The organism is Streptococcus sp. DFI.7.26, from assembly GCF_022240605.1.
Taxonomy (GTDB): Bacteria; Bacillota; Bacilli; order Lactobacillales; family Streptococcaceae; genus Streptococcus; species Streptococcus xiaochunlingii.
Genome location: NZ_JAKOGN010000004.1, coordinates 1 through 57671, shown reverse-complemented (window position 1 = coordinate 57671; position 57671 = coordinate 1). Strand labels below are relative to the sequence as shown.

Here is a 57671-nt window from a genome sequence, read left to right as displayed (position 1 = left end):
GTGGCTTGGCTCCAATATTTGGAGTCTTGGCAGCTATCATGCGTTTTGGAACAGCTAGTCTGATGAAAATCTTGGCCCCAACCCTATACGATGAAGAGGCCAAACAAGAGAAAACTCCTACCGGGAAAGAAGCTGAATAAAAGAACTGTTTTTTCTGGAAAAATCTCTGGAAAAGCACTTATCTGACAGGCTTTATGGTAAAATAGAAGGAAGAATATTAGTTTGGAGAGTAAAAATACAATGAAACGTTCCATGTATGCTGGACGTGTTCGCGAGGAACACATTGGACAAGAACTAACCCTCAAAGGATGGGTGAGTCGACGCCGTGATTTGGGTGGCTTGATCTTTATTGATTTGCGAGATCGTGAAGGGATTATGCAATTGGTCATCAATCCAGAGACGGTCAATTCGGAAGTAATGGCAACGGCTGAGAGCCTTCGTAGCGAGTATGTAATCGAAGTGACAGGTCAAGTTGCTGCCAGACAGCAAGCTAATGATAAAATTGCAACAGGTCAGGTTGAAATGCATGTTTCTTCCTTAACTGTCCTCAATACGGCAAAAACCACACCATTTGAGATCAAGGATGGCATTGAAGCCAACGATGATACCCGTCTACGCTATCGATATTTGGACTTGCGTCGCCCAGAAATGTTGGAAAACTTGAAATTGCGTGCCAAGGTAACCCACTCTATTCGGAATTACTTGGATGAGTTGGAATTTATTGATGTGGAAACACCTTTCCTTTCTAAGTCAACTCCAGAAGGGGCGCGTGACTATCTCGTTCCATCTCGTGTTAACAAGGGTCACTTCTATGCCTTGCCTCAAAGCCCTCAAATCACGAAACAATTGTTGATGAATGCAGGCTTTGACCGCTATTATCAAATCGTCAAATGTTTCCGTGACGAAGATTTACGTGGAGACCGTCAACCTGAGTTTACACAGGTCGATTTAGAAACCTCCTTCTTGACAGAGCAAGAAATTCAAGACATTACCGAAGGTTTAATCGCGCGTGTCATGAAAGAAACCAAGGGAATTGAAGTCACCCTTCCTTTCCCGCGGATGAAGTACGATGATGCGATGGCTCTTTACGGTTCGGACAAACCAGATACTCGTTTTGAGATGCTCTTGACAGACTTGACAGAAGTTGTAAAGGGTGTAGACTTCAAGGTCTTCTCAGAAGCTCCAGCAGTGAAAGCCATTGTGGTCAAAGGAGCAGCAGACAACTACTCACGTAAAGATATCGATAAGATGACCGAAGTAGCCAAACAATATGGGGCCAAAGGTCTTGCATGGGTCAAGGTAGCTGATGGTGCTTTAAACGGCCCAGTTGCTAAGTTCTTGACAGACGTGACAACAGAGTTGACAAGTGCTTTACAGTTGGAAGAAAAAGATTTGGTCCTCTTTGTAGCGGATACACTAGAAGTAGCCAATGCAACCCTAGGTGCCCTTCGTTGCAGAATTGCCAAGGAATTAGACCTCATCGACAACAATCAATTCAACTTCCTTTGGGTGGTAGATTGGCCAATGTTTGAGTGGTCTGAAGAAGAAGGCCGTTACATGAGTGCCCACCATCCCTTTACACTTCCACAAGCAGATACAGCTCATGAATTAGAGGGCGATCTCGCTAAGGTACGTGCTATTGCCTATGACATTGTGCTCAATGGTTACGAACTTGGAGGAGGAAGTCTCCGGATCAACCAAAAAGAATTGCAAGAACGGATGTTTACGGCTCTCGGTTTCTCAAAAGAAGATGCGACAGAGCAATTTGGTTTCTTGCTAGAAGCTATGGATTATGGTTTCCCTCCACATGGTGGATTGGCTCTTGGTTTGGACCGTTTTGTCATGTTGTTAGCTGGTGAGGAGAATATCCGTGAAGTGATTGCCTTCCCTAAGAACAACAAGGCAACAGATCCAATGACCCAAGCCCCTTCTGCAGTATCTACCAAACAACTGGAAGAGTTGAGTCTACAAGTAGAAGTCAAAACTGAGGAGTAAGAATAAAAGCGGATAATCCGCAGAAGTAGCTTCTGAGATTTTCCCTTTATTTATAAATTGAGAGATAGTCATGAAAAAAACTCGCTTAGGTAAAATCTTACGTTATTATGTGAGAAGAATTGCTTATAATTTTAAATTATTACGGGTCTTGAAAAGCATTTCCCGCGAAAAATATGATGAAAAGATTTCAGCCTCATTGGTCTATGGATTTTTATCTGCGATTGCTGTGAACTTCTTTTTCCAGCCGGGACGTGTCTATTCGAGTGGAGCGACAGGGTTAGCACAGATTGTTTCAGCTCTTAGCGATCGATTTTTGGGATTTACCATTCCTGTTTCCTTGTCATTTTATGCCATCAATCTGCCCTTAATGATCATCGCCTGGTATCAAATTGGCCATAAGTTTACCATTTTCACCTTTATCACGGTGTCCATGAGTTCCTTCTTTATCCAATTTGTCCCAGTAGTTACGCTCACCAATGACCCTATCATGAACGCCTTGTTTGGGGGTGTGGTTATGGGGACAGGGATTGGTTTTGCCCTTCGGAATAATATCTCCAGTGGGGGAACCGATATTGTCAGTTTGACCATTCGAAAGCGAACGGGCAAGAACGTCGGCAAAATTTCTCTCATCGTCAATGGGACCATCATGTTGATAGCAGGGATGACCTTTGGTTGGAAGTATGCCCTCTATTCGATGATTACCATTTTTGTTTCCAGTCGAGTGACAGATGCTGTCTTTACCAAGCAGAAGCGGATGCAAGCCATGATTGTCACTAGCCAGCCGGATAAGATTATTGAGAAAATCCATAAGCGATTGCATCGCGGGGCAACTATTATCCACAATGCTGAAGGGACCTATAATCATCAGGAAAAAGCCGTCTTACTCACGGTTATTACCCGAGCAGAGTTTAATGAGTTTAAATTTTTAATGAAAAAAGCGGACCCTCAAGCTTTTATAACAATTTCAGACAATGTTCATATTATTGGACGCTTTGTCGAAGTAGAAGACTAAAAAATTCCTGCAAGAACTTCTTGCAGGAATTTTTTTATGCTTGTTCTACCAAGATCCAACCATGGGCCGGAACGGTAAATTCTTCTTGAGAAAGCTCTTGCTCTCTCCCAAACACATGAGGGTAGGCAATTACTAATCTTGCTGATTGTTTGAGTCGATAAGTCCATTCTTGATCCCCAAGGTTGACCAAGATAAGCAACTTACGACCGTCTTTCTCAATACTGTAAGAGAAGGTCTTCTCTGAGATCCAAGTGACTTGGCAGTAATCCCGTATATCTTGAGCCTTGTCAAAGCGAAGGAGCTCTTCCTTTTTACGATAGGCAATCAATTCACGCAGGAACTGAATATCTGTTTCATAAGCTGTAGAAGAAAGCCAGTCTAGTTGATTTAGAGCATCTGGAAGATTGTAAGTATTCTCTTCTAAGCCCTTGCTGCGATAGAACTCTTGACCAGCATGTAGGAAGGGAACTCCTTGAGCCAAGAGGACGAGATGCAAGCCAAGTCGAGCTTTAGCCTGACGCACCTCCTCTGAAACGTTTGGATTTTCAACCTTGAGGTAGTCAAAGAAGGTTGCGTTATCATGGCATTCCACATAGTTAATTGCCTGTTGAGGACGCACAAAGTGGGGGGCTCCTTTGAGTCCGACGTTACCAGTCAAAATATTAGCCAGGTCATTGGCCTGATAGTGACTGTCTATACGTCCTTCGTTCAGGATGCTTCGTTTAATGGTATCACGGAAGTTGTCACTAAAGAAGCCATACGGACGAAGTTGACTGGCATTGTATTGATGGGCCAGGAGTTCAGGATCCAGTCCGGTATCCATCTTCCACCCTTCCCCATAAAGGTAAATGTTGGGGTAAATGGCTCCTAATTCTTCTTGAATTTCCATCATGATTTGGCGGTCAAGAATGCCCATCAAGTCAAAGCGGAAACCATCAAAACCGTAAAGTTGAACCCATTGCTTGACTGACTGCTTGATGTAGTTGCGCACCATGGCTCTCTCGCTGGCTACATCGTTGCCACAGAAGGTTCCGTTGGTTCGTTGGCGATCCTGGTCATAGCGATAGAAATAGCCTGGGACAATCCGCTCAAAGGCAAACTCGTCAGAGAGGTAAACATGGTTATAGACCACGTCCATGATGAGGCTGAGATCTGCTTCGTGATAGGCATCAATCACTTGCTGCAACTCTAGGATCCGTTGGTAAGGATCATTTGGTTGGCTACTAAAACTTCCCTCAGGAACATTGTATTGCACAGGGTCATAGCCCCAATTGTAGGAAGCAGTAGGATTTGTTTCATCTACGCTTCCGAAATCATAGAGGGGCATGAGCTGAACATGAGTAATACCCAGGGATTTCAAATAGTTAAAGCCAAAGGTCTGGTCTCCATGCTTAGGAGATTCTAAGAGAGCTGGGAAGGTAGCAGGATGTTGGAAACCAGCTTCTTTTTGCATGGAGAAGTCCCGGACGCTCAATTCATAAATAATAGCCTGAGTCGGATCTAGTTGGGTTGCGGCTCTCTGGATAGGGCGCTCAATCTTGTGTCGGTCGATGACATAGCTAGCTCCTGAATTGGCTTCAGAAGAAAGAGCATAAGGATCATGGACGATATGGGTTACAGCGTTGACTTGGTGCTGGTAGTAATAAGAGGCTTTTTCCCAGTCTCCTTCGAGTTCTAAACGCCATACACCTTTTTCTGTCAGCTCCATCGGGTAGGCAGTTTGGTTGATCAAGAGCTGAACCTCTTGAGAAATGGGAGCCCAAAAGGCAAAGCAGGTTTTTTCTTTGGAGTAACGAGCTCCTAAATCCTCTCCATCATAAGCATATAGCTGATCAAAGATGGGTTGGCGGACGATGTCGCGGTAGTGTAGGAGGCAGGTTTCTCCCTTAGCGTTGGAGAGGGTATAGCTTTGACTCATGTCGATGGGAAGGGGGCTTCGAAGAGTTTTTTCTTCCTCTGTCGGCAGAAGTTCAATTGTTTTCGAACCAGACGTCAATGTAAAAGGAAGAGAGGCCATTACGCTCTCTCCTCCTTCCATGCGAATCAAGTCTTGGTCGTCTAAATAAGCTGCAAAGTTGGTGGTCATAGGTTCTCCTAAAGTTCAATAATCGAGTGTTCAATGAGCTGTCTGTAGCAAACAGTTTTGTTTTCCTTGTTGTCCTTAATAATTTGGAGCAAGGTTCTGACAGATTCGCGTCCCAATTCGACCGTATTGATATCAATATAGGCGTCAATTGGAATTCGTGGTTGAATAGAGTCGAAGGAAATAATTGGAAGATCGACTTGTTTGTCGCTCAGGTATCTCCGAACCCCTTCAGCAACTAGGATATCTGTTGTCATAAGTGCTTCCAGTTCTTCAAAAGGCAGGGTATCCATGATTTGGTAAGAATTTTCTTCTAGCATGAAACCAAAGGAGAACTTGACCAATTCCTCACGGAGAGGGATCTGGTGACTGGCAAGAGCTTCTTGGTAGCCCTTGTAGCGGTCTTGAGAAACGGCCAATTCCTTATTTCCTCCAACAAAGGCGATGTGTTGGTATCCTTTCTTGATGAAATATTCGGTCGCATCAAAGGCGGCCTTAACATTGTCGTTATCGACTAAGGATACAAAAGGAGAAGTTGCTTTTCCCAAAATCAAGAAAGGAAATTTATCTTGAATACAGAAGTCAACCAAAGGATCATTCAATTTGGAATAGAGGAAGATGAGTCCATCTACCCGCTTACCATAAATCATTTGTTTGAGTTGATCGAGGCGGTGGGTTTCATTAGCCCCTGTACAAATCTGAATGGCATAGCCATAATCAGAAGCAACCTGACTAATCCCACGGAGGACCGTAGGGAAGAAGGGGTTTTGGAAGAACACATCACTTTCATCAGGCAAGACAAGGGCAATGACCTGACTGGACTGGCTCACTAAGCTACGAGCATTGAGGTTTGGATGGTAATCTAGTTCTTTCATGGCAGAACGAACCCGTTCTTTAGTGGCTTCACTGATGGTAGATTTATTTTGAATCACTCGTGTAACGGTAGATGGTGCAACGCCGGCAAGTTTGGCTACATCTTTGATGGTGACACGCATAAAGGACCTCCCTAAGGTTTGTAATCTGGATCCCGGAAATGAGTCTTATAGAAGGCAAGCGCGAGGAACAAGACAAATAGGATATTTTGGATCAAGATGGTTGTAGTAAAGACTTGGTGGAACAATAAACTGATCAGGACGCTCGCAAGAATAGGCAATCCTAGACAGTTGAGTGTGAAATTGAAGCATTCTTTGAAGGTCTTGAGAGAGAAGAGACGTGACTTCCGTGTCAAGAAGAGGAAGAAGGAAGCTCCAAATACTAAAATAGCAAAATTCACAGCAGATAAGAAACCTGAGAAGAGGACGAGGAAGAGACTAACAGCCAATCGATTGGCCTGGAACCAATCTTTGGAAATGGCCTTAGTGAGTTCCTTTTTGTCCTGGATGCTCTCTTGATTGATGGCTTGGTAAGGAATCGTAGCCAGTTCTTTCTTTTCTTTACTTACAATCAATTGATTTTTATCGAAATAAAGAGTTAATTTTTCTCCTAATTGAGTTCCTTCGTGATGGCCTAAGATAACATGACCAGCCTCATTTTTATGAACTCCAAAATGACTGTTATAGACTAGTTCTTGCTGATTTATCTGTATGTTTTCTTTAAAATCCTTCATAACATCGTCTGTTAAGGGATCAAAGACATCACTAACGAAGGTGGTTAAGGGGTAGGTCTGTAGTTCCGCATTTTGAACGGCAACAGGAATGAGGGTCAAGGATAGAAGAAAGAGTGAGGTAAAGATCATTTGGAACCAATTAAGTTGTTTGCGGTTGGCAAATGCTTTTCTTACCTGAAAAAGGCTGGAAAAATAGTTAAATGGATAGGGCATGAAGAGACCTTTCTAATCTCCGGGATGGATTTCCCTTGTATGGAGAGCATAACAAGATTTTATCCTTAACCAAAGATGGGAGAGAAACTGGTAGCAAATCAATCAACTTGCTACCCTTGTCCCACTCCCATCCTTTCCTTAAAGATAAAATTAATGTGACTGGGAGAAAAGCACGAGAGGAGATCTTGTCCTTTTCATCATGGCTGGAAGGTTATAGAAAAGTTTATTTTATCCTTTATCCCCACCAGCTGTCAAGCCTGAAACAAAGTTCTTTTGAAGGAAGAAGAACAGAACACAGATTGGAACTGCAATCAGAATCGCACCTGCCGCAAAGAAGGCAATCTTTTGATTTTTTTGGTCGCTGATAAAGGTTTGAAGACCAACAGCTACCGTGTAATTGATTTCATCGCGAAGCAAGAATTTAGACAAGATGTAGTCTCCAAAAGGTCCCATGAAGGCCCAAAGAGCTTGTACCGCAATCATTGGGCGAACCAATGGAAGGACGATTTGCCAGAAGCGACGGAAGTGTCCAGCACCATCCAATTTTGCAGATTCATCAAGTGAAATTGGGACTGTATCGAAGTAACCCTTCATCAACCAAGCGTTCATTGGGATTCCTCCACCGACATAGAGGAAGATGAGGAACCAGCTGTGGTTCAAGGCATTCAACATCAAGGCCATAACGAAGAAGGCAGTCAAAGCAGCCATGGTAGGCACCATTTGGATAATCAAGAAGAAGACCAAACTTTGCTTACGAGCCAAGAAGTTGTAGCGGCTGTATGCATATCCTGCCAAGGTAATGATGGATGTTTGAGCGACCATGGTAATAATGGCGATGATCAAGGTGTTGAGATACCAGGTACCATATAAGGTGTCCGTAAAGAGTTTTTGGAAGTTATCAAAGCTGAGACTGCCACTGAAATCAAGCGTAAAGGCACTGACATTACCAGTTTTGAAGGCTGAAAGAACCGTGATCAACAATGGATAGATGATGATGATGGAAAGGACAACCAAGTAGAGGTAAGTCAAGAAATGATTAAGGCGGCGTTTAAATTGAACTGAATTTTTCATTTTACACATCCTCCATATCAAATGCGTGCAGTTTCTTGAAGGCAATCATCGAGATCGAGATGACAATCAAAGAGATGATCAACGTAACCGCAGCAGCTATTGAGTATTGAGGTGATGAGTTCGTTGTCAATTTATAGATCCAAGAAATCAAGATATCTGTCGAACCAGCATTACCACCAACAGATCCAGGTCCACCATCGTTAAAGAGGTAGATAATGGAGAAGTTGTTAAAGTTGAAGGTGTATTGGCTGATGAGAGTTGGTGCCGCAACCGCCAAAATCATTGGGAAGGTAATGTTGCGGAATTTTTGCCAAGCGTTGGCCCCATCAATATAGGCTGCTTCGTAAAGGTCGTTTGGAATAGATTGCAAGATTCCGAGTGTCAAGACGTAAATGTAAGGGAAGCCGAGCCAACCTTGCATCATAATCAAAGCAATCTTCGTCCAGGTAGGATCAGTTTTCCAAGGAATGAGAACCCCATCCAAGAATGGGAAAATCTTCGCAAAGAGCGGAAGGACTTGCGCATTGATGGCCCCGATACTATCGTTGAACATGTTTGAGAATGTCAAGATCGTAATGAAGGCAGGAACCGCCCAAGGAAGAAGGAAGATAACACCGAAGATGCGTTTTCCTTTAATGAATGGTTGGTTGGCAATAATAGCCGTTAGGATACCAAGAACGATTTGAAGAGTAGAAGCTGCCAAGGCCCAGATCAAGGTCCAGCCCAATACAGATGTAAAGGCAGAACGGAAGGTACTCAAAGTCCACATGTTGGTGAAGTTTTGAAGTCCGATCCAATCAAGGAGCGTAAAACGAGCTGTATGCTTAAAGTCGTAGTTGGTAAAGGCAATCATCAAGGTAACCAAAACAGGGAAGATGATTGCAAAGGTCATGGCAATATAAGAAGGGATGATCAAGAGATAGGGGAAGCCATTTTCATAGATAGCATTCACCATCTCTTTTAGGGTCTTCGGCACTCGAATACCGTTATTAATCCGCTTAGCTACAGTACCCGCATCTTTGATATTCAAGGCGTAGAACATCAAATAAACGACGGTGATAATTAAGTGGAAGGCACCACGAATTAAGATAAAAAGAGAATTATCTTTTCCACGGACAGTACCGAGGGTAATTAGTTTAGACAATTCCTCCAAACCAATACCGAAAAAGTATGCGAGAAAGACAAGTGTTACACCAAGGAAGATGTATCCTTTTGCTTTCTGTTTGTTATAGATTTGTCCCAAGCCAGGAATGAGGGATAGCCACATTGCCTTTTTGGGATTTTGTTGTGTTTCCATATCGACTCCTTATAAGTGAGCGACCAGAGGCCACATCACAGCGAAAGGCTGGGAAAGATTCCCAGCCCCTTGGGAACTGTATTACTTGCCACCGAATTTTTGTTCGATAGTTTCTTTGATTAATTTCACAGCATCGTCAGCAGCATCTTTAGAAGATTTCTTACCACTTACAGCGTCGAAGAGCATAGTTGCAGCTGGATCCCAAACAGTACTCATTTCAGAGATGTTTGGCATTGGTTGTGCATTTTCAAACTGTTTAACAACGGCAGTTGTCAATTCATCGTTTTTACCAACAGCGTACTCACGAGCTTCTGTGTTAGCTGGCACTTCGTTTGTCTTATCGTAGAAAGCTTTTTGTTGATCAGTTGAAGTCAAGAAGTCTACAAATTTTTGAGCTGCTTCAGGGTGGTTAGCACCTGCAGGGATAACCCAAGCTTTACCACCACCGAAGGCAGAGTAAGCTTTTCCATTTGGAAGAGTAGGGATAGTTGCTACACCGTAGTTTACTTTTGCTTCTTTCAATGAAGATGCTTTCCATGGACCATCGATGATGGCAGCTGTCTTACCTTCTTGGAATTGAGTTTGGATGAAGTTTGCAGCACCTTTAGTGTCTTGCAATCCTTTAGGCCATTTAGCATACCAAGTTTTCGCGTATTCGATACCATCGATCGCACCTTGGTTGTTCAAACCAACATCTTTTGGATCTGTACCATCTTTACCGAAGACATATCCACCGTTACCTGAAAGAAGTCCATATGCATAGTAGAAGTTTGTCCAGTCAGCAAGGAAGGCAGTGTTTTTACCAGCTTCGCCAGCGAAGTCATACTTGCTGTCTTTTGCCAATTCTTCAAGTTCACCAAATGTTTTTGGAGCTTCTTGCATGAGGTCTTTGTTGTAGTAAAGAACCAATGTTTCGATAACTGCTGGTGCACCGTATACTTTACCACCGTTTGTTACAAGTGATTCAGTTGTTTTGTCGGTCTTGCTGTCTTTGTTCAATTTCACTTCAGCCAATTGACCGTCGTTACCAAGACCACCTACGCGGTCGTATGGTGCCATCATAACGTCTGGAGCTTTACCAGATTGGTTGTCAAGAGACAATTTGTCCAATCCACCAAGAGCGTCACCTGTCTTGATCGTTACTTTTGTTCCACTTTCTTTTTCAAAAGCTTTCGCAGCTTCTTCCATGTAAGCTTTGTAACCATTGTCAACGTAGACTGTCAACTCGTTTTCAGAAGCAGCAGAGTCGTCTTTTTTGCCTCCACAAGCTACCAAAAGAAGTGATGCGAATCCAACTGTACCAAGTACAGCAGCGCTTCGAAGAATTGTGCGTTTCATGATTTATTCCTCCTAAAGAATAAAAATAATATTATTAGTTGAAAACGTTTTAGACAAACGTTTTCCTTAACACGAATAGTATATCACAGGAAGAAAACGTTTGCAAGTTCTTTGTGCAAAAAAAAATTAAAAATTTTTTATCTTCTATTAAATACACACAAATAGTTGACAAGAAAATAAGAAAAGGATAAACTAGGCGTGGGGTGAACCTGCAGAAAAAATCATAAAAGTTTAGGAAACCTCTTGCATAAACCACAAGAATACTTTATAATGGACACGTAACGCAAACGTTTTCCTTAAACGTTGCATAAAGATGATCTAGGGTCATTTATAAATAGGTTAAATTTTTTTCTATTTCTGACAATTGCACTATTCCTAACCCTTCTAAAAGTCGGAATGAGAACTGGATTAGAGTAGAAAGTTGGTCTATTTTTCTTCGAAACAAAAAATATTAAACTAAAGGTGGTACCCTCAATGAAAAAACGCCAAAGTGGTGTCTTGATGCACATTTCATCCTTGCCTGGGAAGTATGGAATCGGTTCGTTTGGTCAAGCAGCTTACGATTTTGTCGATTTCCTTGTTCGGACTAAGCAACGGTATTGGCAAATTTTGCCTCTCGGAACAACCAGTTATGGAGATTCTCCTTATCAATCCTTCTCGGCTTTTGCAGGCAACACCCACTTTATTGACTTCGATCTCTTGATCGATCAAGGGCTCTTGGATGCATCCGATGTCGAAGGTGTTGATTTTGGTCAAGACCCAACAGAAGTAGACTATGCGAAGATCTTCGAACAACGTCGTCCTCTTCTAGAAAAAGCGGTTAAAGCTTTTATTGAAAACGGTGATTGGGATGACTTCAGCCGTTTTGCTGAAGAAAATGCAGCTTGGTTGGAATTATTTGCTGAATACATGGCTATTAAAGAGCACTTTGAATTAAAAGCATGGACAGAATGGCCAGACGCTGCGATTCGTGCACGCCAACCAGAAGCCCTTACTTCATATCGCGCTCAATTGGAAGACAAATTGACTTACCATCGAGTAACACAGTATTTCTTCTTCAAACAATGGTTGAAATTGAAAGCATACGCTAACGACAACCATATTGAGATCGTAGGTGATATGCCAATCTACGTAGCGGAAGATTCAAGCGATATGTGGGCAAATCCTCATCTCTTTAAAACAGATGAAAATGGAAAAGCAACCTGCATCGCAGGATGCCCACCAGATGAGTTCTCAGCAACTGGTCAGCTTTGGGGCAACCCAATCTATGACTGGGAAGCAATGGACAAAGATGGTTACAAATGGTGGATTGAACGCTTGCGTGAGAGCTTCAAGATCTACGACATCGTGCGGATTGACCACTTCCGTGGCTTCGAGTCTTACTGGGAAATCCCAGCTGGTTCTGATACAGCAGCACCAGGTAAATGGGTTAAAGGTCCTGGCTACAAACTCTTTGCCGCAGTGAAAGAAGAACTTGGTGATTTGAACATCATCGCAGAAGACCTTGGCTTCATGACTGACGAAGTCATTGAGCTTCGTGAGCGCACAGGCTTCCCAGGCATGAAGATCCTTCAATTTGCCTTCAATCCTGACGATGAAAGTATCGACAGCCCTCACTTGGCACCAAACAACTCAGTTATGTATACAGGAACACACGATAATAACACTGTTCTTGGGTGGTATCGCAATGAAATTGACGATCCAACTCGTGAGTACCTTGCTCGTTACACCAACCGTAAAGAATACGAATCTGTTCCACATGCGATGCTTCGTACCGTCTTTGCTTCAGTCAGCTTTGTGGCCATCGCTACCATGCAAGATTTGTTAGAGTTGGATGGCTCAGCTCGTATGAACTTCCCATCTACCCTTGGTGGCAACTGGGCATGGCGGATGACAGCGGATCAATTGACTCCTGCTGTCGAGCAAGAATTGCTTGATTTCACAACCATCTATCGTCGTATCAATGAAAATTTAGTAGAATTAAAGAAATAAGACATTATCAGGAGACAAAAAAATGTTACCATTAAAAGAATTTGTACAAAAACGTTACAATAAATCTATCGCAGAATGTAGCAACGAAGAGCTTTACCTTGCTCTTCTTAACTACAGCAAACTTGCTAGCAGCCAAAAACCAGTCAACACTGGTAAGAAAAAAGTTTACTATATCTCAGCTGAGTTCTTGATTGGTAAACTCTTGTCAAACAACTTGATTAACCTTGGTCTTTATGACGAAGTTAAGAAAGAACTTGCTGATGCAGGTAAAGAGTTGATCGAAATCGAAGAAGTAGAATTGGAACCATCACTTGGTAACGGTGGTTTGGGACGTTTGGCAGCCTGCTTTATCGACTCAATCGCTACACTTGGTTTGAATGGTGACGGTGTTGGTTTGAACTACCACTTTGGTCTTTTCCAACAAGTTCTTAAAAACAACCAACAAGAAACCATTCCTAACGCTTGGTTGACTGATCAAAACTGGTTGGTTCGTTCAAGTCGTAGCTACCAAGTACCATTTGCACACTTTACATTGACATCTACTCTTTACGATATCGATGTACCTGGATACAAAACAGCTACTAAAAACCGCTTGCGTTTGTTTGACTTGGATTCAGTTGATTCTTCAATCATCAAAGACGGTATCAACTTTGACAAGACAGATATCGCTCGTAACTTGACTCTTTTCCTTTACCCAGACGATAGCGACAAACAAGGTGAATTGCTCCGTATCTTCCAACAATACTTCATGGTTTCAAACGGTGCACAATTGATCATCGATGAAGCAATCGAAAAAGGAAGCAACTTGCATGACCTTGCGGACTACGCAGTTGTACAAATCAACGATACTCACCCATCAATGGTGATTCCTGAATTGATCCGTCTTTTGACTGAACGTGGTATCGAACTTGATGAAGCCATCTCTATCGTTCGTAGCATGACTGCCTACACAAACCACACAATCCTTGCTGAAGCCCTTGAAAAATGGCCTCTTGAATTCTTGGAAGAAGTGGTTCCTCACTTGGTACCAATCATCAAAGAATTGGATCGTCGTGTTAAAGCAGAATACAAAGACCCAGCTGTTCAAATTATCGATGAGAGCGGACGTGTTCACATGGCTCACATGGATATCCACTACGGATACAGCGTAAACGGGGTTGCAGCTCTTCACACTGAAATCTTGAAGAACTCAGAGTTGAAGGCCTTCTACGACATCTACCCAGAAAAATTCAACAACAAAACAAACGGTATCACATTCCGTCGTTGGCTCATGCATGCTAACCCAAGCTTGTCTCACTACTTGGATGAGATCCTTGGACGTGACTGGCATCATGATGCTTCTAAGTTGGAAGACCTTCTCTCATACGAAGATAAAGCTGCTGTCAAAGAAAAATTGGAAAACATCAAAGCTCACAACAAACGTAAATTGGCTCGTCACTTGAAAGAGCACCAAGGTGTGGAAATCAATACAAACTCTATCTTTGATATCCAAATCAAACGTCTTCACGAGTACAAACGTCAACAAATGAACGCTTTGTATGTGATCCACAAATATTTGGACATCAAGGCTGGTAATATCCCTGCTCGTCCAATCACAGTCTTCTTTGGTGGTAAAGCAGCTCCTGCCTACACCATCGCTCAAGATATCATCCACTTGATCCTTTGCTTGTCAGAAGTCATTGCAAACGACCCAGCAGTAGCTCCACACTTGCAAGTAGTGATGGTTGAAAACTACAACGTGACTGCAGCAAGCTTCTTGATCCCAGCATGTGATATCTCAGAACAAATCTCATTGGCTTCTAAAGAGGCTTCAGGTACTGGTAACATGAAATTCATGTTGAACGGAGCTTTGACGCTTGGTACTATGGACGGGGCTAACGTGGAAATCGCTGAGTTGGTTGGCGATGAAAACATCTACATTTTCGGTGAAGATTCAGAAACTGTTATCGACCTTTACGCGAAATCAGCATACAAATCAAGCGAATTCTACGCACGTGAAGCTATCAAACCATTGGTTGACTTCATCGTGAGCGACGCTGTTCTTGCAGTTGGTAACCAAGAACGTTTGTCTCGCCTTCACAATGAGTTGATCAACAAAGACTGGTTCATGACCCTTCTTGACTTGGAAGACTACATCAAAGTGAAAGAGCAAATGTTGGCTGACTACGAAGACCGTGACGCATGGTTGGATAAAGTCATCGTCAACATTGCTAAAGCAGGATTCTTCTCATCTGACCGTACCATCGCTCAGTACAACGAAGATATCTGGCACTTAAACTAATTTGTTTTCAACATTCTAGAAGCAATATACTTAGAAAGAAGAGCTCCTTTTGAATCATATCCTGATTTAGAGGGAGCTTTTTTAGCACAGGATCGCTGGGAAAATCTAAACTTGCGCTTCCCTAAGGTTCACGTTATAATAAATACTATGGATATTAGAAACGAGGAAATACAATGAAGAAAAATCCAATTTATATGTATGTCTTGCTAGCTTTATCAGCTATGGGAACTCTATTAACTGCTCAGTCCTTCTTTGGATTGGCTAAAGTGGAGCTCACAGATGAAATGGCAGCTTCTTTGAACTTAACCACTGCTCTTGAACGGGAAGAATACAAAGCCTTCCTTGAAAAATTAATCGTAGCCTTACGCGGACCGATTGCTTGGTTGTTGCTATCTCTTTTGATTGGGGGCTTGATTGCAGTTGGCTATTTCTTCCTGTCTAAAAAGGATATTGTTAAGGCGACCTATGCCTATATGGGACAGATTAGTGCCTTTGTCTTAATGAGCTTGCATAATTTCTTGTCTTATCGTTCTTCTATGTCTGTGATCACGTCAGACAAATTGCGGACCTTGTTACAGGCTTCTAGCTTATATGCACTTGTCTTGAGTGTGGTTGTAGCCCTTGTTTACTTGGGAATCCTCCTCTACAAATTGAAAAATAGACCAGCTAGCGACCTTCAAGCTTAGATCATAGCATTTAAAAACTCCTCAAGTCTGGAACAAAGAAGAGGAGCTGGTCTGATTGGAGAAGAAAATGAAAGTATGTTTTGTCTATATCAGTTTAAGTGGCAATACTGAAAGTTTTGTTCGTCGTCTCAGTGATTATCTATGGGAGCAGTACCCTGACTTGGTCATTGAAAAAATCCATGTCAAAGATATAGTCAAAGAAGGAAAGCCCTTCTTTGAAGTTGATACACCTTTTATCGCCTTTTTGCCGACCTACCTAGAAGGAGGAAATGGTGTTGATAATGGAGATGTGGAAATTTTAACGACCGATGTAGCAGACTTTATTGCCTATGGAGACAATGCCACTAAATGCTTGGGAGTTGTAGGATCAGGAAATCGCAACTTCAACAATCAATATTGCCTAACGGCCAAGCAGTACAGCCAACGCTTTGGTTTCCCTGTGCTAGCAGACTTTGAGATGCGAGGAATGCTAGGGGATATCAAAAAAGTAGCAGCCATTGTAGAAGATTTGTATCACTTTTAAAATTAGAACCTCCAAGCCTAGGCTTGGAGGTTCGATTGAAGATAAAGTCTTCTAAATAACTTTCCTTAGGTGAGTACGGACGTCAGCGAACTTCTACAAAGTTCCATGACTTAGTTTTGAGCCTAAGGTCTCAAAACTCCCGAGTGCTAGAAACACTATTGTTTCTAGCACTTTTCTCACAGCGGAAAGTTATAGATTTGCTTAAATGATTAATAATAATGAACATTATTTTGAAAATCATCTAGCTATATTATTTTAAAAATTTGTATTGAAGCACTTTCCTTATCAAAAGAGAAGAGGAGGCGAGATTTAGTTTCTCGCCTCCTTTTTGCTGCTTATTTTAATTGATCTGTGATTTCTTTCGAGAGCAAGAGGCCGAGGCGATAGTCCTTATTGATGGCGTGGATGACATCGTTGATGTTTTCCGTCGTTTGGATTTGTTCCTTGATGCTTGCCTTGAAGACTTCATCTTTTAAGAGTTGCTCTTGTAAAATCTTTTGCAGTTTTTCTCTCTCGTGTTTATTGATTAAAAAGAGAATGAGCAGACTAACTAAAATAAGAATATAAACAGTTTGATTCATAGGGTTCTCCAGAGGATAAGATAATGGATGAAGGGAAGCGATAATCCCTAAAAATATAGGTGTGTTTAGCATGAGAAAAGGAGTGAGATGGAACTAAATAAGGCTTATTTAGCGATTCCTCTCACCCCTACAAGAGATGGTTTCCTATCAAAAAGTAAGGAAGAAATTACATTTTCTCAGGTGCATCGACACCAAGTAAGCGAAGGGCTTCTTTCAAGACAACTGCTGTTGAATAGCTAAGAGCTAGGCGGCTATCGCGTTCTGGACTTTCATCCAAGATACGAGTGTGAGCATAGTACTTGTTGAAGGCTTGAGCCAAGTTGATAGCATATTTAGCAATCAAGGATGGATCATAGTTTTCAGCAGCACGTTTCACGACACGAGAGAAGTCTTGGAGAAGTTTGATGATTTCCCAGCTTTCTGGGTCGTTCAAGCTGTATGTTGCATCTGCTGATGGTGTGAAGTTGGCTTTGCGAAGGATGGATTGGATACGTGCGTATGCGTATTGAACGTATGGTCCAGTTTCCCCTTCGAAGGATACCATGGCTTCAAGGTCAAAGTCATACCCGTTGCGACGGTCTGTCTTCAAGTCGTAGAATTTAACGGCACCAACACCGACTGCATGTGCCACTTCTTCCTTGTTTTCCAATTCAGGGTTCTTTTCTTCGATCTGAGCTTTGGCACGAGAGATCGCTTCTTGAAGAGTTGGTTCGAGCAGGATGATATTTCCTTTACGAGTTGACAATTTTTGGCGGTTCTTTGTGACCAAACCAAAGTCAACGTGGATCATATCGTCGCTCCAGTCAAATCCCATTTTCTTCAAAACAGCTTTCAACTGACGGAAGTGGTTGGATTGTTCTTGACCGACAGCATAGATGTTTTTCACAAAGTTGTAAGTCCGTGCACGGTAGATAGCAGTGGCGATATCACGAGTGATATAAAGAGTGGCACCGTCTGTTTTCTTAATCATAGCTGGTGGAAGGTTGACATCATCCAACTCAACGATGCTAGCTCCCTTAGATTCTTTCAACAAGCCTTTTTCTTCAAGGATTTGGACAGCTTCATCCATCTTGTCATTGTAGAAAGCTTCTCCGTTTAAGCTGTCAAATTCAACACCGAGGAGTTTGTAGATACGGTTGAATTCTACCAAGCTTTCGTCACGGAACCATTGCCACAATTCAGTTGCTTCTGGATCTCCATCTTCCAATTTCTTGAACCAGAGACGTCCTTCCTCGTCCAAAGCAGGATCGTTTTCAATTTCGGCATTGATGCGGACATAGAGTTTCAACAATTCATCGATTGGATTGGCTTCGACAGCTTCCTTGCTACCCCATTTTTTATAAGCGACCATCAAGAGACCAAATTGTTTACCCCAGTCTCCCAAGTGGTTGATTTTAATGGTGTTGTAGCCCATTTTGCGGAAGATATTTGAAAGAGCATCTCCGATAACGGTTGAGCGCAAATGACCAACTGAGAAAGGTTTTGCAATATTTGGACTAGAAAGGTCGATGGTAATATTTCCTCCATGTCCTTCGTCTTGCTGACCGTAGTCTGCACCTGCTTCGATAACAGATTTGATGACTTGATCAGAGATCTTAGATTTGTCCAAGAAGAAGTTTACGTAAGGACCAGTAGCAACGACTTTTTCAAAGTGAGAGGCATCGATTTTTTCCGCAATATCAGCAGCAATCGCTTGAGGAGCTTTGCGTTCGATTTTAGCCAAAGAAAAGGCAGGAAAGGCGATATCTCCGAGGTCTGAAGATTTTGGTTGCTCTAGTAAATTTAAGATAGTTTCTTGGTCTAAGCCTTCAATGACTTTTGCCAATTCACTTGCAATAAGTTCTTTATGATTCATAGTAGCTCCTTTGGTCTTTTGTTACTATTCTATCACAAAATTCGGCCTTTCTTCAAACTTTTTGGTATAATCAAAGTATAATTATTCAAAAGTGGAGCAAAAATGAAAAAAGATGAACGTCAGCTTTTGATTCGAGAAATTATTCAAAATGAGAAGTTATCGACGCAAAAAGACATTCAAGACCGTCTAGATCAAAGAGGGGCGGGAGTGACCCAGACAACCTTATCTAGAGATCTACGAGAAATCGGTCTGATCAAGGTAAAAGAAAAGGGTGGCCTCTATTATAAATTAGCAGACGAACCGGATCGAACAGATATTTTTAGACTGATTGCTCAATATGCACAAGTGGTCTCTAGAGCGGAGTTCACACTGGTTGTTCGGACGGAGCTGGGAGAGGCGGCTATTTTAGCCAACGCAGTCGATGAGATTTTGGATGATCAAATCCTTGGCACCGTCGCAGGGGCCAATACCCTCTTAATTGTTTGCAAGGACCAAGAAGTAGCACAAACAGTCCAGCAGACCATTCTCCAACATTCTAGTCACTAGTCAAGGGCGAGGGACCAGTCCAGAAAGGGATCGGCCCTCATTTTATGTCAGTTTAGAGTTGGAGTAAGCACTCAGAATGAATGCAATGATATAGAAAAGGAACGATATGGCAGCAGAAAAACTATCACCTGGCATGCAGCAATACCTAGATATCAAAAAAGACTATCCGGATGCTTTTTTGCTCTTTCGGATGGGGGATTTTTACGAGCTCTTTTATGAAGATGCCGTCAATGCAGCTCAGATTTTAGAGATTTCTTTGACCTCTCGGAATAAAAATGCAGAAAATCCGATTCCCATGGCTGGAGTTCCCTATCATTCAGCCCAGCAGTACATCGATGTCTTGATCGAAAAAGGTTACAAGGTAGCTATTGCAGAGCAGATGGAAGATCCCAAGCAAGCCGTCGGTGTAGTCAAACGGGAAGTGGTCCAAGTCATTACTCCGGGGACCGTTGTCGATTCGACCAAGCCAGACAGCGCCAACAACTTCCTGATAGCCTTGTCTCATGATGAGACGGATTATGGCCTTGCCTATATGGACCTAGTGACCGGGGAGTTTCAGGTTACCAGTCTAAATGATTTTGCCATGGTCTGTGGGGAGATCCGCAACCTACGGGCGCGTGAGATTGTCCTGACCTACTCCTTGTCAGAAATGGAAGAAAGAGTCCTTCTTGGGCAAATGAACCTCTTGCTCTCCCCTATCTCAGAAGTGGCGGAGGATGTCCAACTTTTAGGGGGTGAGTTGACTCATTTGGAGAGAATAGCGGCAAGAGGCCTGCTCCAATACGTCCAGGAAACCCAGAAGCGGGAACTCCACCATATCAAGCCTGCCCATCACTATGAAGTCCGTGATTTCTTGCAGATGGATTATGCGACCAAGGCGAGTTTGGACTTGACAGAAAATGCTCGGACTGGCAAAAAACATGGCAGCCTCTACTGGCTCCTAGATGAAAGCAAGACAGCCATGGGAGGCCGTCTCTTGCGGGCATGGATCCAGAAGCCTTTGATGGACCGCCATCGGATCGAGGAGCGCCAAGAGATTATCCAAGTCTTCTTGGACCATTTCTTTGAGCGAAGTGATCTGGCAGATCGTCTCAAGGGTGTCTATGACATCGAGCGCTTGGCCAGTCGGGTTTCCTTTGGTAAGACCACTCCCAAGGACCTCTTGCAGTTGGGCGAAACCCTACGCCATGTTCCCTTGGTCAAGTCGCTCTTGGTAGAGATGGGAGAGCCGGTGCTAGACCTCCTCATCGCCCAGTTAGATGAGCTACCAGAGCTTTGCCGTCTCATCGAAGCGGCGATTGATCCGGATGCCCCGATTGTTCTAACAGAAGGCAATATCATCCGTACCGGCTTTGACCCAACTCTGGACCAGTACCGTGTCGTTCTCCGGGAAGGGACCGGCTGGATTGCAGAGATTGAAGCCAAAGAACGGGAAGCCAGTGGCATCACCGGACTAAAAATTGACTACAATAAAAAAGATGGCTACTATTTCCATGTGACCAATTCCCAATTATCCCGTGTGCCAGCACATTTCTTCCGCAAGGCAACCTTGAAAAATTCTGAGCGCTTTGGGACAGAAGAACTGGCTCGGATCGAAGGGGAGATGCTAGAAGCTCGGGAACAGTCGACTAGCCTAGAGTATGCGATTTTCCTACGGATCAGAGAGGAAGTCGGCAAGTACATTCAGCGCTTGCAGTCCCTAGCCCAAGCCCTAGCAACGGTGGACGTCTTGCAAGGTTTGGCCTGTGTAGCTGAAAGACAACAACTGACCCGGCCAGTCTTTCAAGAGGCGCGTGATATCCGGATTGAGAAGGGGCGTCACCCAGTTGTTGAGAAGGTGATGGGAGCTCAAAGCTACATCCCCAACAGCATTTCTATGGATGAGACCTGTGATATCCAGTTGATTACGGGGCCCAATATGAGCGGGAAGTCCACCTATATGCGTCAGTTGGCCATCATTGTCATTATGGCTCAGATTGGTTCCTTTGTACCGGCTCAAGCAGCGACCCTCCCTCTTTTTGATGCGATTTATACCCGGATTGGGGCTGCAGATGACTTGGTGTCCGGCCAATCGACCTTTATGGTTGAGATGATGGAGGCTAACAATGCCATTCGCCAAGCGACTCCGGCTTCTCTCATCTTGTTTGATGAGTTGGGACGGGGAACGGCGACCTATGATGGGATGGCCTTGGCTCAAGCCATCATCGAATACATCCATGACCGGACAGGTGCCAAGACGCTCTTTGCCACCCACTACCATGAGTTGACCGACCTGGAGCATACCCTATCTCGCTTGCGCAATGTCCACGTCGCCACCTTGGAGAAGGATGGCCAAGTGACCTTCTTGCACCGGATTGAAGAGGGACCGGCGGATAAATCCTATGGAATCCATGTGGCCAAGATTGCAGGCCTGCCAAGCGATCTCTTGAAGCGGGCAGATACTATCTTGAGTCAATTAGAAGGCCAAAGCCACGAAGTGCCGATGGCGACTCCAACACAAGAATCCTCTCCAGAGCTTGGAGAACAGTTATCTCTGTTTGCAGCAGATGCCACTCATCCAGTACTAGAAGAATTAAAAACTCTCGATATTTACAACATGACCCCGATGGAAGTCATGATGGCAGTTGCCGAGATGAAAAAGAGAATTTAAAAAACAGAGCTTGATGAATTGTTCAAGCTCTATTTTTTATAAAAACTTGTAACCGCTTAGAATGCTTTTGTTAAAGGGTGAAAATGAATTTACAGAGCGGCGAAAAAGCGGTATAATGAAACCGTGTCGCCGATACTTTTTGGCGTAAACTGGGAAAATGGAGAAAAAGAAAATGGGTTTTTGTATAAATTGTGGACATGCACTCGTTGAAGGTGCTCGTTTTTGTAGTGGTTGTGGTGTAGAGATAGGAGAAGCGCATACAGAATCGGAACAAAGGAAATCAGTCTATGATGGAGAGCTCCATAAGTGTCCAAATTGTGCTGAGATGCTAAACTCCTTTATGTCTTCGTGTCCAAGCTGTGGCTATGAGCTAAGGGGATCAAAGAGCAAGAGCAGAGTGGATGAATTAGCAACCAAATTAGAGTTGGCTGAAAGTGCGGAACAAAAAATTAGTATCATTCGAAATTTCTATGTTCCAAATACAAAAGAAGATATTTATGAATTTGTCATTCTAGCGACTTCAAATATGAATTCGTATGATTATGATTATGAAGCTTGGGAAGCAAAGCTACAGCAAGCTTATCAGAAGGCAACACTTTCTTTTGGAGATACTCAAGAATTTCACTACATTCATCAGTTGTACACTCAGACTCAAAAACATAAAAGACAAAAAGTTTTGGTTACTACCGTTAAGAAATCCAAAAAATTGCAATTCCTTCTAACTTTTACTATCGGATTAATTATAATTTCAATAGCAGCTCTATTGGAAAATGCATTGGGTAAAGGGAATGCTCTTGTACTTATTTTTTCAATACCTGGAACACTTTTACTATTGGGATCATTTTTACTAATCCCTTGGAGAAAAAGAAAATAAATAACATGTTTAAATATTGAAAAGTTATAGGAGAAGGGTATGAAAGTATTTGGTATGAATAAAACAGGCGGTTTCATGGATGAAATCCGTTGTGATGAAGCATCCTATTTGATATGGAAATGGCATCCTAGAGGGGTTCAACAAGGTGCAAGTGATCGAGAAAATGCTATCCGCTGGGGATCCTCATTACGTGTTAAAGATGGAGAAGTTGCTGTCTTTGTTTATAAGCAAAAAGACGGGACGATACAAGATTATATTTTAGGTCCTTATGACCAGACTATTAAGACATCGAACTTTCCCATTTTAGCAAGCATAGTAGGAGCGGCTTATGACGGTGGGACACCCTTCCAAGCAGAAGTTTATTTCATCAATCTTGCGCAACTTATCCAAGTGAAATTTGCAGTGCCATTTTTTGATGTCTATGATCCAAGGTTTTTAGATTTTGGTGTTCCTGTTGCAGTTCGAGGAACAATTAGCTTTAAAATTTCTGATTATAAGGAATTTATCAAGCTCCATCGACTTCAAACATTTAATCTTAATGATTTTCAAAAACAAATTAAGGATGCAGTAGCTCGATATACTAAAAATATTGTTGCGAATGCTCCTGCGGAACATAACATTCCTGTCATTAAACTTGAGAATAAAATTGCCATAATAAATGATGCTCTTGAAAGAGATGTCATAGAGAGGTTGGAAGCTACTTTTGGTGTCACTGTTTCAAATGTTGATATTGCGTCAATAGAAATTGATAAGGCAAGTGAAGGTTATCGACAGCTTATTTCCGTTACTAAAGATGTCACAACGGCTAAGATCGAAGCTGAGACAACTGATTATGTTGAGCGAATTCGTATTCAGCGTGAAGAAGGACAATATGCCCAGCATAAGCAGACGCAGTCTTCAAATCTAGGTGCTTTCCAAATTGAGAAACAAACAGAGGTTGGTATTGCTGGTGCTGAAGCATTAGGACAAATGGGCTCTGCTGGTTCAGGAACTGTTTCATTGGGAGGAGATGCAGGTTTTAATCCTACTGCAATGATGGCAGGTATTGCGGTTGGCGGGGCTGTAGGCCAGAATATTGCCGGAACGATGAATAATATCATGACGAATACGCAACCACAGATGGGGATGACACCGCCACCCCTACCTACAACCGCCTATCACATAGCTGTTAATGGACAAGCATCTGGACCTTTTGATAAGAATGCTTTGACGCAAATGGCTCTATCAGGGCAGTTATTACCTTCAAGTCTAGTCTGGAAACAAGGAATGACAGAATGGATGAAAGCAGACTCCGTAGATGATTTGAAAGATTTATTTATGCCACCAATTCCTCCAGTGAAGTAAGCATAGGAGAATATAGATAGACTGTTTTTCGTAAAAAAATTGAGTCATTTTATTAGAATCAATTCTGAATAGATTAAAACTTTCCGCTGTGAGAAAAGTGCCTGAAACACAGTTGTTTCAGACACTCGGAATTATTGAGAGTAAAACAGTTCATTCGAACTGTTTTTTGAATTCTTCAGGCTTTCCCTTGCAACTGTTGGTTGATCTCTTCTACTTTTTTCTTGTAAATGCGATAAGAAACCGCCCAGATAACCAAGTACACAAGGCTAAACTCTATAATGACGGAGATGTAGAAGCTGATTTGGATTGGGAACCAGCCTCCCAAAGTTGCCAAAGGTAGAAAACCAAAGAGCATCAAAAGGTAGTGGCTGAGGGTCGCACGGAGGAGGCTCCAGTCTTTGTTGAACAGGTTTTTTCCTAAGCTGAAGAGCAAGCCGATGCCAGCCCATATAAGGATACAATAGAGCATGACAAGGGATCCATGCACGTCGTGGGCTTGCATCCATTGTCCAACGCCTGAACTTGGACTGAGAGGCATGTAAGTGGAAGATGAGTTTAGGAAAGAAAAGACGATAGAGAGGGTAAGGCCGATGAAGATGCCTTTAGAGGCATTCGATAGATGAGTCTTTAACATGATAATTTCTCCTTAATAGCTTTTAAATAGCGACGAGACGAATAGGTGATGGTCCCGTTTTTCAGATTGATTTGGACCGATCCGCTGCTGGTAAAATACAGCTGATCGATTTCTTTGGTATTGATAATTTCAGATTGGGAAATTTTTAAAAAGTAGATGGGCAAATCTTCAGAGAGTTGGTAGAGAGGACCGGTGAGGATGAAGTGGTCATCCTTTGTTTCCCCAACGACTTGACGGTTTTCAATATAGAACCGATGAAACAAGTGAGTCTCTACAAGATAGGTTTCGCCCTCCTTTTTCGCTCGCAAGCGTTCCTTCTGGTCCAATTCCTCTATGAATTGTTGGACTTTCTGGATGCGTTCGCTAGGTTGTGGCGCTGTAATGGCTACGCCTTCTTCTTGAAAATGGGGGTCAATGGTAACTGTTACTTTCATACAAATCCCTTCTAACATATTGACGTCAAGTAAGCGATCCGCTAGCAGGCCTTCTTGCTTACAAGTCTATTAAACACTTTTTCAGGCATCAAGACAAGGCTTTTCGCATATTCGGTCAGTTTGTCTGTTTATCTGGTAGAAGACGGTATCTTTAATGGAGCTGGAGCACAAGGTTTTATAAAGGGAGGGCTTCCTTGTAGATATGGTATAATAGTTCTACCTATGCGCGTATAAAACATAAGAGGGGAAGCTATGTCACAGATTATCGAATTACCAGAAATTCTAGCCAATCAAATCGCTGCCGGTGAGGTCATCGAGCGCCCTGCTAGTGTGGTCAAGGAACTGGTTGAAAACTCCATCGATGCGGGAGCTAGTCAGATTGTCGTAGAGATCGAAGAAGCTGGCTTAAAGAGCATTCAAATCACGGATAATGGACAAGGGATTGCCCATGAGGAAGTGGAATTAGCCCTTCGTCGCCATGCCACTAGTAAGATCAAGAGTCAAGCCGACCTCTTTCGCATTCGGACCCTAGGTTTCCGTGGCGAGGCCTTGCCGTCTATTGCCTCTGTCAGTGTCATGACCATCCTGACAGCTCAGGAAGGAGCTAGTCATGGGACCAAGCTAGAGGCTAAAGGGGGCGAAATCACTTCTCTTGAGCCGGCGACTAGCCCTGTGGGGACAAAAATCACAGTTGAGGACCTCTTTTTCAATACACCAGCCCGCCTCAAATATATGAAGAGCCAACAGGCAGAGTTGTCCCATATCGTCGACATTCTCAACCGCCTGAGTCTGGCCCATCCAGAGATTGCCTTTACCTTGATCAATGACGGCCATGAAATGACACGGACGGCAGGGACGGGAAATCTCCGTCAAGCCATCGCAGGAGTCTACGGGCTCGCTACCGCTAAGAAAATGGTTGCCATCGAGACAGGTGATTTGGACTTTGAAGTGTCGGGCTTCGTCTCTTTGCCAGAATTGACCCGGGCCAATCGCAATTACATTAGTCTCTTTATCAACGGTCGATACATCAAGAATTTCTTGCTCAATCGGGCCATCTTGGATGGCTACGGCAGTAAACTCATGGTCGGACGCTTCCCGATAGCGGTGATTAATATCCAGATTGACCCCTATCTAGCGGATGTCAATGTCCACCCGACCAAGCAAGAGGTGCGTATTTCTAAAGAACGAGAACTAATGGCCTTGATCTCCCAGGCTATTGTCTCCGCTTTGAAAGAGCAGGATCTGATTCCAGATGCTCTAGAAAATCTAGCTAAGTCAACGCTTCGTCGAACAGAAAAGCCAGTCCAGACCAGCCTCCCTCTAAAAGAAAATAGTCTCTATTACGACCGAGACAAGGGAGACTTCTTTGTCCGTCCAGAGGTCGGGGAATCCCAGCCAAGTGGTGAATTGACCCCAGAGCAAACGGTTCTCTTTGCCCCAGAAGAGGGAAATCAGGAGGCCAAATCACCAGCCATCAAATTCGCGGAGCGAAAGGCGCCTCAGTATGATCAACTGGATCACCCAGAGTTGGATCTAGCTAGTCTAGACAAGGCCTATGATAAGTTGAACGGGGAGGAACATTCGACCTTCCCAGAGTTGGAATATTTTGGTCAGATGCATGGGACCTATCTCTTTGCCCAAGGTAATGGGGGTCTCTACATCATTGACCAGCACGCGGCCCAAGAGCGGGTCAAATACGAAGAATATCGGGAGAGCATCGGGAACGTAGACGGCAGTCAGCAACAACTGCTGGTGCCTTATATCTTTGAGTTCCCTGCAGACGATCTGATTCGCCTGCAACAGCGCAAACACCTCCTAGAGGAAGTGGGAGTTTATCTTGAAGAGTACGGAGCCAACCAGTTGATCTTGCGGGAGCATCCGATCTGGATGAAGGAAGAAGAGATCGAGTCGGGTATCTACGAAATGTGTGACATGCTCCTTTTGACCAAAGAAGTGTCCATCAAGAAATACCGGGCTGAGTTGGCCATCATGATGTCCTGCAAACGCTCCATCAAAGCCAACCACACACTGGATGATTACTCCGCACGGGATCTCATCTACCAACTATCCCAATGTGACAACCCTTATAACTGCCCTCATGGCCGTCCTGTCTTGGTTAACTTTACCAAGTCGGATATGGAAAAGATGTTCCGACGCATTCAGGAAAATCACACCAGTTTACGGGAATTGGGCAAGTATTAAACAAAGAATAAAGGAAGATTATGTACGAATACATTAAAGGAATTTTAACGAAAATCACTGCTAAATACATTGTGGTAGAAACAGCTGGAATCGGCTATCTCTTGCATGTGGCCAATCCTTATGCCTACTCTGGAAAAATGAATCAAGAGGTGCAAGTCTATCTGCACCAAGTGGTCCGTGAAGATGCTCATCTTCTCTATGGTTTTGCGACCGAAGAAGAGAAACAGCTCTTTTTAAACTTGATCTCAGTCTCTGGGATTGGACCTGTCTCAGCTCTGGCTATTATCGCTGCAGATGACAATGCAGGCCTTGTCCAAGCCATCGAAAGCAAGAATATTACCTACTTGACCAAGTTTCCGAAGATCGGCAAGAAAACAGCCCAACAGATGGTCTTGGACCTAGAAGGTAAGATCAATCTTGACCTAGAAGATGCACCGGCTCAGTCCAAAGCCAAAGTTTCAGAAGAAAACCAAGCCCTGGAAGAAGCTATGGAAGCTATGTTGGCATTGGGCTACAAGGCAACGGAGCTTAAGAAAATCAAGAAATTCTTTGAAGGCACGACCGATACAGCAGAGAACTATATCAAGTCTGCCCTGAAGATGTTGGTGAAATAGGAGGTTCCTATGCCAAAACGTTGTGGCTGGGTTAAAATGAACAATCCTCTCTATGTGGCCTATCATGATGAGGAGTGGGGACAGCCCCTCCACGATGACCAGGCGCTTTTTGAGTTGCTCTGTATGGAGACCTATCAGGCTGGACTATCTTGGGAAACGGTACTCAATAAACGGCAGGCTTTCCGAGAGTCTTTTCATGGTTACCATCTTCAAAGTGTCGCGGAGATGACGGATGAGGAACTGGAGGCTTTGATGGACAATCCAGCTATCATCCGAAATCGTGCTAAGATCTATGCGACACGGACCAATGCTCAAGCCTTTTTACAAGTCCAGGCAGAGTTTGGCACCTTTGATGCCTATCTCTGGTTTTTTGTCGATGGAAAAACCATTGTCAATGATGTTCCAGATTACAGTCAAGCACCAGCTAAAACAGCCTTATCTGGGACATTATCCAAGGACCTCAAAAAGCGGGGTTTTAAGTTTACAGGTCCTGTTGCAGTTTTGTCCTTTCTACAAGCTGCAGGTCTGGTTGATGACCATGAGAATGATTGTGAATGGAAAAGTGGTAAGTAGTGAGTACAGATAGCGAAAGTATTTGAGAATATAGAAAAAGCTGAGAAATTTATCTCAGCTTTCTTTGTTATAGTCAAAGCGAATGACTTGCTCCGTTGCATCTACATACGCGTGGACTCCAAAGGGAACAATCGCTCTTGGAGTTGCATGACCAACATTTAGATTATAGACAATCGGGATATTGCTATCAATGAAATCCAATAGTGCCTCTTTATAGTCGTTATAGAAAGTTTCATCCATAGGTTTTCCGACTAATAGTCCATTGATGACCTCGAATATACCAGTTTCCTTTAAAGTCCGCAACATCTTTTTGAAGTCTTCAGGATTAGGCTTTTCTTCGCTGGTTTCTAGCAGTAGGATCTTTCCTTCCCAGTCGGATAAGTCAGGGAAAAGATTGTATTTTTGGCAGAGGTCTGTGCTATCTGCGTGTAGAGAGTTGTCAAAAATATCATAGAGAGACTCAAGACAACCACCGAGGATTTCTCCCTCAAACTGAGCATTGCCTTGTAACAAGTCAAAACCTGTATTTGCATGGCTGACACGAGGTGTTCCCAAGGCTTTGGGACTAAAATCAGTCCGTTCCTCGTACCAAACGTTACTAGGGCGAATTTCTGAGATTTTTCCAGTCTCAATCAATTCTTTAAAGTAGTGGCGGCTATATGGCAACATTTCTTTGTCTAACTCACAAATGTCTGCTAGAAATGATTGGCCGTAAAAAGTCTTGATTCCTAGTTTATGCAACATGAGATGGTTCATGGTCGTATCCGAGAAACCGAGAAAAATCTTTGGTTTGATAACCTTTTGTAGTTGGTCATTTTCAAAAAGATAAGGTAGCAAGCGATAGGTATCGTTTCCACCAATGGCGCATAGGATCATGTCGATGCTATCATCAGAAAAGGCCTGAATCAAATCCTCTGCACGAGCTTCAGGATGTTCTTTGATAAAATCTAAGCCTTTTAGCGAATGAGGTAGAAAGATAGGATTGAGTCCGAGGTCCTTGAGACGTTGAATACCCAAGTCCACTTCGTGCTTGACAAAGTCTTCACCCATAGTCCCACTAGATAAACTTATAATACCAATAGTAGAAGTCATATATTATCCTCCTAAAAATAAATTGATGCTATTGTATCATAAAAAATGATAGGAAAATATAAGGAATAGCGTTAGAGATACGATTTTATGTCAATAAAGCAATATAAAAATGACCGCTCGATGTGCTTACTTCAGAATATAGGCAAGCCCTTTTAGAAGTTGGTTACCACGTAGTTAAATCTCTTAGGAATATTGATGTAACGGAATTTATAAGAGTTTTTTTACTTTATAATACTCTAAAAGAAACAGATTGAAGAAAGTTACCTAAAATGAACTTTTTCTTCAATCTGTTTTTAAAATAATTTAGGAAATTGTGTTACAATGAAGAAAAATTACGAATAGTATAAGTGGAGGCGTTATGAAAGCAGAGATCATTGCAGTGGGAACCGAAATTCTCACAGGACAGATTGTCAATACCAATGCGCAATTCTTATCAGAAAAGTTGGCCGGTCTAGGGATCGACGTTTATTTCCAAACTGCAGTTGGGGATAATGCCGATCGTCTCTTATCTGTTCTTGCGATTGCGCGTGATCGAAGTGATCTCGTCATCCTCACGGGAGGCCTCGGACCGACCGAAGACGATCTGACCAAGCAGACTCTAGCCCAGTTTTTGGGTAAAGATCTGACATTTGATCCAGAAGCAATGGCCAAGTTGGACCGTTTCTTTGCCAGTCGGCCAGACCATGTTCGAACTCCCAACAATCTGAGACAAGCTCAAATAGTAACAGGCTCAACACCGCTCCAAAATCTGACCGGTTTGGCAGTGGGAGGACTAATCGAAGTAGAGGGCGTTAGCTACGTGGTCTTGCCTGGTCCCCCTAGTGAATTGAAACCTATGGTCAATGATGAGTTAGTGCCTCTTCTAGCAACAGGAGAAAAGCTCTACTCACGCGTCTTGCGCTTCTTTGGGATTGGGGAAAGCCAGCTGGTAACCGTTCTAGCCGATGTGATTGATGGCCAGACTGATCCGACGGTGGCTCCTTATGCCAAGACCGGAGAAGTGACCTTGCGCTTGTCGACCAAGGCCGTGTCACAAGAGCAGGCTGATCAGAAATTGGATCGGTTGGAGCAAGTGATCCTCCGTCATGAGACTTTGGATGGTCAAGCCTTGAGCCAGCTCTTCTATGGCTATGGAGATGACAATTCCCTAGCCAAGGTTGCTTTTGAACTCTTGCGCGAGAGAGGTTTGACCCTAACCGCAGCAGAGAGCTTGACGGCCGGGATGTTCCAGTCGACTCTGGCTAATTTTTCAGGAGCCTCGGCAGTCCTACCAGGAGGTTTCGTCACTTACAGCATAGAGGAAAAGAGCAAAATGCTCCAAATCCCCCTAGCTGAGTTGCAAGAACATGGAGTGGTCTCTGCCCATACAGCTGAGCGGATGGCAGCGCAAGCCCGTCTCTTAACAGGGGCCGACTATGGAGTCAGTCTGACAGGTGTTGCTGGTCCAGACAGTCTAGAAGGCCACCCAGCAGGGACCGTTTTTATTGGAATTGCAGGTCCTAAAGGAGTCCAATCGATCAAGGTCAATATCGCTGGCCGGAGTCGTATGGATGTTCGTAAAGTTGCAGTCCTTCATGCCTTTAATCTGGTACGCCGGACTGTATTATTAGATGAAAATTTGCTATAATGATAAGAAGCTTGTATAGCATTACGCTTTGAATATAGGAGAAAAGAATGGCGAAAAAACAGAAAAAATTAGATGATATCTCTAAGAAATTTGGAGATGAGCGTGAAAAAGCGCTCAATGATGCCCTAAAGTTGATTGAAAAAGACTTTGGTAAAGGATCCATCATGCGTCTGGGCGAACGCGCAGAGCAAAAAGTTCAAGTCATGAGCTCAGGTTCCTTGGCTCTTGATATTGCCTTGGGTGCTGGTGGTTATCCAAAAGGTCGGATCATCGAAATCTATGGTCCAGAATCATCTGGTAAAACAACCGTTGCCCTCCATGCAGTAGCGCAAGCACAGAAAGAAGGAGGCATTGCTGCCTTTATCGATGCCGAGCACGCTTTGGACCCATCTTATGCTGCAGCTCTTGGGGTTAATATTGATGAACTCCTCTTGTCTCAACCAGACTCAGGAGAACAAGGACTTGAAATTGCTGGTAAATTGATTGACTCTGGTGCCGTTGACTTGGTCGTTATCGACTCTGTTGCTGCCTTGGTCCCACGCGCAGAAATCGATGGTGATATCGGTGATAGCCACGTTGGTTTGCAAGCTCGGATGATGAGCCAGGCTATGCGTAAGCTCGGAGCTTCGATCAACAAGACCAAGACCATTGCTATCTTTATCAACCAATTGCGTGAAAAAGTTGGGGTCATGTTTGGGAATCCAGAAACCACACCTGGTGGTCGTGCCCTTAAATTCTACGCTTCTGTTCGTCTAGATGTTCGTGGAAATACTCAAATCAAAGGGACTGGGGACCAAAAAGATACCAACGTTGGTAAGGAAACCAAGATCAAGGTTGTGAAGAACAAGGTGGCTCCACCGTTCAAAGAAGCCATGGTTGAAATCATGTACGGGGAAGGAATTTCACGTACAGGTGAATTGCTAAAAATTGCGACAGATCTTGATTTGATCCAAAAAGCTGGTGCTTGGTATTCTTATAACGGTGAGAAGATTGGCCAAGGTTCTGAAAATGCTAAGAAGTACTTGGCAGACCATCCAGAAATTTTTGATGAGATTGACCACCAAGTGCGCGTGCGCTTCGGCTTGATCGATGATGACACTGCTGTAGTTGCACAAGATGAAGTAGCTGAAAGCCCACTTCTTGAAGAAGTAACACTAGATCTTGATGATGCTATTGAGATTGAAGAGTAATTTTTTTCAAAATAGGTCGAAAGACTGATGGTTTTTATGGTATAATATACTACAATGTTATTATCGTGTGGCGAAAGGAGTGCATGCATGATTAAAATTTACACAGTTTCAAGTTGCACGAGTTGTAAAAAAGCCAAAACTTGGCTAAATGCTCATCAGTTGATCTATAAAGAACAAAACCTTGGTAAAGAAGGGATTACAAAAGAAGAATTACTCGATATTTTGACCAAAACAGAAAATGGCATTGCAAGTATCGTTTCTTCAAAAAACCGATATGCTAAGAATCTAGGTGTCGATATTGAAGATCTCAGCATGAATGAAGTCATCGATATCATCTTAGAAACACCACGAATCTTGAAAAGTCCTATCCTAGTGGATAACAAGCGACTTCAAGTTGGTTATAAGGAAGATGATATTCGCGCCTTTTTACCACGTTCTGTACGAAATGTTGAAAATGCGGAGGCTCGCTTAAGAGCAGCCCTATAAGAAAAGTAGCCAATCATTGAGCTACTGAGAAGAGTCGAGATGTCAAGGTCTCGACTTTTTCTTTTGTATCTGGCCAAAGAATCCACGAAAAAATGGTTGTAAGAATGTTTTTGCGGGGCATTCTATGGTACAATACTTCTGTGGGGAAAATCCCTTTCTAGAAGCTTATCAAAGGAGAAAACATGAAAAAGAAGCTTATTTGTCTAGGAGTCTTGCTCCTGACGCTGACAGCTTGTGGACAGAAGAAACATGGGAAAACCGATTCTTCCAGTGTTCAAAAATCCAACAGTGCTAAAATTGAATCGTTCAATAAAGAAAATCGAAATCTGTTAGAGAAGGCAGAAGAGCAGCAAGTCTTTACCAAACATTTTGTTCTTCCAACAGATGAGAAAGGTATTCGTCAAGAGCAGACCATCACCTATCAAGGGGAACAATTACAAAAATTGGTCATGACCAATACCACTCCTGCTAGTGATGAATTAAAAAATGCCATTCAAGAAGTTGGCCTCGAAGAAGCCCAACGATTGATGGTGGAGTCGATGGACAAGGACGAACAACTCCAACAAGCACGGACTCTTCCAGGCTTTACCATTGAACTGACCGTCCCAAATGAAAATGAATACAAAACGGTCATCACCTATGATTTTACCCAGTTGGATACTAAAAAAGCGGTTGAGTTAGAGTACTTCAAATCGGCTAATATTGCAGATTTGTTGAAATTGACACCAACAGAATATATGAATAATCTACTCCGTAATGGAGCAAAAGAAGAATAAGGAGAAAAAACATGAAAAAATTTCTATTACTAGTCGTTGCTGGATTGCTTATCTTGGCAGGTTGTGGGAACTCTCAATCAAAAGGGGGCAAGTCCTTATCGAAAGATAGCGTCGTTACTCGGACCTTTAAGATTAACAGAGATGTCAATGAGGCTGACGAGGTAGCCAAACAGGAAATTACAGTAACCGTATCCTACCAAGGTAAGAAATACAAAAAAGTTTCCATCAAACTAGCGACTCATGTGTCGGATGAATTCAAAGATGAAGTCAAGAAATTGATCGATGCTGAGGATGATAAAGAAGGTGCCAAACAAGCCTTGATCGAAGGATACGAAGGTGAAGGTGGCATTGATGAATTGAGAGACTACGATGGAATCACTGTGACATCAGATTGGACAGGTGAAGCAATGATCTCTGAGATTGAGATTGATCCTGATAAAGTAGACTTCGATGACATTAAAAACAGCGAAGACTTGGGAGAAATTTGCAAAATGATCAAGACCTACTCTCCAACGCTCTTCATCAAAAACTTGGAAAAGAATGGCTTTAAAGAAGTAAAATAAAGTCATTGAAAAAATGTAGCAGATTGCTTTCGAAAATAAGTGATGAAAAGTCCAAGAAAGCCCGTAAAATCAATAATTTTCGTTTGAGAAAGTATGGAAATTATGATATAATAGTATGAATATAAAGAAAGAGGGTGGTATTGTGGGATTTACAGACGAAACAGTACGTTTTAATCTTGACGATTCAAACCGTAAAGAAATTAGTGATACATTAAAGGATGTCTACTTATCTTTGGATGAGAAGGGCTACAATCCAATCAATCAAATCGTTGGTTATGTACTCAGTGGTGATCCTGCTTATGTACCTCGTTATAACAACGCTCGCAACCAAATTCGTAAGTACGAACGAGATGAAATTGTTGAAGAATTGGTTCGTTACTACTTGAAAGGGCAAGGGATCGATCTCTAATGAGAATTATGGGACTAGACGTTGGCTCGAAGACAGTCGGAGTAGCCATCAGTGATCCATTAGGTTTTACCGCTCAAGGTCTGGAGATTATTCAGATTGATGAGGAGAAAGGAGAGTTTGGTTTTGACCGTCTCTCTGAACTGGTGAAGGAATACCGGGTTGATCGCTTTGTCGTTGGTTTGCCGAAAAACATGAACAACACAAGCGGTCCTCGAGTGGAAGCGAGTCAAGCTTATGGAAAGCGCCTTGAAGAGTTATTCAACTTGCCGGTTGAGTATCAGGACGAGCGTTTGACGACCGTTGCCGCAGAGCGGATGTTGATTGAGCAAGCGGATATCAGCCGAAATAAGCGAAAAAAAGTAATTGATAAATTAGCTGCCCAGTTGATTTTGCAAAATTATTTAGATCGAAAATTTTAGAAAAAGAGGAAATAAGATGGCACACAATCATGACCACAACCATGACGAACGCGAATTGATTACATTGGTAGATGAGCAAGGGAACGAAACTTTGTTTGAAATCCTTTTGACCATTGATGGAAAAGAAGAATTTGGTAAAAACTATGTTCTTTTGATTCCTGCAAATGCAGAAGAAGATGAAAACGGTGAAGTAGAAATCCAAGCCTACTCATTTACTGAAAACGAAGACGGAACAGAAGGCGACCTTCAACCAATCCCAGAAGATTCAGATGATGAATGGAACATGATTGAAGAAGTCTTCAACAGCTTTATGGAGGAGTAAAAATGTTCAGTGAACATTTTTACCCCAACTCCTAGAATCTAGAAAGAGTTGGAACATCCAGTGGATGTTTTTAGCCCAGCTTCTAAAAATACTGGAAGTGAAATAAGAAACCAAAGAAATAGGGGAGCGTGAGCCAGCAAAAAGGCTTGATCGCTCTTTTCTTTTAGGAGAAAGAAATGAATCAAATTGAAGAATGGATGAATAGTCGAATTGGACTCAATTTTCGTTCAGGCTTGGGGCGGATGCAACAGGCTGTAAAGCTCTTAGGGGACCCTCATAACGCTGTTCCGATGATTCATGTGACGGGGACTAACGGGAAGGGATCAACCATTGCTTTTATGCGCCAACTATTCCAACAGCATGGCCTAAAAGTCGGGACCTTTACTTCTCCGCATATCGTTAGTATGCATGATCGGATCTGTATCAATGGGCAACCAATTTCGGATCAAGATCTGATTCGCTTGGGTCAGAGCATCCAAGCGATGGAGTCTCAGCTTCTCGAGACCCACGACCAACTCTCTTACTTTGAGATCATCACCCTCTTGGCCTTTTTGTATTTCCATGAACAAAAAGTAGACCTGGCCTTGATCGAGGTTGGGATCGGAGGCCTCCTTGATACGACCAATGTCATCACAGGAGAGGTAGCAGTGATCACCTCAGTAGGGCTGGATCATCAGGAGACCTTGGGAGGAAGCCTAGAGGCCATTGCTAGGCAAAAAGCTGGAATCTTTAAAGCCGGGAAGCCGGCTGTTATCGGTCCACTGGCTAAAGAGGCTGAGCAAGTCTGCATAGAAAAGGTCCAGGCAATAGGCTGTCCACTGGCTCGCTATGGAGAAGATTTCCAACTGATAAAGGGCGTCTTTCAAGATGCGCACCATCGGTTTGACTCACTGAAAATTGGGCTCAATGGAGCTTATCAGGAAGAGAATGCTGCGGTGGCTCTTGAAGCCTTTCTCCTCTTCATGGAGCAGAGAGGTCTGGCGGTCGATGAAAACGGTGTTCGGGAGGCTTTGCAAGCGACTAGCTGGCCGGGACGTCTGGAGAATTTTGACCAGGGCGTCTATCTAGATGGCGCTCATAACCCCCATGCCATCCATCGCTTGGTCGAATATGCCCGTACCTTTTCAGATAAGCGCGTGAGGATCCTCTTTGGTGCTTTAAAGCGTAAGGATTACAAAGGGATGTTGGAGATCTTTGCCAGCGACTTGCCGGAGGCGGACTTGACGGTGACGACCTTTGCTTATGGGGAAGTGGTCCAAGAGACGGATGGCTTAGGCTATCCTTATGTAGCAGATTTCAGAGATTATTTGCAAGACTTTTATAGCCGACAAGATGGTCAAGAGGTGCTCTTTGTCACTGGTTCTCTCTACTTTATTTCCGAAGTTCGCGCATATCTATTAGATCAGGGAAAGAATCCTTTATAGGCAACAACTCTCATCGGCCAGTCATTAAGATTGACCAAAAACAGGCTCTATCGTATACTAAAGGTGAGCCACAAATGAACGGGGAAGTCTGTTGAAAAGTTGGCGCGAAAGGAGACCATCTATGGCAAAGAAAGTAACTGCTTTATTAGCAACAGCTACAGTCCTCCTACTTGGAGCGTGTTCGAATCAGCAAACACCATCGTCTTCACAGTCTAATATTCAGGTGACTGCTTCCGAAGCAAAGACAACAAATACACAAGGAAGTTCTTCTGATGGAAGCTCAAATTCATCTAGTTTAAATACTACAAACACTCAAGTGACTCAAGGTAATATTGATGGAACCTACAAAGGGGTAGATGAAGCGGACCAGATTACCTTAGTTGTCACAGAAAATACAGGAACTTGGACAGCTGTGGAGCCTGACGGAGAACAAGAAATCAAGCCAGTGAAACTAGATGCTGCCAACCAGTCGATTATCATTGGAGATGATGTCTACCGCTATCGACTAGAGGGGCAACAATTGACTCTGGAAGACTTTGACCAAGAGCTCTATGATGATGATACAATTGTTCTGACCAAGCAATAAACTAGCAGAAGTGAGAGTGGGACAGAAATTGGTAATTCGTTAGAATTCAATTTCGTCGTCCCACCTCCGCACAGTTGGGTAGGGCTGTGAAAGCTGATGAAATCAGTGTAGTAGAGCCCACTCAACCACTGCGTCTTGCTCGATAATCCAAAGACAATTGAGAGGCTAGGACTTTTGTCCCAGCCTCTTTTTTCTCTTTATCGGGTTTGCGCTCCCTTCTTAGAACTGGTATACTAGTAGGGATTAGAAAAGAAGGAGAACGAGGGTGAGTTTTCGAAAAATTCGATTGTTAATGTCCAAATATGGGTTCAGTATCCTTTTTATGGGGTTTGAACTCTGGTTGTCCTTTGCAGCCTTCTTTTGGCTAAATGAATGGTTCCCTAATTGGATGTCTGTCACCATCATGGTCCTCTTGTATATCTCGACCATTTTGGCGATTGTTAACCGGAATATGCCTCCAGAGAGCAAGGTGACCTGGCTCTTAATTGCCGTCATCCCCGTTTTTGGTTCCCTTCTTTACCTCATGTTTGGGGAGCGGCGTTTGTCCAAAAAAGAGATGGTTCAGTTGGAAAATATGGAGTCCATGAAGTTCCGTGAGGATAATAGCCACGAGCTTCGCCTCCAGTTGAAAGAAGAGAGCAAGACCGTGTATGGGATGGTCAAGTCTATTCTATCCATGGACCACAATGCAGACCTGTACAACGGGACAGCTTCGATTTTCTTCCCACTAGGGGATCAGATGCTTCCGCAATTGTTGGAGGATTTGCGCTCAGCTAAGAAATTTATCTTTCTCGAATTCTACATCATCGAGGAAGGCCTGATGTGGAATAGTATCCTAGATATCCTACTTGAAAAGGTTAAAGAAGGGGTAGAGGTGAAATTGCTCTACGATGATATCGGCTGTATGGCGACCCTTAAGGGAAACTATACCAGACGCTTGCGAAAATTAGGCATTGACGCCCATAAGTTCAACAAGGTGGTGCCACGATTGACGGTGGCTTATAACAATCGAGACCACCGCAAGATCTTGGTCATTGATGGTCAGATTGGCTATACAGGTGGGGTTAACCTAGCGGATGAGTATATCAATCAGATAGAGCGCTTCGGTCATTGGAAGGATAGTGCAGTGCGCTTAGATGGTCGAGCGGTTAAGGCCTTGACGCGGCTCTTTCTCATGAACTGGTACGTCAACCAGGGGGAAATTGAAGATTTTGATAAATACCATATGGAAAACCAAGCGGTAGAGGGTGAGGGCTTCTATATTCCCTTTGGTAGCGGTCCTAAACCCATCTACAAATCCCAAGTTGGTAAGTCTGTTTATCAGAATATCATCAATCAGGCGACGGATTATGTCTATATTACGACCCCTTATTTAATCATTGATTATGATTTGACAGAAGATATTCGAAATGCGGCACTCCGAGGGGTCGATGTACGCATCGTGACTCCTTTCATTCCAGATAAAAAACTGATCCAAATCGTTACACGAGGGGCTTATCCAGACCTCATGGAAGCAGGGGTGAAAATTTATGAGTACACTCCAGGCTTTATCCATAGCAAGCAAGTCTTGGCCGACGATGAAGTCGCAGTAGTCGGAACCATCAACTTTGACTATCGCAGCCTAGTCCACCACTATGAGAATGCTGTCTGGATGTATCGAAGCCCAGAATTGACCAAGATACGAGCGGATTTTGAAGAGATATTCTCTGTATCTCAGCAGATTCAGTTGGACACTTTCCGGATCACCTGGTACCAGCATTTGATTAAAGAGATTATGCAGTTGTTTGCACCAATGTTATAGGCGAATTGAGCGCTTCGTAGGGGAAGGAGGGCTTGTTAGTGCGAAGTGTATAATGAAATATTACAATTTGTTTACATACACTTATCTGAGAATTCTCAAAGGGTTATTTTTGATATAATGAACATAATCTATAAAAAATAAGGAGAACTTATGAAAAAGCTTGTAAAATATGGTGTTTTACCAGCCTGTTTATTGATGTTAGTAGCTTGTTCATCAAAACCAGTTGTTGAAAAACCTCAAACTAAAGAGGATAAAGTAGAACAATCTAGTGAATCGAAAGAAGAAAAGACAAAAAAACAAATTGAAAAAGATGGGGACATTATTCTTCGTGCCATCTTTACAGATCATTCTTCTGGTTTCACAACTTTGATGGGTACATCAGTTGACAAGTGGAAAAAACAAATTACCGAAAAATTTGTCGATGAAAATGCATCAAAATATTTACCAGCAGAAAACTACACACTTGAGCTCACAACTGAAACATTCACTCCAGAAAAAATCTTGGAATTGTTTGACCAAGCTCGTTTCAAAGTGTTAGCAACGATCGGTGATGACTATGAAATCACCAAGGTTGAAGACGAAGGAGATATTGCGACGGTTACCTTCAAATCTCGTGCAATTGCAACACGTGACTTGGCTAACTTGATCAACCGCGCAAAATCTAGTCTGTTTGAAAACGGAATTGAAGATGTTAAAAAATTAGAAGACAACACAGATCCAGATCTGGAAAAACGTTTGTCTTTATTGAACAACTTCTTGTTCTACTATGCCTTTGATCGTTTGAACGAAGATTTTGGGTACATCGAACCACGTGAGTACACTTTGGAATTGACAAAAACCAAAGAAGGGCGTTATATCCTTAGTGATGAAAGCTTCCTTGAACTACGTAAGGAAATCTTTGTAAACGAATACTCTGCTGATGGAGCTGAAACTCGTAAAGGAAGCAATTCTTCAAAGAGTGATTCTTCGACTAGCAAGGATTCAGATACAAGTTCAACCTCAAAAGATAAAGTATAAACCTATAAAAAAGGTGAGGAAACTCACCTTTTTTATTTGCTCATTTTTTCTTATGTTACTGTACAGAAAGTTAGGAATAGTATAAAATTAATAGTGGAGAAATGGGCATAGATTCTGATCTGTAGGCCAATTTTATGTTATAATATTTAAGAAAATAGTATGGGGGATAAAATGAATCGAAGTAGAAAAAACAAACATTCAAATAGAACAAGCGGTTGGGATCAGCTACGCATTGTAAATAGTGGTCTCTGGGTTTTAACGCTACTTGTAGCTGGGCTCTTTCTTTATAATGTCTTTAGCTACAATATCCTAGCTTTCCGTTATTTGAATATTCTTGTGACGGTATTGTTAATTGGCGGACTTTTTTTAACCTTGGGTTTGATCCTTGCAGGCAAGGCTAAAAAGACGACGCTATTTTTATTGGTTTTAGGCTTGCTAGGGACCTCCGTGGGGACATTTGTTACCCAGCAATTGGTCGATGTCGCTGGAAATGTGAACCGAAATGCCAACTATACGGAATTTGAAATGGCTGTCTATGTCAAAGCAGATAGTCCAATCCAAGATATCAAAGAAATCAGCAGTGTAGCAGCGCCTACGGGGAATAATAATGCAGATGATCTTCTAGCCTTGGTAGAGGAAGTGAAGAAAACGCGCCAGCATGACTTGACCATCGAAGATGTGGAATCTTACGTGGCAGCCTACCAGGCCCTACAAGAAGATAAGACACAAGCCATTGCTTTGAATAGTACCTTTGAGGATACCATTGCCAGTGTGGATGCTGACTACGCGAAAAAATTAAAGAAAATCTATTCTTACAAGATCCGTCGCCAAGTGGAAACCAAGCCAAAGGCGGATGCCAATGCGGATACCTTTAACATCTATGTCAGTGGGATTGACACCTATGGCCCAGTCACTTCGGTTTCTCGATCTGATGTCAATATTATCATGACGGTCAATCGAAAGACCAAGCAAGTCTTGCTGACCACGACTCCGCGTGACGCCTATGTACCGATCGCAGATGGTGGGAACAACCAAGGGGATAAATTGACCCACGCTGGGATTTACGGAGTAGATGCGTCTATTCATACCTTAGAAAATCTGTACGACATCAAGATTGACTACTATGTCCGCTTGAATTTCACTTCTTTCTTAAAGCTTGTCGACCTCGTCGGAGGGATTGATGTAGAAAATGATCAAGAGTTTACAAGTCTACACGGGAACTACCACTTCCCTGTAGGAAAAGTCCACTTGGATTCGGAACAAGCTCTTGGCTTTGTCCGTGAACGCTACTCTCTCGAAGGTGGAGACAACGACCGTGGGAAGAACCAAGAAAAAGTCATCGCAGCCATTATCCATAAATTAACATCGACCAAAGCATTGAGCAATTACAACGAAATCGTTTCTGGTTTACAAGATTCCTTGCAAACCAATATGCCCTTGCCAACCATTATGAATTTGGTCAATACACAGTTGGAGACTGGTGGAAGCTACAAGGTGACTTCACAAGCTGTCACTGGACAAGGACGAAATGACTTGCCTTCATATGCGATGCCAGGATCTGCTCTTTACATGATGGAGTTGAATGCTGATAGCGTGGCACAAGCCAAAGAAAAGATAAACCAAACCATGGAAGGAAAAAACAATGATTGATATTCATTCACACATTGTCTTTGATGTGGATGATGGACCAAAGACGATTGAGGATAGCAAACTCCTCATCGAGGAAAGCTACCGTCAAGGGGTCCGAACCATCGTTTCGACGTCCCATCGTCGGAAAGGGATGTTTGAAACCCCAGAAGAAAAGATCTATCAAAACTACTTAGCAGTAAAAGAGATGGTGGCGACCTATCTACCGGAAATGACCTTGCATTTTGGAGCAGAAATCTATTATACGCGAGATATTCTTGAAAAACTGGAAGCTGGGACTATTCCAACGCTTGCTGAAACCAGCTTTGCCTTGATCGAGTTTAGTATGGCAACGCCCTACAAGGAGATTCATCAAGCCTTAAGTGCGGTCTTGCGCTTAGGAGTGACTCCGGTAGTTGCCCATATTGAACGGTACCACTGTTTGGAAAAGAATGAAAAACGGGTGCGGGAATTGATCCGAATGGGATGCTATACCCAAATCAATAGTTCGAGTGTGCTCAAGCCTAAATTGTTTGGCGATCGCTACAAGTTCATGAAACATCGTGCCCAATATTTCTTGGACAAGGATTTGGTCCATTTTGTTGCGAGCGATATGCACAATGTCGATCAGCGCCCTCCATACATGGAAAAGGCTTATCAGTTGATTGAAAAACGTTACGGAAGTAACCGAGCGCGTGCCCTCTTTATTGAAAATCAACAAGCATTACTGGATAACGAATTATTTTAACAATCAAGTTCCATCACGGGGATTGAAAAGGAGAAAGTGAATATGAAAAACCAAGAGAGCAAAGAGATCGAATTGGATGTGGTCTCCCTCTTTAAAACCTTATGGCGTCGTAAATTCTCAATTCTGATTACGGCCTTGCTATTTGCGATTGGTGCCCTAGGGTACAGCGCATTTGTGGCGAAGAAAATCTACCAAAGTACCAGTCGTATCTATGTGGTCAGCCGTCAGAACCAAGAAAACAATGCCTTGACCAACCAAGATCTTCAAGCGGGATCCTACTTGGTTAAAGACTATCGCGAGATTATTCTTTCTCAAAATGTCTTGAACCAGGCTATTGAAGAGTTGAAGTTGGAAATGACTCCAGCAGAGCTTGCTAAGAAAGTCTCAGTGGCAGTTCCAGCGGATACTCGGATTTTGTCCATCACAGCCTCAGACCCAGATCCACAAGAAGCAGCTCGTATCGCGAATGGATTGAAAGATGTAGCGGCCGAAAAAATTATCGCTGTAACCAAGGTATCTGACGTGACGACTTTGGATGAGGCTGTCGTACCGCAAAACCCTTCTTCACCAAATATTAAGCGAAATGTCGTTATTGGCTTTGTCCTTGGGGGTGTCTTGATTTCCATCCTGGTGATCTTGTCAGAGGTATTGGATGACCGTGTGAAGAAACCAGAAGATGTCGAAGAAGTGATGGGCATCACTCTATTAGGTGTGATCCCTAGTGTGAAGAAACTGTAAGAGGGAGAATTCATGGCAACCTTAGAAATTGTAAAAAGCAAATTAGCAGCGATGACTCAGGCTGAAGAGTATTTTAATGCCTTGAGTACCAATATTCAGTTGAGTGGGACCAATATTAAGGTCGTTGCCATCTCATCTGTGCAACCAAACGAAGGAAAATCAACCATTTCTACGAATTTGGCGACAGCCTTTGCGCGTGCGGGCTATCGTACCTTGTTGATCGATGCGGATATCCGTAACTCGGTCATGACAGGTGTCTTCAAGAGCCAAGGTCGTGTTGCTGGTTTGACAGAAGTACTTTCTGGGAAGAGTGAGATTTCGCAAGCAATTGCGACGACAGATTATCCAAAACTGGATGTGCTCCTGTCAGGGCAGGTTTCTCCAAATCCAACGGGTCTCTTGCAAAGTAAAAACTTCGAGGTCATCATTGAGGCGCTCCGCAATCACTATGACTATATCGTTGTCGACACCCCACCAATTGGGATGGTGATTGATGCGGCGATTATTGCTCAACGCTGTGATGGTAGCTTGATTGTGACAGCAGCAGGAGCTGTTAGTCGCAAGGCTGTTCAAAAGGCCAAAGAGCAACTAGAGCAGACGGGGACACCATTCCTAGGAGTGGTCCTCAATAAATTTGATATTCAATTAGAAAAATATGGTTCTTATGGTAATTACGGGAACTATGGGAACTATGGCAATTACGGGAAAAAAAGATAAAGAATAGGATCGGGATATTATGACAGAAGGAAGGGGATTTCACAAATTTGCTTTGGCCTTTGTCCAAAGCTTACCAGTCTTAGTTGTGGCTTATTTGTTTAGTTTTGTGACAGAGACAGAAATCCACTCTAATACAATTTTCTATCTGTATTTATTGCATTTCGTAGCCTTCTACGTCAGTGATTACAACCAAGATTACTTCAAACGTGGGCATCTAGTTGAATTCTTACAAACTTTGAAATACAGCTTGTGCTTCGCGTTAGCCATCAGTTTTTCGAGCTTCTTTTTGGAGGAGAAGTTCTCCCTCTCCCGCCGGGGGATGATTTATTTTCTGTTTCTTCTGACTCTTGTCCTTTATTTAATGAATTACTTCATTAAACGGTATTGGCGTCGCTTCTATTACAGTCTCAAAGGAAGTCACAAGATTCTCTTGATTACAGCGAATTCTCGTCTGGATAAAGTCCTGGATCGACTTCTTTCGTCCAATGATAGCGGAGGGGAAGTGGTTGCGGTCACTGTATTAGACCGGCCAGACTTTCAACACCCCTTTGTTCAGGTTGTTCCAAAGGAAGACCTGTTGGCCTATGCGACCTATGAAGTGGTAGATGAAGTATTTCTCAATCTTCCAAGTGAAGAGTATGAAATTGGGGAGTATGTTTCACAATTTGAGACCATGGGGATCGACGTTACCGTCAACCTCAATGCTTTTGATTTAAACTTTGCCGGCAACAAACGAATTCGCGAAGTAGCTGGCCTCAATGTTGTCACCTTCTCGACCAACTTCTACAAACCTAGCCATGTGACCGCGAAACGTGTAATTGATATCTGTGGTTCTTTGGTGGGCTTGCTCCTATGCGGCTTGGTGGCGATTGTATTGGTGCCCTTGATTCGCAAGGATGGAGGACCGGCTATTTTCGCCCAAAAGCGGGTCGGGAAAAATGGCCGCTATTTCAAGTTTTATAAGTTCCGCTCCATGTATGTCGATGCAGAAGAACGGAAAAAAGAATTGATGGATCAAAACACCATGACCGGTGGTATGTTCAAGATGGATAATGATCCTCGGATTACGCCGATTGGTCGCTTTATCCGCAAGACCAGTCTGGATGAGCTGCCACAATTCTTTAATGTCCTAAAAGGTGATATGAGCCTAGTTGGAACCCGTCCTCCAACAGTGGATGAGTATGAGAAGTATACTCCAGAACAAAAACGTCGTTTGAGTTTCAAACCTGGAATTACAGGGCTTTGGCAAGTGAGTGGACGTAGCGAAATTACAGACTTTGATGAAGTGGTTCGCTTAGATGTGTCCTATATCGATGACTGGACCATCTGGTCAGATATTAAAATCTTGCTGAAAACGATCAAAGTTGTATTTAAACGAGATGGAGCGAAGTAGGAAAATCCTGCTTCGTCCTTTCCATGTAAGGAGAAAAATGAAACAGTCAGTTTATATCGTTGGTTCTAAGGGAATTCCAGCGAAATATGGTGGTTTTGAAACTTTTGTCGAAAAGCTGACAGAGTGCCAACAAGATCGAGAGATTCAGTACTATGTGGCATGTATGCGGGAGAATTCTGCAAAATCAGGGATTACTGCAGATACTTTTGAACATAACGGCGCAATTTGCTACAACATTGATGTCCCTAATATCGGTCCTGCACGTGCTATTGCTTATGATATTGCAGCTCTCAATAAAGCTATTGAAATCGCAAAAGAAAACAAGGATCAAGCCCCTATCTTCTATGTTTTGGCATGTCGGATCGGCCCTTTTATCGCTGGTATCAAGAAGAAAATCAAGGCGATCGGAGGGACTCTGATGGTCAATCCGGATGGACATGAATGGCTTCGTGCGAAATGGAGTCTTCCAGTCCGTAAATACTGGAAGTTTTCTGAACAACTCATGGTTAAACACGCCGATCTTTTGATCTGCGATAGCAAGAATATCGAGGCTTATATTCAAAAGGCTTACACTAAGTATCAGCCACAGACGACCTATATCGCTTATGGAACGGATACAAGCAAGTCTATCCTGAACAAAGAGGACGAGAAGGTACGGACGTGGTTTGCAGATAAGCAAGTCTCCGAAGGAAACTACTATCTTGTCGTGGGGCGTTTTGTACCGGAAAACAACTATGAAGCCATGATTCGTGGCTTTATGCAGTCAAACTCCCAAAAAGATTTTGTTCTGATTACCAATGTAGAACAAAACAAGTTCTATGAACAGTTGCGTAAGGATACAGGATTTGATCAAGATTCTCGAGTGAAGTTTGTTGGGACGGTCTATGATCAAGAATTGCTCAAATACATTCGTGAGAATGCCTTCGCTTACTTCCATGGTCATGAGGTAGGTGGTACTAATCCATCCCTTCTTGAGGCTCTTGAGTCTACTAAACTCAACCTCTTGTTAGATGTTGGCTTTAACCGTGAAGTCGGTGAAGACGGTGCACTCTATTGGAAGAAAGAACAATTGGCAAGTGTTATTGATCAGACTGAACAATTGGACGCTCAAGCAATCGAAGATCTCAATCAAAAATCAAGTCAACGGATTGCGGAAGCCTTTACTTGGGAAAAGATTGTCACAGACTACGAGAAAGTATTTAAAGGTTAGAAATGCAGAAAATATTATATCTCCATGCTGGTGCCGAAATGTACGGTGCTGATAAAGTGTTGATGGAGCTCATTAAAGGATTGGATAAAGATGCTTTTGAAGCTCATGTCATCTTACCTAATGACGGTGTCTTAGTCCGTGCATTGGAAGAGATTGGTGCTAAGGTTAAAGTCATTGATTACCCAATCTTGCGTCGCAAATATTTTAATCCAAAAGGAATCCTTGAGTACTTTGGCTCTTATAACCGTTACTCTAAACAAATTGCTCAATATGCCAAGGAGAATGGGATTACCCTTGTTCACAACAACACCACAGCGGTTCTTGAAGGAATTTACCTCAAGCGGAAGTTGAAACTTCCTTTGATTTGGCATGTGCATGAAATTATCGTCAAACCAAAAGCCATTTCAGATTTTATCAACTTTTTGATGGGGCGCTATGCGGATACGATTGTGACAGTTTCAAATGCTGTAGCTAACCACGTTAAGCAGTCTCGTTTTGTAAAAGATGATCAAGTTCAAGTCATCTATAATGGTGTTGACAATGATGTTTACCAGGTGATGGGTGCCAGTGCTGTACGTGACCAATTTGGGATCGCACAGGATGCTTTGGTCATCGGAATGGTTGGTCGAGTGAATGCCTGGAAAGGGCAAGGGGACTTCCTGGAAGCTGTTACTCCAATCTTACAAGCCAATCCCAAATCAGTAGCCTTTTTAGCAGGTAGTGCATTTGAGGGGGAAGAGTGGCGCGTGGATGAGCTGGAAAAAGCTATTTCAGACTCACCAGTAGCTGGGCAAATCAAACGAATTGGCTATTATAGCAAGACGACAGAACTCTATAATATGTTTGATATCTTTGTCTTGCCAAGTACCAATCCAGATCCATTACCAACAGTCGTGCTAGAAGCCATGGCTTGTGGCAAACCAGTAGTCGGTTACCGTCATGGTGGTGTCTGTGAGATGGTCAAGGAAGGCGAAAACGGTCTTCTTGCTACACCGAATCAGCCTGGAGAATTGTCTAAGGCTATTCAAGAATTAGATGACAATACTGAGAAGAGAAAACAATTTGGTGAAGCATCTGTCAAACGCCAAAAAGAGTTATTTTCGTTGGAGAGTTATATCAAGAATTTCTCAGATTTGTATAAGATATAGAAAATTAAGATTATGAATAAAATAGATTTTGTTGTTATTTGGGTAGACGGTGGGGATCCTGTTTGGCAAGCTAAAAAGGCTGAATACTCTAAGTCAATAGATACTTCAAAAAAAAGTATGAATTCGATCAAGGCTTATCGTGATTGGGGAACCTTTAAATACTGGTTTAGAGGGGTAGAAAAGTTTGCTCCTTGGGTCAATAAGGTCTATCTCGTTACTGACCAACAAAAACCGTCTTGGTTAAATATTACTAGCGAAAAATTGGTTTTAGTCGATCATTCAGATATCATCCGTAAGGAATATCTACCTGTTTTTTCTGCGAATCCTATCGAGAGCAATATCCATCGAATTCCTGGACTCTCTGAACATTTTGTGTTTTTTAATGATGATGTTTATCTAACAGCTCCAGTTGAACCAACGGATTTCTTCTCAGAAGACGGTTTGCCAAAGTATAATACAGCCTTATCACCGATTGTCCCAGAACGTTACGGTACGGGGCATTTCCAAGTAAACGATATGGAAATTGTAACCAGTTATTTTAGTAGGGACGAGATTCTTAAAAATGGCAAATTTTTATCTTTCAAGCAAGGCTTAAAAAATATCGTTAAGAGCCTACTCTATAGAAATAGTAAATTTATATGTGGTTTTTGGGAAAATCATTTGACTCATCCCCTCTTAAAGTCGACCATGGAGTTGGTATGGGAGAAAGAAACTGCCATCTTGGAGAAAACATCGGCTAGTCGGTTTAGAAATCCATCTGATACAAACGTTTGGCTTTTTAAATACTGGCAGATTGCAAGTGGAGAATATGAAGTCGCAGATCCTGACTTGGGAGGTTTGTTCTCTCTAGATAATGCGGATTCTGATTTTTGGAAACTATTGAATTCTGGAAAATATAAAATTATGTGTATCAATGATGGTTTCAATGTTCAGGACGAAGAGAAAGTAATGGTGGACTTTATAAAAGCCATGAATCAACTTTTCCCAGAAAAAAGTTCATTTGAGATTTAAATATCTAACTGAGTAAGAGAAAGAAAAGAAAATATGATTTCGGTAATTGTACCCATTTACAATGTGGAGGCCTATCTTCGCTATGCTATGGAAAGCTTGGTCAATCAAACCTATAAAGATTTTGAAGTTATCTTAGTTGATGATGGTTCCACGGATGATTCTGGGAAACTATGCGATCAATATGCAAGTGAGTATGACTGGGTATCGGCATATCATAAAGAAAATGGTGGTCTGTCAGATGCTAGAAACTATGGTGTAGCCAAAGCCAAAGGAGAGTGGATCGTTTTCCTAGATCCAGATGACTATTTCGAACCTTGTGCCCTTGAGCTTTTGATGGAACTTCAGAAACAAACAGGCGCTCGTATTGTCGCAGGGAAAGGCAATGATACTTACGATCATGAATCCTACCAAAATTATCAATTAAATGAGGAAATATTATCGAAAGCTATCCTTCTTTCTTCTGAAGAAACATTAATAGAAATGCTATATGGTAAAATGGCTACAGTCTCTGCCTGGGCTAAACTCTTTCCCAAAGATATTGTAGAAAAATATCCTTATCCAAAAGGGAAAATCTACGAAGATTTATATGTAATTAGTGACTACTTGAAAGAAGTGGAATCAGTTTGCATTATTGATTTAGGTATCTACCATTATTATCGTAGACCAAATAGTATTACTCTATCAAACTTTAACAGTAAGCACTACGATTTTTATCATTCTATGAATCATTTGGAGGATGTTGTCAAGAAGGACTATTCTGATAATATAAACCTTGACGATGCTGTCATCGCTCGTTTATTCATTGGTAGTCTTCACATTTTCATTTTAATAACTGATTCTTCTAAAGAGGAAATAACTCGAATTCAAAGAAAAATTCGTCCATACCTAGGTAGAGTTATGAAAAATAAGCGGATTAGCCTGAAAAACAAGGCAATTTACATGATGTTATCTTTGACTCCGGGTTTGTATTATCGTTTTAAAAAATTAAAAAAGTCTCAGTAAAATATGAGATGCTTGAGATTAGAAAAGGAAAAAAATGTCAAAGATAGAACGCGATAAACTGTTAGTGGCAGTGGTTCTAATATTAGTTGTATCTATGGACATGCTTAACACTTCGATGTTAGCATCTCTCTTGCCTCGTATCCCTAATGTTATTCCCTTTTTAGGAGTTCGTTTTCTTTATTTTAAAGAGTCCTCTTTGACTTTTCTCATCTTTGCGCCTCTCTTGTTTCTGGTAGGATGTATGATTTACTTTAAGACTGGAAACCTGAATGCTTCGATGTTTATTTTTCTAATTATTGTTCTTTACAAGGTCGAATATGAGAGTGTTCTTAAATTATATGCAGGATTAGGTTTATTCTTTGTTCTGTTGATTGTTTTTCTTTCTGCTATTGATATTATTCCTAATTTACAATTTGTTCAATACAGATCTACTGGTATCGTGGTTCGGAATTCTTTTGGTTTTATTTATCCTACAGACTTTGCCTCTCATTGTTTTTATATCTATATGGTTATTTCCTATCTTTATAGAAACAAGTTTATCTTTCAAAGAACTTTTTCGGGTTTAGCCTTAGCAGGATTTGTTACTCATTTTTGTGATGCACGTTTGAATGCAGGTTCTATACTAGCAGCAACAGGAATTTTTCTATACTTTTATTATCGTAAACACATCAAATTGTTTTTGAAACCTATGAATTGGGAGAAGATGTTCGTTTCAATCGAACTGTATACGAATGTCTCAATAAAATCGTATTCTCACAAACTTGTTAATATGTCTATATTTCGGGCAGGGGGCTCTTCTGCTATGGGATAGTATAATCCTAATCGAATGAAATATCAACTGGAAAAATTAGAGAAAGTTAACCAGCTGATGTCAATATGGGGCATTCATGATGAACAATTTGTTGATCAAATAAATCTCTTATTCTAATGAGTAATATTCAAAATATTTCAGTTCAAAAAAACACCTCTTCTTTTGAAACGGCAATATTTTGAAGAATTGTGTGTAAACAAAGAGATGGTTATTTTGACAAAAAAATACTCCTTTTATCAATCTTTTCGTTAGATTCTCACTTAATTATAGAATGCATCGTACGGTGATTTTTCTAAAAAAATACAGATTTTAATCAAAAGGGTAAGTTCAATTCTTTGATATTTGATAAAAGAGAGTTGTAAAGTTTTAAATATTTTTAATTATATGATTGAAAGGGTTGGATGACTATTGTGATGAACAATCGTACTATATCAGAAAAAATTTATTTAATCACCTTATTTATATGGGTTGTTGTCACGTCATTAGTCACAACTACTTATTTTATTAGATTAGAGGGCTCCTTATCATTGTACAGGATCGTCCTCTATTTCACAATTGCTATGATTCTGATAAAAGAGTTGGTGAATCTTCCAAGAAGCTTGTATCACTTTAGATTTCATTGGGAACAACTGTTAATAGCAGTATTGTTCATTATTTCTATGTTTATAGTTGCAAAAAATCGAGAGGGGTTACTTGATTTAAATGTTCTTTTACTTGTTTTTTCTGCTAGAGATATAGATTTCAGAAAGTTATTAGGAACTTTCTCTTTTGCCACATTTCTAGTCCTTGTTTTGACGATTTTTGCTAGCAACATGGGCGTGATTTCGAATATGTTCATGAGGGCAGATGGTGGCTATCGTTTTAGTCTAGGGTTTAATTATGTTTCGTTTGCTTCACAAAGATTATTTTTTGCATTGTGTAGTTATCTGATGTTTCGTGGGAAAAAAATTTCTTACATGGAATTACTTTCCTTGCTTTTTGCTACGATTTATATGTACCAACAAACTTCGACAACTAGTCCATTTTACTTAAGTATTTTAATACTTACATATGCGTTGTTTAGTCTGAAAATCATAAAAAAAGACTTTATTATTGGACACTTCTGGATGAAAACAATAGCAAAATATGGTTTTATTTTGGCTTTAATCATTACCTTATATTTCTGTTTTTATTCATCTGGGAATTTATTCCATTTTGTAGATCAATTTACACATAATCGGCTACGGTTAAGTGTAGAGGGCTTCCGCAATTTTGGAGTATCTTGGTTAGGACAACATATTAAGTTCACACTCTTAGATATTTTCGGGAATTTTACTAGTAATTATAATTTCATAGATAGCTCGTTTGTGCAGTTGTTGGTTATTGATGGCTTAATCGTAAGTGCCTTCATGTTGTTGACTCTTACTAAAGTTATGAAATATTTTGTAACCATTCGAAAAGATATCGTACTTGCCTGTTTAGGAGTAATGATTATCCATGGCATGTTTGACCCTCAAATGTTAGTTCTTCGATATTCTCCATTGATCTTATTTATCAGTCGTTTATTTATCATGAATTCAGATAATGAAATTGAATAAAGAAGATTAAACGATAATTTAACAGGAAGGCAAAGTTTTCTATATTTATGAAAGTGCTTAAAAACTACCTCTACAATCTATCCTACCAACTCTTAGTCATCGTCCTACCAGTCATTACAACCCCCTACATCACTCGGGTCTTCTCGTCGGATGCTTTAGGAACTTATGGCTACTATAATTCCATTGTGACTTATTTTATCTTGCTAGCAACGCTGGGTGTGGCCAACTATGGGACCAAGGAAATTTCGGGGAACCGTAAGGAAGTAGCTAAGACCTTCTGGGGGATCTATAGTTTGCAGGTACTGGCTACTTGCTTAGCAATTAGTCTCTATATCATAGTATGTCTCTTGGTTCCTTCCATGAACAATCCAATTGCTTATATTTTAGGCTTTGGTTTGTTATCTCGTGGTTTAGATATTTCTTGGCTCTTTCAAGGACTTGAAGACTTCAAAAAGATTACCGCTCGAAACACCATGGTCAAACTTCTAGGGGTTGTTTCAATCTTTCTTTTTGTAAAGAAACCATCTGATTTATATTTGTATATAACTCTTATAGTTGTCTATGATTTATTGGGTCAACTGAGTATGTGGCTTCCTGCTCGTGAACACATTCGCAAACCTCATCTGGATTTGGTCTATGCCAAGCAACATATCAAACCGGTAGTCCTCTTGTTTTTACCTCAAATAGCAATTTCACTTTATATCACGCTAGATCGTACTATGCTAGGAGCCTTGTCTTCTACTAAGGATGTAGGGATTTACGATCAAGCTCTTAAACTGATAAATATTTTGTTGACTTTGGTAACTTCACTGGGAAGTGTCATGCTTCCACGAGTTTCTAATCTTCTTTCATCTGGAAATAAAAAAGCAGTTAACAAATTACATGAAATGTCTTTCTTGGTTTATAACCTTGTTATTTTTCCAATGATTGCAGGGATTTTGATTGTCAACAACGACTTTGTTCAATTTTTCTTGGGACAAGATTTCCAAGATGCTCGTTATGCGATTGCCATCATGGTCTTTCGGATGTTTTTTATCGGATGGACTAATATTATGGGAATCCAGATTTTGATACCTCATAATCGAAATCGTGAATTTATGCTATCAACAACCATTCCAGCTATTTTTAGTGTAGGCTTAAATCTCATCTTGATACCGCCTTTAGGCTATATTGGAGCTTCAATCGTTTCTGTTGTAACAGAAGGTTTAGTCTGGCTTATCCAACTATACTTTACAAGTGACTATCTAAAAGAAGTCAAGATTCTTCCATCCATGCTAAAAATACTCCTAGCAGCATTCCTGATGTATGGTGCTTTGTATTTTATAAAAACTTTTATCAACTTCTCATCTGTTGTAAATGTATTGATATGTTCTGTACTTGGCTTCCTAGTCTACGGAGGCTTGGTTTTAATCTTAAGAATCTTGGATTTTCAAGAACTAAAAAGTATCATAAAAAAATAAGGAGAGATTATGTACGATTATCTTATCGTCGGAGCTGGTTTGTCTGGCGCAATCTTTGCACACGAAGCTACAAAACGTGGTAAAAAAGTAAAAGTGATTGACAAGCGCGATCACGTCGGTGGGAATATCTACTGTGAAGAAGTTGAAGGGATCAATGTTCACAAGTATGGTGCCCATATTTTCCATACGTCCAACAAAAAGGTGTGGGACTATGTCAACCAGTTCGCTGAGTTTAACAACTATATCAACTCACCGGTGGCTAACTACAAGGGCAGTCTTTACAACCTTCCTTTCAACATGAATACCTTCTACGCTATGTGGGGCACTAAGACTCCTCAAGAAGTCAAGGATAAGATTGCCGAGCAAACGGCTGACATGAAAGATGTTGAACCGAAAAACTTGGAAGAACAAGCCATCAAGTTAATTGGTCCAGATATCTATGAAAAGTTGATCAAGGGCTATACAGAAAAACAATGGGGACGCTCTGCAACAGACCTTCCACCATTTATCATCAAACGCCTCCCAGTTCGTTTGACCTTTGATAATAACTACTTTAATGATCGTTGCCAAGGGATTCCAATCGGTGGATACAACGTCATCATTGAAAACATGCTGGGCGATGTAGAAGTAGAGCTTGGGGTTGACTTCTTTGCCAATCGTGAAGAGCTGGAAGCATCAGCGGAAAAAGTAGTCTTTACAGGGATGATTGACCAGTACTTTGACTACAAACATGGGGAGTTGGAATACCGCAGCCTGCGATTTGAACACGAAATCTTGAATGAGGAAAACTATCAAGGCAATGCCGTGGTCAACTATACCGAGCGTGAAATTCCTTATACTCGGATTATCGAGCACAAGCATTTCGAATATGGAACCCAACCGAAGACAGTCATCACCCGTGAATATCCAGCTGACTGGAAACGTGGAGATGAGCCCTACTACCCAATCAATGATGAAAAGAACAACGCCATGTTTGCCAAGTACCAAGAAGAAGCTGCTAAAAATGACAAGGTTATCTTCTGTGGCCGCCTAGCAGACTATAAATACTACGACATGCACGTGGTCATTGAGCGTGCTTTGGAAGTCGTTGAGAAAGAACTTGGAAGCATATAGAGATAGGTCTAGTGAAGGGGAGAAAAGTGAGATATTATCTGAAAGATTCATTTCTGCATAATCAACATGAAAAGAATGCAGGAAGTAAGGCGCGAAATGACGTGGAAGCCATTCTGATTTCAGAAGGGTATAAGGGATTAGAGATTAAGGTTAACAACTGGTATCAGATGAATTTCTTTAAGGCCCAACAACACAAATATAGTGCAACTAAATCTGTGTTTGATCAACTAGGTTTAGGGGATGAATTGGTCATTCAGTTTCCAATTATCCATCATACATTTTTGATTGCACAGCTCATCAAGCAGGCACAAAAAAGGGGAGCGAAATTCTATCTCTTGATTCACGATATTGAAACCTTGCGCCATGCAGCAGGCTCTGAAGTGAAATTGAGACATAAATTGAGAAACTATTTCCAAGAGAAGAAAGCTATGATGTCTGTGGATGGGATTATTGTTCATAATGACATCATGAAGGGCGTTTTAGCTAATCAAGGATTTCCAGTTGATAAAATGGTTAGTTTAGAGATTTTTGATTATTTGATTCCAAATTTTCAAGAAAAGTCTCTTCCTCAAAAAGAACAAGCAATCATTGTTGCTGGGAATTTAAACCCAACAAAATCAGGCTATCTATATAGTTTGCCAGAGAATCCTGCCTATAATCTCTATGGGGTTGGGTACGATGAAAGTCGTGCTTTGAATAACATCACTTACTTTGGTGCCTTTATGCCTGATGATCTACCGGCAGCTCTAGAAGGTAGTTTTGGCTTAGTGTGGGATGGGGATAGTTCGGAAACATGTCAGGGTACTTACGGCAACTATCTGCGTTTTAACAATTCTCATAAAGCTTCTCTTTACCTAGCAGCAGGTTTTCCTCTGGTTGTTTGGAAACAATCTGCCCTCTCACATTTTGTCTTAGAGAATGGCTGTGGGATTGCAGTAGAGTCTCTCCATGATTTGAAGGATACAATCGACAATCTTTCAGATACTGATTACCAAGACTTGGTGGACAATGCTAAGCGTGTTGGCGAGGAAATTCGAGATGGTCACTACCTAAAGATAGCCTTAACCCATTTAAAATGAGAGTAAAAGAAGTTCGTTTGAACTTCTTTTATATTCTCCAAAAAAATAAAACTAATTTTAAAAAAGCCATCATAGAACTTTTCATCAATGATGCCGTATGGTAAAATGGTAAAAGTATAAAATTTATATACAAGAGAAGGTTAAATGAAAAAGAAAGATCTTATTTTTTATGCGGGAGCAGCAATATTGATGGCTGCATCTACTCAAGGAGTAAGTGCAGATGAGCTGGTTTCCAAAGAAACTGCTATTACTGAAGGCAAGCAAGTGCAAACTGAAAAAGCACCAGAAGTAGCCGTTTCTGAAAAGACCGCAGCACCTATCGTAAGCAACTACGTTGCACCAGCAAATGTGACCGAACAGTCTGTGGCTTCTACGAGTACTACTACTGTTTCGGAAAGTAGTACACCATCTGTAGAAAAATCTACAGAAGTAGCGCCTACTGAGAAGACAGAAGAAACTCCTCTTCAGTCTGATGCAGGAAGCACCACTTTTTTCAATACGGGTTCAAACGCTCCAGCTAGTCGCTCTACGGATGTGGCAGTTCAGCCAAAATCATTCGTTGATGTGAGTAGCCACAACGGAGAGATTAGTATTGGCGACTACCGTACCTTAGCTAATAAGGGCGTAGGCGGTGTCGTTGTCAAATTGACAGAAGACACTTGGTACAAGAACCCGAATGCGGAGAACCAAATTCGCAATGCACAAGCTGCGGGTCTGCAAGTATCGACCTACCACTTCTCTCGCTATACTTCTGAAGAAGCGGCGCGTGCAGAAGCACGATTCTATATTGCGGCAGCACAACGTTTGAATCTTCCAAAGAATACTCTTATGGTCAATGACTTTGAAGATGCTAAGATGCAGTCAAATATCAACCGCAATACTCAAGCTTGGGTGGATGAAATGCGTAAAAATGGCTACACCAACTTGATGTTCTACACTAGTGCCAGCTGGTTGGATGAAAACAACCTTCGCAAGAAAGGTCCTGTCAACACTGCTCACTTTGGTCTTCAGAATTTCTGGGTTGCCCAATATCCTTCTCCGAAACTATCTGTAAATGATGCGAAAAGTTTGCGTTACAATGGAAAAGCTGGCGCATGGCAGTTCACTTCTCAGGCGGAATTGCTTCCAGGAAAGCACTTCTTTGACCACAGTGTAGACTATACCGGTCGCTTTACAGCGAATGCAAAACCTGCAGCTGATCCGACAGAAGGTACCTTAAGCGGTAAGATCAGCATTGTCAATAATGATACAATGGCGGGTCGCTTTAATGTTGTAGTCTCAAATGTTAAGGCGCCAAATGGAGTTCGAACAGTGTCTGTACCAATCTGGTCAGAAATAGGTGGTCAAGATGATCTTGTTTGGTATACAGCCAACCGTCAAGCAAATGGGACCTATACCGTCAATGTAAAAGCGTCGGACCATAAAAACTCAACCGGTCTTTACAATATCCACCTTTACTATGTTCAGAACAATGGACAGATGACGGGTGTTGGTGGAACCGTGACAAATGTTTTTATTGGAAAACGACCAGAGGATTTAAAACCAAGTGGCACCGTAACGATTGAGAACAACAACTCAAGTACAGGCACCTTTGATGCAGTAGTTCGTAATGTAGTATCACCGACTGGCTTGAAAGAAGTTTTAATTCCATCATGGAGTGTAGCAGGAGGTCAGGATGATTTAATCTGGCATAAGGCCACTCGTCAAGCTGATGGTTCCTATCGAGCAACGATCAAGGCAAGTGACCACAAGAACTCAGTTGGACAGTACCAAGTTCACGTTCATTATATTGATCAAGAAAATAAGCGCCGTTATGTTACAGAGACTGTTGTAGAAGTTCGTCAATCTAAGCCGCAAGGGATGCTTTCGATTGAGAACAACAACTCAAGTACAGGCACCTTTGATGCAGTAGTTCGTAATGT

At 42.0% G+C, this 57671-nt stretch carries 52 protein-coding genes (1 of these 52 running past the window's edge); 41 read left to right on the top strand and 11 right to left on the bottom strand.

Annotated elements, in window-relative coordinates:
- From L0M85_RS05495 to L0M85_RS05485, 3 genes are all read left to right on the top strand, one after another.
- On the top strand, positions 1–140 hold the 3' portion of the coding sequence (locus L0M85_RS05495) for a hypothetical protein (protein ID WP_238656651.1). 97 nt of this gene lie to the left of the window's left edge; only the last 140 of its 237 coding nucleotides appear in the window; its start codon lies off the left edge, out of view; its stop codon occupies positions 138–140.
- Positions 141–240: 100 nt separating this feature from the next.
- Positions 241–1995: an aspartate--tRNA ligase gene (aspS, locus tag L0M85_RS05490; protein ID WP_236128249.1), complete on the top strand. Its 1755-nt coding sequence runs from the start codon at positions 241–243 to the stop codon at positions 1993–1995.
- 70 nt (positions 1996–2065) lie between these two features.
- Positions 2066–3007, top strand: a complete 942-nt coding sequence (locus tag L0M85_RS05485) for a YitT family protein (protein WP_048690300.1) — start codon at positions 2066–2068, stop codon at positions 3005–3007.
- A gap of 34 nt (positions 3008–3041) precedes the next feature.
- Here the strand turns inward: L0M85_RS05485 and pulA are convergent, their stop codons facing one another.
- The 6 genes from pulA to L0M85_RS05455 form a co-directional block, all read right to left on the bottom strand.
- Positions 3042–5093, bottom strand: coding sequence for a type I pullulanase (gene pulA / locus L0M85_RS05480; RefSeq protein ID WP_238656633.1), 2052 nt, complete (start codon positions 5091–5093; stop codon positions 3042–3044).
- A gap of 8 nt (positions 5094–5101) precedes the next feature.
- Positions 5102–6085 (bottom strand): LacI family DNA-binding transcriptional regulator, encoded by a 984-nt coding sequence (locus L0M85_RS05475; protein ID WP_048690295.1) that lies wholly within the window; start codon positions 6083–6085, stop codon positions 5102–5104.
- A gap of 11 nt (positions 6086–6096) precedes the next feature.
- Positions 6097–6909, bottom strand: coding sequence for a DUF1189 domain-containing protein (locus L0M85_RS05470; RefSeq protein WP_238656632.1), 813 nt, complete (start codon positions 6907–6909; stop codon positions 6097–6099).
- A gap of 228 nt (positions 6910–7137) precedes the next feature.
- A complete protein-coding gene (locus L0M85_RS05465; RefSeq protein WP_006596980.1) occupies positions 7138–7980 on the bottom strand; it encodes a sugar ABC transporter permease in 843 nt (280 codons plus the stop codon).
- 1 nt (position 7981) lies between these two features.
- Positions 7982–9277, bottom strand: a complete 1296-nt coding sequence (locus L0M85_RS05460; RefSeq protein WP_238656631.1) for an ABC transporter permease subunit — start codon at positions 9275–9277, stop codon at positions 7982–7984.
- Positions 9278–9358: 81 nt separating this feature from the next.
- Positions 9359–10615, bottom strand: coding sequence for an extracellular solute-binding protein (locus tag L0M85_RS05455; RefSeq protein WP_048690288.1), 1257 nt, complete (start codon positions 10613–10615; stop codon positions 9359–9361).
- Positions 10616–11089: 474 nt separating this feature from the next.
- On the opposite strand from L0M85_RS05455, the gene malQ reads away from it, so the two are divergent.
- The 4 genes from malQ (at position 11090) to nrdI (ending at position 16097) form a co-directional block, all read left to right on the top strand.
- Complete coding sequence (gene malQ / locus L0M85_RS05450) at positions 11090–12607, top strand: 4-alpha-glucanotransferase (RefSeq protein ID WP_238656630.1); 1518 nt, start codon at positions 11090–11092, stop codon at positions 12605–12607.
- Positions 12608–12629: 22 nt separating this feature from the next.
- Positions 12630–14888 (top strand): glycogen/starch/alpha-glucan family phosphorylase, encoded by a 2259-nt coding sequence (gene glgP / locus L0M85_RS05445; protein ID WP_156677039.1) that lies wholly within the window; start codon positions 12630–12632, stop codon positions 14886–14888.
- A 173-nt stretch (positions 14889–15061) separates the two neighbouring features.
- Positions 15062–15574, top strand: coding sequence for an ABC transporter permease (locus L0M85_RS05440; protein WP_125329293.1), 513 nt, complete (start codon positions 15062–15064; stop codon positions 15572–15574).
- Positions 15575–15629: 55 nt separating this feature from the next.
- Entirely contained in the window at positions 15630–16097 is a 468-nt protein-coding gene (gene nrdI, locus L0M85_RS05435) for a class Ib ribonucleoside-diphosphate reductase assembly flavoprotein NrdI (RefSeq protein WP_125329292.1), read from the top strand.
- 335 nt (positions 16098–16432) lie between these two features.
- On the opposite strand, the gene L0M85_RS05430 is transcribed toward nrdI, so the two are convergent.
- On the bottom strand, positions 16433–16678 hold the full coding sequence (locus L0M85_RS05430; RefSeq protein WP_238656629.1) for a MarR family transcriptional regulator: 246 nt from the start codon (positions 16676–16678) through the stop codon (positions 16433–16435).
- A gap of 166 nt (positions 16679–16844) precedes the next feature.
- Positions 16845–18533 carry an arginine--tRNA ligase gene (argS, locus tag L0M85_RS05425; protein WP_238656628.1) on the bottom strand — a complete coding sequence of 563 codons (1689 nt, stop codon included), beginning with the start codon at positions 18531–18533 and terminating at the stop codon, positions 16845–16847.
- 102 nt (positions 18534–18635) lie between these two features.
- Here argS and argR point away from each other — a divergent pair, with 102 nt between their 5' ends.
- From argR to L0M85_RS05405, 4 genes are all read left to right on the top strand, one after another.
- On the top strand, positions 18636–19079 hold the full coding sequence (argR, locus tag L0M85_RS05420) for an arginine repressor (RefSeq protein ID WP_006595388.1): 444 nt from the start codon (positions 18636–18638) through the stop codon (positions 19077–19079).
- Between the two features lie 106 nt (positions 19080–19185).
- The gene (gene mutS / locus L0M85_RS05415; protein ID WP_238656627.1) at positions 19186–21729 is read left to right on the top strand and encodes a DNA mismatch repair protein MutS; all 2544 of its coding nucleotides are present in this window, start codon (positions 19186–19188) and stop codon (positions 21727–21729) included.
- Between the two features lie 157 nt (positions 21730–21886).
- On the top strand, positions 21887–22603 hold the full coding sequence (locus tag L0M85_RS05410) for a zinc ribbon domain-containing protein (RefSeq protein ID WP_238656626.1): 717 nt from the start codon (positions 21887–21889) through the stop codon (positions 22601–22603).
- A 39-nt stretch (positions 22604–22642) separates the two neighbouring features.
- The gene (locus tag L0M85_RS05405) at positions 22643–23947 is read left to right on the top strand and encodes an SPFH domain-containing protein (RefSeq protein ID WP_238656625.1); all 1305 of its coding nucleotides are present in this window, start codon (positions 22643–22645) and stop codon (positions 23945–23947) included.
- A 175-nt stretch (positions 23948–24122) separates the two neighbouring features.
- Here the strand turns inward: L0M85_RS05405 and L0M85_RS05400 are convergent, their stop codons facing one another.
- Positions 24123–24581 (bottom strand): DUF3021 domain-containing protein, encoded by a 459-nt coding sequence (locus tag L0M85_RS05400; RefSeq protein WP_238656624.1) that lies wholly within the window; start codon positions 24579–24581, stop codon positions 24123–24125.
- On the bottom strand, positions 24575–25015 hold the full coding sequence (locus L0M85_RS05395; RefSeq protein ID WP_185776829.1) for a LytTR family DNA-binding domain-containing protein: 441 nt from the start codon (positions 25013–25015) through the stop codon (positions 24575–24577). Before L0M85_RS05395 ends, L0M85_RS05400 begins: the two co-directional genes overlap by 7 nt.
- Positions 25016–25267: 252 nt before the next feature.
- On the opposite strand from L0M85_RS05395, the gene mutL reads away from it, so the two are divergent.
- From mutL to L0M85_RS05380, 3 genes are read left to right on the top strand one after another with little or no spacing between them, the layout of a single operon-like run.
- Positions 25268–27217 carry a DNA mismatch repair endonuclease MutL gene (gene mutL, locus L0M85_RS05390; protein ID WP_238656623.1) on the top strand — a complete coding sequence of 650 codons (1950 nt, stop codon included), beginning with the start codon at positions 25268–25270 and terminating at the stop codon, positions 27215–27217.
- A 20-nt stretch (positions 27218–27237) separates the two neighbouring features.
- Positions 27238–27831, top strand: a complete 594-nt coding sequence (gene ruvA, locus L0M85_RS05385) for a Holliday junction branch migration protein RuvA (RefSeq protein WP_195550383.1) — start codon at positions 27238–27240, stop codon at positions 27829–27831.
- A gap of 9 nt (positions 27832–27840) precedes the next feature.
- Positions 27841–28404, top strand: coding sequence for a DNA-3-methyladenine glycosylase I (locus L0M85_RS05380; protein WP_238656622.1), 564 nt, complete (start codon positions 27841–27843; stop codon positions 28402–28404).
- Between the two features lie 54 nt (positions 28405–28458).
- Here L0M85_RS05380 and L0M85_RS05375 read toward each other — a convergent pair whose 3' ends face one another.
- Complete coding sequence (locus L0M85_RS05375) at positions 28459–29496, bottom strand: S66 peptidase family protein (protein ID WP_238656621.1); 1038 nt, start codon at positions 29494–29496, stop codon at positions 28459–28461.
- A 358-nt stretch (positions 29497–29854) separates the two neighbouring features.
- Here L0M85_RS05375 and L0M85_RS05370 point away from each other — a divergent pair, with 358 nt between their 5' ends.
- The 27 genes from L0M85_RS05370 to L0M85_RS05240 all read left to right on the top strand — a co-directional run.
- Positions 29855–31123: a competence/damage-inducible protein A gene (locus L0M85_RS05370; protein WP_233331826.1), complete on the top strand. Its 1269-nt coding sequence runs from the start codon at positions 29855–29857 to the stop codon at positions 31121–31123.
- Between the two features lie 47 nt (positions 31124–31170).
- Positions 31171–32313 (top strand): recombinase RecA, encoded by a 1143-nt coding sequence (gene recA / locus L0M85_RS05365; protein ID WP_125335103.1) that lies wholly within the window; start codon positions 31171–31173, stop codon positions 32311–32313.
- Positions 32314–32400: 87 nt separating this feature from the next.
- Complete coding sequence (gene spx / locus L0M85_RS05360) at positions 32401–32799, top strand: transcriptional regulator Spx (protein ID WP_006595399.1); 399 nt, start codon at positions 32401–32403, stop codon at positions 32797–32799.
- A gap of 182 nt (positions 32800–32981) precedes the next feature.
- Entirely contained in the window at positions 32982–33575 is a 594-nt protein-coding gene (locus tag L0M85_RS05355) for an SP0191 family lipoprotein (RefSeq protein WP_238656620.1), read from the top strand.
- Between the two features lie 11 nt (positions 33576–33586).
- Positions 33587–34138, top strand: coding sequence for an SP0191 family lipoprotein (locus L0M85_RS05350; protein WP_233331824.1), 552 nt, complete (start codon positions 33587–33589; stop codon positions 34136–34138).
- A 142-nt stretch (positions 34139–34280) separates the two neighbouring features.
- Positions 34281–34547 carry an IreB family regulatory phosphoprotein gene (locus L0M85_RS05345; RefSeq protein WP_006597020.1) on the top strand — a complete coding sequence of 89 codons (267 nt, stop codon included), beginning with the start codon at positions 34281–34283 and terminating at the stop codon, positions 34545–34547.
- Positions 34547–34966, top strand: a complete 420-nt coding sequence (gene ruvX, locus L0M85_RS05340) for a Holliday junction resolvase RuvX (RefSeq protein WP_023027379.1) — start codon at positions 34547–34549, stop codon at positions 34964–34966. Before L0M85_RS05345 ends, ruvX begins: the two co-directional genes overlap by 1 nt.
- Positions 34967–34982: 16 nt before the next feature.
- Positions 34983–35288 (top strand): DUF1292 domain-containing protein, encoded by a 306-nt coding sequence (locus L0M85_RS05335; RefSeq protein WP_233331823.1) that lies wholly within the window; start codon positions 34983–34985, stop codon positions 35286–35288.
- Between the two features lie 176 nt (positions 35289–35464).
- The gene (locus L0M85_RS05330) at positions 35465–36712 is read left to right on the top strand and encodes a folylpolyglutamate synthase/dihydrofolate synthase family protein (protein WP_238656619.1); all 1248 of its coding nucleotides are present in this window, start codon (positions 35465–35467) and stop codon (positions 36710–36712) included.
- A gap of 121 nt (positions 36713–36833) precedes the next feature.
- Complete coding sequence (locus L0M85_RS05325) at positions 36834–37298, top strand: SP_0198 family lipoprotein (RefSeq protein WP_140814385.1); 465 nt, start codon at positions 36834–36836, stop codon at positions 37296–37298.
- Positions 37299–37563: 265 nt separating this feature from the next.
- On the top strand, positions 37564–39099 hold the full coding sequence (cls, locus tag L0M85_RS05320) for a cardiolipin synthase (RefSeq protein ID WP_238656618.1): 1536 nt from the start codon (positions 37564–37566) through the stop codon (positions 39097–39099).
- A 150-nt stretch (positions 39100–39249) separates the two neighbouring features.
- Positions 39250–40116, top strand: a complete 867-nt coding sequence (locus L0M85_RS05315; protein ID WP_061564486.1) for a hypothetical protein — start codon at positions 39250–39252, stop codon at positions 40114–40116.
- Between the two features lie 159 nt (positions 40117–40275).
- Positions 40276–41766, top strand: a complete 1491-nt coding sequence (locus L0M85_RS05310) for an LCP family protein (RefSeq protein WP_238656617.1) — start codon at positions 40276–40278, stop codon at positions 41764–41766.
- Positions 41759–42490, top strand: a complete 732-nt coding sequence (gene cps4B, locus L0M85_RS05305; protein WP_048690223.1) for a capsular polysaccharide biosynthesis protein Cps4B — start codon at positions 41759–41761, stop codon at positions 42488–42490. The genes L0M85_RS05310 and cps4B overlap by 8 nt, the downstream gene beginning before the upstream one ends.
- 42 nt (positions 42491–42532) lie before the next feature.
- Positions 42533–43228 carry a Wzz/FepE/Etk N-terminal domain-containing protein gene (locus tag L0M85_RS05300; RefSeq protein ID WP_048690221.1) on the top strand — a complete coding sequence of 232 codons (696 nt, stop codon included), beginning with the start codon at positions 42533–42535 and terminating at the stop codon, positions 43226–43228.
- Between the two features lie 12 nt (positions 43229–43240).
- Positions 43241–43945 (top strand): tyrosine-protein kinase, encoded by a 705-nt coding sequence (locus L0M85_RS05295; protein ID WP_048690219.1) that lies wholly within the window; start codon positions 43241–43243, stop codon positions 43943–43945.
- Between the two features lie 19 nt (positions 43946–43964).
- A complete protein-coding gene (locus tag L0M85_RS05290; RefSeq protein ID WP_048690217.1) occupies positions 43965–45338 on the top strand; it encodes a sugar transferase in 1374 nt (457 codons plus the stop codon).
- Between the two features lie 37 nt (positions 45339–45375).
- Positions 45376–46548: a glycosyltransferase family 1 protein gene (locus L0M85_RS05285; protein ID WP_238656616.1), complete on the top strand. Its 1173-nt coding sequence runs from the start codon at positions 45376–45378 to the stop codon at positions 46546–46548.
- Between the two features lie 2 nt (positions 46549–46550).
- Positions 46551–47696, top strand: a complete 1146-nt coding sequence (locus tag L0M85_RS05280; RefSeq protein WP_238656615.1) for a glycosyltransferase family 4 protein — start codon at positions 46551–46553, stop codon at positions 47694–47696.
- 12 nt (positions 47697–47708) lie between these two features.
- Entirely contained in the window at positions 47709–48707 is a 999-nt protein-coding gene (locus L0M85_RS05275) for a Stealth CR1 domain-containing protein (RefSeq protein ID WP_061564480.1), read from the top strand.
- Between the two features lie 33 nt (positions 48708–48740).
- Entirely contained in the window at positions 48741–49709 is a 969-nt protein-coding gene (locus tag L0M85_RS05270) for a glycosyltransferase family 2 protein (protein ID WP_238656614.1), read from the top strand.
- Positions 49710–49743: 34 nt separating this feature from the next.
- Positions 49744–50520, top strand: a complete 777-nt coding sequence (locus L0M85_RS05265) for a hypothetical protein (protein ID WP_238656613.1) — start codon at positions 49744–49746, stop codon at positions 50518–50520.
- Positions 50521–50921: 401 nt separating this feature from the next.
- Entirely contained in the window at positions 50922–52097 is a 1176-nt protein-coding gene (locus L0M85_RS05260; protein ID WP_172605106.1) for a polymerase, read from the top strand.
- 47 nt (positions 52098–52144) lie between these two features.
- Positions 52145–53557, top strand: a complete 1413-nt coding sequence (locus tag L0M85_RS05255) for a flippase (RefSeq protein ID WP_048690204.1) — start codon at positions 52145–52147, stop codon at positions 53555–53557.
- Between the two features lie 9 nt (positions 53558–53566).
- Entirely contained in the window at positions 53567–54670 is a 1104-nt protein-coding gene (gene glf / locus L0M85_RS05250) for a UDP-galactopyranose mutase (protein ID WP_238656612.1), read from the top strand.
- Between the two features lie 26 nt (positions 54671–54696).
- On the top strand, positions 54697–55749 hold the full coding sequence (locus L0M85_RS05245; RefSeq protein WP_238656611.1) for a galactofuranosyltransferase: 1053 nt from the start codon (positions 54697–54699) through the stop codon (positions 55747–55749).
- A gap of 144 nt (positions 55750–55893) precedes the next feature.
- A partial coding sequence (locus L0M85_RS05240; protein ID WP_238656610.1) for a GBS Bsp-like repeat-containing protein occupies positions 55894–57671 on the top strand: 1778 nt, incomplete at its 3' end.

Bases quoted from the DNA above. Each gene is read 5' to 3' on its own strand.
- aspS (WP_236128249.1), top strand. From the start codon at position 241: ATGAAACGTTCCATGTATGCTGGACGTGTTCGCGAGGAACACATTGGA.
- L0M85_RS05485 (WP_048690300.1), top strand. From the start codon at position 2,066: ATGAAAAAAACTCGCTTAGGTAAAATCTTACGTTATTATGTGAGAAGA.
- pulA (WP_238656633.1), bottom strand. From the start codon at position 5,093: ATGACCACCAACTTTGCAGCTTATTTAGACGACCAAGACTTGATTCGC.
- L0M85_RS05475 (WP_048690295.1), bottom strand. From the start codon at position 6,085: ATGCGTGTCACCATCAAAGATGTAGCCAAACTTGCCGGCGTTGCACCA.
- L0M85_RS05470 (WP_238656632.1), bottom strand. From the start codon at position 6,909: ATGCCCTATCCATTTAACTATTTTTCCAGCCTTTTTCAGGTAAGAAAA.
- L0M85_RS05465 (WP_006596980.1), bottom strand. From the start codon at position 7,980: ATGAAAAATTCAGTTCAATTTAAACGCCGCCTTAATCATTTCTTGACT.
- L0M85_RS05460 (WP_238656631.1), bottom strand. From the start codon at position 9,277: ATGGAAACACAACAAAATCCCAAAAAGGCAATGTGGCTATCCCTCATT.
- L0M85_RS05455 (WP_048690288.1), bottom strand. From the start codon at position 10,615: ATGAAACGCACAATTCTTCGAAGCGCTGCTGTACTTGGTACAGTTGGA.
- malQ (WP_238656630.1), top strand. From the start codon at position 11,090: ATGAAAAAACGCCAAAGTGGTGTCTTGATGCACATTTCATCCTTGCCT.
- glgP (WP_156677039.1), top strand. From the start codon at position 12,630: ATGTTACCATTAAAAGAATTTGTACAAAAACGTTACAATAAATCTATC.
- L0M85_RS05440 (WP_125329293.1), top strand. From the start codon at position 15,062: ATGAAGAAAAATCCAATTTATATGTATGTCTTGCTAGCTTTATCAGCT.
- L0M85_RS05430 (WP_238656629.1), bottom strand. From the start codon at position 16,678: ATGAATCAAACTGTTTATATTCTTATTTTAGTTAGTCTGCTCATTCTC.
- argS (WP_238656628.1), bottom strand. From the start codon at position 18,533: ATGAATCATAAAGAACTTATTGCAAGTGAATTGGCAAAAGTCATTGAA.
- argR (WP_006595388.1), top strand. From the start codon at position 18,636: ATGAAAAAAGATGAACGTCAGCTTTTGATTCGAGAAATTATTCAAAAT.
- mutS (WP_238656627.1), top strand. From the start codon at position 19,186: ATGGCAGCAGAAAAACTATCACCTGGCATGCAGCAATACCTAGATATC.
- L0M85_RS05410 (WP_238656626.1), top strand. From the start codon at position 21,887: ATGGAGAAAAAGAAAATGGGTTTTTGTATAAATTGTGGACATGCACTC.
- L0M85_RS05405 (WP_238656625.1), top strand. From the start codon at position 22,643: ATGAAAGTATTTGGTATGAATAAAACAGGCGGTTTCATGGATGAAATC.
- L0M85_RS05400 (WP_238656624.1), bottom strand. From the start codon at position 24,581: ATGTTAAAGACTCATCTATCGAATGCCTCTAAAGGCATCTTCATCGGC.
- L0M85_RS05395 (WP_185776829.1), bottom strand. From the start codon at position 25,015: ATGAAAGTAACAGTTACCATTGACCCCCATTTTCAAGAAGAAGGCGTA.
- mutL (WP_238656623.1), top strand. From the start codon at position 25,268: ATGTCACAGATTATCGAATTACCAGAAATTCTAGCCAATCAAATCGCT.
- ruvA (WP_195550383.1), top strand. From the start codon at position 27,238: ATGTACGAATACATTAAAGGAATTTTAACGAAAATCACTGCTAAATAC.
- L0M85_RS05380 (WP_238656622.1), top strand. From the start codon at position 27,841: ATGCCAAAACGTTGTGGCTGGGTTAAAATGAACAATCCTCTCTATGTG.
- L0M85_RS05375 (WP_238656621.1), bottom strand. From the start codon at position 29,496: ATGACTTCTACTATTGGTATTATAAGTTTATCTAGTGGGACTATGGGT.
- L0M85_RS05370 (WP_233331826.1), top strand. From the start codon at position 29,855: ATGAAAGCAGAGATCATTGCAGTGGGAACCGAAATTCTCACAGGACAG.
- recA (WP_125335103.1), top strand. From the start codon at position 31,171: ATGGCGAAAAAACAGAAAAAATTAGATGATATCTCTAAGAAATTTGGA.
- spx (WP_006595399.1), top strand. From the start codon at position 32,401: ATGATTAAAATTTACACAGTTTCAAGTTGCACGAGTTGTAAAAAAGCC.
- L0M85_RS05355 (WP_238656620.1), top strand. From the start codon at position 32,982: ATGAAAAAGAAGCTTATTTGTCTAGGAGTCTTGCTCCTGACGCTGACA.
- L0M85_RS05350 (WP_233331824.1), top strand. From the start codon at position 33,587: ATGAAAAAATTTCTATTACTAGTCGTTGCTGGATTGCTTATCTTGGCA.
- ruvX (WP_023027379.1), top strand. From the start codon at position 34,547: ATGAGAATTATGGGACTAGACGTTGGCTCGAAGACAGTCGGAGTAGCC.
- L0M85_RS05335 (WP_233331823.1), top strand. From the start codon at position 34,983: ATGGCACACAATCATGACCACAACCATGACGAACGCGAATTGATTACA.
- L0M85_RS05330 (WP_238656619.1), top strand. From the start codon at position 35,465: ATGAATCAAATTGAAGAATGGATGAATAGTCGAATTGGACTCAATTTT.
- L0M85_RS05325 (WP_140814385.1), top strand. From the start codon at position 36,834: ATGGCAAAGAAAGTAACTGCTTTATTAGCAACAGCTACAGTCCTCCTA.
- L0M85_RS05315 (WP_061564486.1), top strand. From the start codon at position 39,250: ATGAAAAAGCTTGTAAAATATGGTGTTTTACCAGCCTGTTTATTGATG.
- L0M85_RS05310 (WP_238656617.1), top strand. From the start codon at position 40,276: ATGGGGGATAAAATGAATCGAAGTAGAAAAAACAAACATTCAAATAGA.
- cps4B (WP_048690223.1), top strand. From the start codon at position 41,759: ATGATTGATATTCATTCACACATTGTCTTTGATGTGGATGATGGACCA.
- L0M85_RS05300 (WP_048690221.1), top strand. From the start codon at position 42,533: ATGAAAAACCAAGAGAGCAAAGAGATCGAATTGGATGTGGTCTCCCTC.
- L0M85_RS05295 (WP_048690219.1), top strand. From the start codon at position 43,241: ATGGCAACCTTAGAAATTGTAAAAAGCAAATTAGCAGCGATGACTCAG.
- L0M85_RS05290 (WP_048690217.1), top strand. From the start codon at position 43,965: ATGACAGAAGGAAGGGGATTTCACAAATTTGCTTTGGCCTTTGTCCAA.
- L0M85_RS05285 (WP_238656616.1), top strand. From the start codon at position 45,376: ATGAAACAGTCAGTTTATATCGTTGGTTCTAAGGGAATTCCAGCGAAA.
- L0M85_RS05280 (WP_238656615.1), top strand. From the start codon at position 46,551: ATGCAGAAAATATTATATCTCCATGCTGGTGCCGAAATGTACGGTGCT.
- L0M85_RS05275 (WP_061564480.1), top strand. From the start codon at position 47,709: ATGAATAAAATAGATTTTGTTGTTATTTGGGTAGACGGTGGGGATCCT.
- L0M85_RS05270 (WP_238656614.1), top strand. From the start codon at position 48,741: ATGATTTCGGTAATTGTACCCATTTACAATGTGGAGGCCTATCTTCGC.
- L0M85_RS05265 (WP_238656613.1), top strand. From the start codon at position 49,744: ATGTCAAAGATAGAACGCGATAAACTGTTAGTGGCAGTGGTTCTAATA.
- L0M85_RS05260 (WP_172605106.1), top strand. From the start codon at position 50,922: ATGACTATTGTGATGAACAATCGTACTATATCAGAAAAAATTTATTTA.
- L0M85_RS05255 (WP_048690204.1), top strand. From the start codon at position 52,145: ATGAAAGTGCTTAAAAACTACCTCTACAATCTATCCTACCAACTCTTA.
- glf (WP_238656612.1), top strand. From the start codon at position 53,567: ATGTACGATTATCTTATCGTCGGAGCTGGTTTGTCTGGCGCAATCTTT.